At 66.7% G+C, this 53,989-nt stretch carries 59 protein-coding genes and 1 tRNA gene (2 of these 60 cut by a window edge); 26 read left to right on the top strand and 34 right to left on the bottom strand.

Translation table 11 applies throughout. The features are described 5' to 3' along the window. From parA to HT578_RS13410, 5 genes are all read right to left on the bottom strand, one after another. On the bottom strand, nucleotides 1–650 hold the 5' portion of the coding sequence (gene parA / locus HT578_RS13430; RefSeq protein WP_039389754.1) for a ParA family partition ATPase. It extends 7 nt beyond the left edge of the window; only the first 650 of its 657 coding nucleotides appear in the window; it begins with the start codon at nucleotides 648–650; its stop codon lies beyond the left edge, outside the window. 62 nt (nucleotides 651–712) lie between these two features. Next, entirely contained in the window at nucleotides 713–3,661 is a 2,949-nt protein-coding gene (gene mobF, locus HT578_RS13425; RefSeq protein ID WP_213500020.1) for a MobF family relaxase, read from the bottom strand. Beyond that, nucleotides 3,658–4,434 (bottom strand): ribbon-helix-helix domain-containing protein, encoded by a 777-nt coding sequence (locus tag HT578_RS13420; protein ID WP_213500018.1) that lies wholly within the window; start codon nucleotides 4,432–4,434, stop codon nucleotides 3,658–3,660. Before HT578_RS13420 ends, mobF begins: the two co-directional genes overlap by 4 nt. Before the next feature lie 322 nt (nucleotides 4,435–4,756). Beyond that, nucleotides 4,757–5,965 (bottom strand): helix-turn-helix domain-containing protein, encoded by a 1,209-nt coding sequence (locus HT578_RS13415; RefSeq protein WP_213500016.1) that lies wholly within the window; start codon nucleotides 5,963–5,965, stop codon nucleotides 4,757–4,759. Between the two features lie 245 nt (nucleotides 5,966–6,210). Then, nucleotides 6,211–6,287, bottom strand: a tRNA-Arg gene (locus HT578_RS13410). Between the two features lie 154 nt (nucleotides 6,288–6,441). On the opposite strand from HT578_RS13410, the gene HT578_RS13405 reads away from it, so the two are divergent. Together HT578_RS13405 and HT578_RS13400 are read left to right on the top strand one after the other, a co-directional pair. After that, nucleotides 6,442–6,870 (top strand): hypothetical protein, encoded by a 429-nt coding sequence (locus HT578_RS13405; protein WP_239026285.1) that lies wholly within the window; start codon nucleotides 6,442–6,444, stop codon nucleotides 6,868–6,870. A 50-nt stretch (nucleotides 6,871–6,920) separates the two neighbouring features. Next, the gene (locus HT578_RS13400; protein ID WP_213500014.1) at nucleotides 6,921–7,430 is read left to right on the top strand and encodes an MmcB family DNA repair protein; all 510 of its coding nucleotides are present in this window, start codon (nucleotides 6,921–6,923) and stop codon (nucleotides 7,428–7,430) included. A 1-nt stretch (nucleotide 7,431) separates the two neighbouring features. On the opposite strand, the gene HT578_RS13395 is transcribed toward HT578_RS13400, so the two are convergent. Both HT578_RS13395 and HT578_RS13390 read right to left on the bottom strand, forming a co-directional pair. Continuing rightward, nucleotides 7,432–7,836 carry a hypothetical protein gene (locus HT578_RS13395; RefSeq protein WP_213500012.1) on the bottom strand — a complete coding sequence of 135 codons (405 nt, stop codon included), beginning with the start codon at nucleotides 7,834–7,836 and terminating at the stop codon, nucleotides 7,432–7,434. An 8-nt stretch (nucleotides 7,837–7,844) separates the two neighbouring features. After that, nucleotides 7,845–8,012 carry a DUF1289 domain-containing protein gene (locus tag HT578_RS13390; RefSeq protein WP_084591999.1) on the bottom strand — a complete coding sequence of 56 codons (168 nt, stop codon included), beginning with the start codon at nucleotides 8,010–8,012 and terminating at the stop codon, nucleotides 7,845–7,847. A gap of 306 nt (nucleotides 8,013–8,318) precedes the next feature. Here HT578_RS13390 and HT578_RS13385 point away from each other — a divergent pair, with 306 nt between their 5' ends. From HT578_RS13385 to HT578_RS13345, 9 genes are all read left to right on the top strand, one after another. Next, nucleotides 8,319–9,812: a DEAD/DEAH box helicase gene (locus HT578_RS13385; protein WP_213500010.1), complete on the top strand. Its 1,494-nt coding sequence runs from the start codon at nucleotides 8,319–8,321 to the stop codon at nucleotides 9,810–9,812. A 314-nt stretch (nucleotides 9,813–10,126) separates the two neighbouring features. Beyond that, nucleotides 10,127–10,861, top strand: coding sequence for a sterol desaturase family protein (locus HT578_RS13380; protein WP_239026284.1), 735 nt, complete (start codon nucleotides 10,127–10,129; stop codon nucleotides 10,859–10,861). A gap of 26 nt (nucleotides 10,862–10,887) precedes the next feature. Continuing rightward, a complete protein-coding gene (locus HT578_RS13375) occupies nucleotides 10,888–11,343 on the top strand; it encodes a DUF2141 domain-containing protein (protein ID WP_213500008.1) in 456 nt (151 codons plus the stop codon). A gap of 71 nt (nucleotides 11,344–11,414) precedes the next feature. Then, nucleotides 11,415–12,698 (top strand): MFS transporter, encoded by a 1,284-nt coding sequence (locus tag HT578_RS13370; RefSeq protein WP_213500007.1) that lies wholly within the window; start codon nucleotides 11,415–11,417, stop codon nucleotides 12,696–12,698. Nucleotides 12,699–12,800: 102 nt separating this feature from the next. After that, nucleotides 12,801–14,174, top strand: coding sequence for a PAS domain-containing protein (locus HT578_RS13365; RefSeq protein WP_213500006.1), 1,374 nt, complete (start codon nucleotides 12,801–12,803; stop codon nucleotides 14,172–14,174). 254 nt (nucleotides 14,175–14,428) lie between these two features. After that, the gene (locus HT578_RS13360) at nucleotides 14,429–15,790 is read left to right on the top strand and encodes a M48 family metalloprotease (RefSeq protein ID WP_422394353.1); all 1,362 of its coding nucleotides are present in this window, start codon (nucleotides 14,429–14,431) and stop codon (nucleotides 15,788–15,790) included. Nucleotides 15,791–15,855: 65 nt separating this feature from the next. Next, nucleotides 15,856–16,566 carry a DsbA family protein gene (locus tag HT578_RS13355; RefSeq protein ID WP_338422137.1) on the top strand — a complete coding sequence of 237 codons (711 nt, stop codon included), beginning with the start codon at nucleotides 15,856–15,858 and terminating at the stop codon, nucleotides 16,564–16,566. A gap of 61 nt (nucleotides 16,567–16,627) precedes the next feature. After that, the gene (locus HT578_RS13350) at nucleotides 16,628–17,794 is read left to right on the top strand and encodes a sensor histidine kinase (RefSeq protein ID WP_039389773.1); all 1,167 of its coding nucleotides are present in this window, start codon (nucleotides 16,628–16,630) and stop codon (nucleotides 17,792–17,794) included. 81 nt (nucleotides 17,795–17,875) lie between these two features. Continuing rightward, nucleotides 17,876–18,676: a LytR/AlgR family response regulator transcription factor gene (locus HT578_RS13345; RefSeq protein ID WP_039389775.1), complete on the top strand. Its 801-nt coding sequence runs from the start codon at nucleotides 17,876–17,878 to the stop codon at nucleotides 18,674–18,676. Nucleotides 18,677–18,821: 145 nt separating this feature from the next. Here HT578_RS13345 and HT578_RS13340 read toward each other — a convergent pair whose 3' ends face one another. Continuing rightward, a complete protein-coding gene (locus tag HT578_RS13340; protein ID WP_039389778.1) occupies nucleotides 18,822–19,031 on the bottom strand; it encodes a hypothetical protein in 210 nt (69 codons plus the stop codon). Nucleotides 19,032–19,405: 374 nt separating this feature from the next. On the opposite strand from HT578_RS13340, the gene nadC reads away from it, so the two are divergent. From nadC to HT578_RS13325, 3 genes are read left to right on the top strand one after another with little or no spacing between them, the layout of a single operon-like run. Then, nucleotides 19,406–20,281, top strand: coding sequence for a carboxylating nicotinate-nucleotide diphosphorylase (nadC, locus tag HT578_RS13335; protein ID WP_213500004.1), 876 nt, complete (start codon nucleotides 19,406–19,408; stop codon nucleotides 20,279–20,281). Between the two features lie 19 nt (nucleotides 20,282–20,300). After that, nucleotides 20,301–20,708 carry a hypothetical protein gene (locus HT578_RS13330; protein WP_213500003.1) on the top strand — a complete coding sequence of 136 codons (408 nt, stop codon included), beginning with the start codon at nucleotides 20,301–20,303 and terminating at the stop codon, nucleotides 20,706–20,708. A gap of 1 nt (nucleotide 20,709) precedes the next feature. Then, nucleotides 20,710–21,441 (top strand): ribonuclease T2 family protein, encoded by a 732-nt coding sequence (locus HT578_RS13325; RefSeq protein ID WP_213500001.1) that lies wholly within the window; start codon nucleotides 20,710–20,712, stop codon nucleotides 21,439–21,441. A 168-nt stretch (nucleotides 21,442–21,609) separates the two neighbouring features. Here the strand turns inward: HT578_RS13325 and HT578_RS13320 are convergent, their stop codons facing one another. Next, nucleotides 21,610–22,065 (bottom strand): nucleoside deaminase, encoded by a 456-nt coding sequence (locus HT578_RS13320; RefSeq protein ID WP_039389786.1) that lies wholly within the window; start codon nucleotides 22,063–22,065, stop codon nucleotides 21,610–21,612. Between the two features lie 115 nt (nucleotides 22,066–22,180). Here HT578_RS13320 and rpmB point away from each other — a divergent pair, with 115 nt between their 5' ends. Further along, nucleotides 22,181–22,465: a 50S ribosomal protein L28 gene (rpmB, locus tag HT578_RS13315; protein WP_039389789.1), complete on the top strand. Its 285-nt coding sequence runs from the start codon at nucleotides 22,181–22,183 to the stop codon at nucleotides 22,463–22,465. A gap of 103 nt (nucleotides 22,466–22,568) precedes the next feature. Here the strand turns inward: rpmB and HT578_RS13310 are convergent, their stop codons facing one another. The 4 genes from HT578_RS13310 to xseA form a co-directional block, all read right to left on the bottom strand. Further along, nucleotides 22,569–23,585: an esterase-like activity of phytase family protein gene (locus HT578_RS13310; RefSeq protein ID WP_213499999.1), complete on the bottom strand. Its 1,017-nt coding sequence runs from the start codon at nucleotides 23,583–23,585 to the stop codon at nucleotides 22,569–22,571. A gap of 203 nt (nucleotides 23,586–23,788) precedes the next feature. After that, the gene (locus tag HT578_RS13305) at nucleotides 23,789–24,688 is read right to left on the bottom strand and encodes a M23 family metallopeptidase (protein ID WP_213499997.1); all 900 of its coding nucleotides are present in this window, start codon (nucleotides 24,686–24,688) and stop codon (nucleotides 23,789–23,791) included. A gap of 16 nt (nucleotides 24,689–24,704) precedes the next feature. Continuing rightward, nucleotides 24,705–24,908 carry a DUF2093 domain-containing protein gene (locus HT578_RS13300; protein WP_039389797.1) on the bottom strand — a complete coding sequence of 68 codons (204 nt, stop codon included), beginning with the start codon at nucleotides 24,906–24,908 and terminating at the stop codon, nucleotides 24,705–24,707. A 27-nt stretch (nucleotides 24,909–24,935) separates the two neighbouring features. Beyond that, nucleotides 24,936–26,519, bottom strand: coding sequence for an exodeoxyribonuclease VII large subunit (gene xseA, locus HT578_RS13295; RefSeq protein ID WP_213499995.1), 1,584 nt, complete (start codon nucleotides 26,517–26,519; stop codon nucleotides 24,936–24,938). Here xseA and purD point away from each other — a divergent pair. After that, nucleotides 26,481–27,764: a phosphoribosylamine--glycine ligase gene (gene purD, locus HT578_RS13290; protein ID WP_213499994.1), complete on the top strand. Its 1,284-nt coding sequence runs from the start codon at nucleotides 26,481–26,483 to the stop codon at nucleotides 27,762–27,764. The genes xseA and purD overlap by 39 nt on opposite strands. 4 nt (nucleotides 27,765–27,768) lie before the next feature. Continuing rightward, the gene (locus tag HT578_RS13285; protein WP_213499983.1) at nucleotides 27,769–28,263 is read left to right on the top strand and encodes a hypothetical protein; all 495 of its coding nucleotides are present in this window, start codon (nucleotides 27,769–27,771) and stop codon (nucleotides 28,261–28,263) included. 164 nt (nucleotides 28,264–28,427) lie between these two features. Here the strand turns inward: HT578_RS13285 and HT578_RS13280 are convergent, their stop codons facing one another. Further along, nucleotides 28,428–28,955, bottom strand: coding sequence for a 3'-5' exonuclease family protein (locus HT578_RS13280; protein WP_039389806.1), 528 nt, complete (start codon nucleotides 28,953–28,955; stop codon nucleotides 28,428–28,430). Between the two features lie 91 nt (nucleotides 28,956–29,046). Continuing rightward, a complete protein-coding gene (locus tag HT578_RS13275; protein WP_213499982.1) occupies nucleotides 29,047–30,033 on the bottom strand; it encodes an adenosine kinase in 987 nt (328 codons plus the stop codon). Between the two features lie 170 nt (nucleotides 30,034–30,203). Between HT578_RS13275 and HT578_RS13270 the strand changes: the two genes are divergently transcribed. Further along, the gene (locus HT578_RS13270; RefSeq protein ID WP_039389811.1) at nucleotides 30,204–30,689 is read left to right on the top strand and encodes a hypothetical protein; all 486 of its coding nucleotides are present in this window, start codon (nucleotides 30,204–30,206) and stop codon (nucleotides 30,687–30,689) included. Nucleotides 30,690–30,790: 101 nt separating this feature from the next. Further along, complete coding sequence (locus HT578_RS13265) at nucleotides 30,791–31,723, top strand: hypothetical protein (protein ID WP_213499981.1); 933 nt, start codon at nucleotides 30,791–30,793, stop codon at nucleotides 31,721–31,723. Between the two features lie 145 nt (nucleotides 31,724–31,868). Here HT578_RS13265 and HT578_RS13260 read toward each other — a convergent pair whose 3' ends face one another. The 12 genes from HT578_RS13260 to HT578_RS13205 all read right to left on the bottom strand — a co-directional run bounded on the left by HT578_RS13260 (nucleotide 31,869) and on the right by HT578_RS13205 (nucleotide 40,393). Then, complete coding sequence (locus HT578_RS13260) at nucleotides 31,869–32,228, bottom strand: HesB/IscA family protein (protein WP_213499980.1); 360 nt, start codon at nucleotides 32,226–32,228, stop codon at nucleotides 31,869–31,871. Further along, a complete protein-coding gene (locus HT578_RS13255; RefSeq protein ID WP_239026283.1) occupies nucleotides 32,225–32,746 on the bottom strand; it encodes a GNAT family N-acetyltransferase in 522 nt (173 codons plus the stop codon). Before HT578_RS13255 ends, HT578_RS13260 begins: the two co-directional genes overlap by 4 nt. Then, the gene (locus HT578_RS13250) at nucleotides 32,743–33,231 is read right to left on the bottom strand and encodes an SUF system Fe-S cluster assembly protein (RefSeq protein WP_039389818.1); all 489 of its coding nucleotides are present in this window, start codon (nucleotides 33,229–33,231) and stop codon (nucleotides 32,743–32,745) included. Before HT578_RS13250 ends, HT578_RS13255 begins: the two co-directional genes overlap by 4 nt. After that, complete coding sequence (locus tag HT578_RS13245) at nucleotides 33,228–34,442, bottom strand: aminotransferase class V-fold PLP-dependent enzyme (RefSeq protein WP_213499979.1); 1,215 nt, start codon at nucleotides 34,440–34,442, stop codon at nucleotides 33,228–33,230. Before HT578_RS13245 ends, HT578_RS13250 begins: the two co-directional genes overlap by 4 nt. Beyond that, nucleotides 34,439–35,179, bottom strand: coding sequence for a SufD family Fe-S cluster assembly protein (locus tag HT578_RS13240; RefSeq protein ID WP_213499978.1), 741 nt, complete (start codon nucleotides 35,177–35,179; stop codon nucleotides 34,439–34,441). Before HT578_RS13240 ends, HT578_RS13245 begins: the two co-directional genes overlap by 4 nt. After that, nucleotides 35,176–35,931, bottom strand: a complete 756-nt coding sequence (gene sufC / locus HT578_RS13235) for a Fe-S cluster assembly ATPase SufC (RefSeq protein WP_213499977.1) — start codon at nucleotides 35,929–35,931, stop codon at nucleotides 35,176–35,178. The genes HT578_RS13240 and sufC overlap by 4 nt, the downstream gene beginning before the upstream one ends. 51 nt (nucleotides 35,932–35,982) lie before the next feature. Then, complete coding sequence (locus tag HT578_RS13230; RefSeq protein ID WP_213499976.1) at nucleotides 35,983–36,366, bottom strand: hypothetical protein; 384 nt, start codon at nucleotides 36,364–36,366, stop codon at nucleotides 35,983–35,985. Continuing rightward, nucleotides 36,363–36,848 carry an endonuclease domain-containing protein gene (locus HT578_RS13225; RefSeq protein WP_039389827.1) on the bottom strand — a complete coding sequence of 162 codons (486 nt, stop codon included), beginning with the start codon at nucleotides 36,846–36,848 and terminating at the stop codon, nucleotides 36,363–36,365. Before HT578_RS13225 ends, HT578_RS13230 begins: the two co-directional genes overlap by 4 nt. Beyond that, on the bottom strand, nucleotides 36,848–38,350 hold the full coding sequence (sufB, locus tag HT578_RS13220; protein ID WP_039389829.1) for a Fe-S cluster assembly protein SufB: 1,503 nt from the start codon (nucleotides 38,348–38,350) through the stop codon (nucleotides 36,848–36,850). Before sufB ends, HT578_RS13225 begins: the two co-directional genes overlap by 1 nt. Beyond that, nucleotides 38,351–38,758, bottom strand: coding sequence for an SUF system Fe-S cluster assembly regulator (locus HT578_RS13215; protein WP_039389832.1), 408 nt, complete (start codon nucleotides 38,756–38,758; stop codon nucleotides 38,351–38,353). 173 nt (nucleotides 38,759–38,931) lie between these two features. Further along, nucleotides 38,932–39,687, bottom strand: coding sequence for a reverse transcriptase domain-containing protein (locus HT578_RS22420; protein WP_213499975.1), 756 nt, complete (start codon nucleotides 39,685–39,687; stop codon nucleotides 38,932–38,934). After that, nucleotides 39,626–40,393: a reverse transcriptase domain-containing protein gene (locus tag HT578_RS13205; RefSeq protein WP_213499973.1), complete on the bottom strand. Its 768-nt coding sequence runs from the start codon at nucleotides 40,391–40,393 to the stop codon at nucleotides 39,626–39,628. Before HT578_RS13205 ends, HT578_RS22420 begins: the two co-directional genes overlap by 62 nt. Nucleotides 40,394–41,031: 638 nt before the next feature. Here HT578_RS13205 and HT578_RS13200 point away from each other — a divergent pair. The 4 genes from HT578_RS13200 (at nucleotide 41,032) to HT578_RS13185 (ending at nucleotide 47,182) form a co-directional block, all read left to right on the top strand. Further along, nucleotides 41,032–42,087, top strand: a complete 1,056-nt coding sequence (locus HT578_RS13200; RefSeq protein WP_039389834.1) for a quinone-dependent dihydroorotate dehydrogenase — start codon at nucleotides 41,032–41,034, stop codon at nucleotides 42,085–42,087. 11 nt (nucleotides 42,088–42,098) lie between these two features. Further along, nucleotides 42,099–43,910 carry a gamma-glutamyltransferase gene (ggt, locus tag HT578_RS13195; protein ID WP_422394352.1) on the top strand — a complete coding sequence of 604 codons (1,812 nt, stop codon included), beginning with the start codon at nucleotides 42,099–42,101 and terminating at the stop codon, nucleotides 43,908–43,910. A 315-nt stretch (nucleotides 43,911–44,225) separates the two neighbouring features. After that, nucleotides 44,226–46,031 (top strand): AMP-dependent synthetase/ligase, encoded by a 1,806-nt coding sequence (locus HT578_RS13190; protein ID WP_039389836.1) that lies wholly within the window; start codon nucleotides 44,226–44,228, stop codon nucleotides 46,029–46,031. Between the two features lie 47 nt (nucleotides 46,032–46,078). Next, entirely contained in the window at nucleotides 46,079–47,182 is a 1,104-nt protein-coding gene (locus HT578_RS13185; protein WP_213499972.1) for a transporter substrate-binding domain-containing protein, read from the top strand. Between the two features lie 88 nt (nucleotides 47,183–47,270). On the opposite strand, the gene HT578_RS13180 is transcribed toward HT578_RS13185, so the two are convergent. The 6 genes from HT578_RS13180 to HT578_RS13155 form a co-directional block, all read right to left on the bottom strand. Then, nucleotides 47,271–48,383: a class I SAM-dependent methyltransferase gene (locus HT578_RS13180; RefSeq protein WP_213499970.1), complete on the bottom strand. Its 1,113-nt coding sequence runs from the start codon at nucleotides 48,381–48,383 to the stop codon at nucleotides 47,271–47,273. A 3-nt stretch (nucleotides 48,384–48,386) separates the two neighbouring features. Then, nucleotides 48,387–48,716 (bottom strand): hypothetical protein, encoded by a 330-nt coding sequence (locus HT578_RS13175; protein ID WP_213499968.1) that lies wholly within the window; start codon nucleotides 48,714–48,716, stop codon nucleotides 48,387–48,389. Nucleotides 48,717–48,951: 235 nt separating this feature from the next. Then, entirely contained in the window at nucleotides 48,952–49,479 is a 528-nt protein-coding gene (locus HT578_RS13170; RefSeq protein ID WP_039389840.1) for a hypothetical protein, read from the bottom strand. Nucleotides 49,480–49,634: 155 nt separating this feature from the next. Then, nucleotides 49,635–50,444: a bifunctional sulfur carrier protein/thiazole synthase protein gene (locus tag HT578_RS13165; RefSeq protein WP_213499965.1), complete on the bottom strand. Its 810-nt coding sequence runs from the start codon at nucleotides 50,442–50,444 to the stop codon at nucleotides 49,635–49,637. A 79-nt stretch (nucleotides 50,445–50,523) separates the two neighbouring features. Beyond that, a complete protein-coding gene (gene thiS, locus HT578_RS13160; protein WP_084592131.1) occupies nucleotides 50,524–50,754 on the bottom strand; it encodes a sulfur carrier protein ThiS in 231 nt (76 codons plus the stop codon). Nucleotides 50,755–50,874: 120 nt separating this feature from the next. Continuing rightward, on the bottom strand, nucleotides 50,875–51,252 hold the full coding sequence (locus tag HT578_RS13155) for a MerC domain-containing protein (protein WP_213499963.1): 378 nt from the start codon (nucleotides 51,250–51,252) through the stop codon (nucleotides 50,875–50,877). Between the two features lie 132 nt (nucleotides 51,253–51,384). On the opposite strand from HT578_RS13155, the gene HT578_RS13150 reads away from it, so the two are divergent. Together HT578_RS13150 and cutA are read left to right on the top strand one after the other, a co-directional pair. Further along, nucleotides 51,385–52,479, top strand: coding sequence for a COX15/CtaA family protein (locus HT578_RS13150; RefSeq protein WP_213499961.1), 1,095 nt, complete (start codon nucleotides 51,385–51,387; stop codon nucleotides 52,477–52,479). 1 nt (nucleotide 52,480) lies between these two features. Then, nucleotides 52,481–52,819, top strand: a complete 339-nt coding sequence (gene cutA, locus HT578_RS13145; protein WP_213499959.1) for a divalent-cation tolerance protein CutA — start codon at nucleotides 52,481–52,483, stop codon at nucleotides 52,817–52,819. 37 nt (nucleotides 52,820–52,856) lie between these two features. Here cutA and HT578_RS13140 read toward each other — a convergent pair whose 3' ends face one another. Next, on the bottom strand, nucleotides 52,857–53,783 hold the full coding sequence (locus HT578_RS13140; protein ID WP_277884202.1) for a LysR family transcriptional regulator: 927 nt from the start codon (nucleotides 53,781–53,783) through the stop codon (nucleotides 52,857–52,859). 127 nt (nucleotides 53,784–53,910) lie between these two features. On the opposite strand from HT578_RS13140, the gene HT578_RS13135 reads away from it, so the two are divergent. Continuing rightward, nucleotides 53,911–53,989, top strand: the start of a protein-coding gene (locus HT578_RS13135; RefSeq protein ID WP_213499955.1) for a TonB-dependent receptor. The gene runs 2,423 nt beyond the window's last position; the window shows 79 of its 2,502 coding nt (coding positions 1–79); it begins with the start codon at nucleotides 53,911–53,913; the stop codon falls past the right edge of the window.

Genomic DNA, 53,989 nt, shown 5'->3' with positions numbered 1-53,989 from the left:
GCGGTCTCCAATCCGTGTGAACATGTGGACATGTTCAACTGCGCACAGGCCCACATGTGCAAGGCTGCGATTTCCTGCGCCGCCTTGCCCTCGGGTTCGAGCTCGAAGGCGGTGGCGCCCTGGGCGCTGGCGTGCCGGTAGACCGCCCGGTCCGGTAGCAGGACTGGACAGCACTGCGCCCCGAACCCGCTGACGAGGTCGCGAGCATCCTCGTAAATGCGCGGGGCGTTAGGTGGACCGGCGGTGAACACGACATGGGCCGTCTTGCCGACGAGCTTTGCCAGCTGGATGGTGGTGCGGATGGCGGCGAGATCGAAGGCGCTGGGTCTGCAGGGCACAAGGACCAGATCGGCGATCTCGATGGCTCGGGTTGCGGCGCTGTCGGCGTGGGGCGGTGTGTCGATCACTACGAAACGCGCGCCTTGGGCCTTCGCTGCGGAGACTTTCGCGGCGATGCGCGGCGGCGCGCTGTCGATGACTTCGGGCGCGGCACCTTCCCGCCATTCCGCCCACTGGCTGGCGGTGGCCTGGGGATCGGTGTCGATGATGAGCGACACCTGACCGATACGCTCGGCGGCTGCGGCCAGATGGATGGCAAGCGTCGTCTTTCCGGCGCCGCCCTTCTGGCTGATGATGGCAATGGTGGACATGTTCAGGCGTCCTCGTGTTCACATGTGAAGGTGTGGGAGTGTGGACAGGTGAGCATCAGGGCTCACCGGCTGCGTTCGATGTTACGCTCAGGCAGGTCGACCTTGGCGTTTTCAGGTTTGGCTTCACCGGCTTGGCTCAGGTCTGGCCGGGCATCCTCGAAGCCCAGCTTGCGCTTGAGATAGTCGGTCTCGGATTCGCCGGGACGGCGCCCCTGGTCCGCGATTTCCAGGGCGCTCGCCTTATCGCCCGCGTTGCGGATCACCGCGCGTTCCACGCCCTGCACGTTGTCGACGATCAGGGAGAGGTTGTCGGTCGCGCGCGTCGCGGACACCAGGAACGAGCGGGTCGAGTTCAGGTGGCGCTCCTGTTCGCGCATCACAAGAATGGCGCTCTGCGCCGTCATCCCCTGGCTGGCATGGACCGTCAACGCGTAGGCAAGGTCGAGCTTTTCCAGTGCCCGATCATCGCGCCTGAGATCGATCTCCATTCCATCGGCATGCCGCACCGTGACTGTTTCTGCGGTGATCGCGGTGATTGACGATTGCTGGTTGTTGAGAAGCCCTCGGCTCTGGTTGTTGTCGGTCCAGCGCACGCGGTCCCCTACATGCAGGTCGATCTGCTTTTCCCGGTAGAGCGACACGGCATCGTGCTTGAGATTTCGCGGCAGGCGTTCTGGTGAAATGGTCTTGATGCTGCCATCGGACATGCACAGCGTAACGCGGTTTCCTTCGCGGTCGATAACCGTACCGCGTTCTCCCCTCCACAGACTCTGGGACGGCAGGTTCGTCCTGAACTCGACCACGTTGCCTCCGGTCCAGGCGCGCAATTGCCGCGCGCCTTCGCGGGTCACGTTGATTTTCTCCAGCACGGTCTGCGGACTTGCCGCAGCTCCGATTTCCCCTGCCGTGCGCAGTTCCTGCTGGACCGCGGCATTGATGGCGCTGCGCATCGCCCGGCTTGGGGCGAGGAGCAGCGTGCGGTCTCGGCTCTTGGCGTCGAGGGACGCCCATCGCTGGGCGGCAAGACTGGCCGCTTCCTGGTTTCCCACCTCGGTCGTTCTATCTTCGAGAAGCCGGAAGGCACCGCCGACGTCGTTCTCCGCAAGGGCCGCGTTCACCTCTTTCATCAAGGGTGACGCCGCCCGCAGGTTCTCCTGAATATGCGACGTGGGGGCGCCCTTTGCCTGAGTCATTTCAAAAGGCTTGCCAGCTTCGACAGGCGGTAGCTGTCTGACATCGCCCGCCATGACTAGGCGCTCGACGCCCAGCGCGGATGCAATGCGCAGCAACTGTTCGAACTGCTGATTGGGGATCATCGAGGCCTCGTCCACCATTACGAACGATCCGCTGAGAGTGCTGCGCAGTTCGGAGAGCTTGTCCGCCCCCGCGCTGCCATCCAGCACGCCCCTGTGGCGGGCGACGAAGGCGGCAATCGACTGCCCGGGAACTCCGACCTTCTCGCCAAAATCCCGCGCGGTGCCCGATGCGATGGCAAGGGCATGAACGGCGCGCCCTTCCTCGCGCGCTACCTGCGCGACCGGACTTAGAGAAGCCGATTTGCCCGTGCCAGCTCCGCCCTGGACATAGTGCACCCGGTTTGTACTCGAGAGGATGTCTACGGCGGCTTTTTGCTGCCCTGGATTCAGGCGGCGCAGTCCTAGGTCTTGGGCGGCCTCCTGAACCCGAGCGGCCGCCTCAGGGCGCTGCATCATGGGAACGCATGCACCCCGCGCGGCCTGCAGATGCCCGAGAATGCGCTCCTCGAGGCGTACAGCGGTTTCTGGTGTCAGCAGCCGATCACCGCCGACGAGCAGGCCCTTCGCAACCAAAAGGTCTATCCGATGCTCAACCTCGGCGACGGACATCGGTCCCATCCGGTCCAGCGCCCGGCCAAGCAGGTCGATCCGGTCAAAGCCTGCTTCGCGCTCGGACAGATCACGCGAGGCCGAGGCTACCGCTTCGGCCGCCGCATAGGCCCTGGGTTCGAGACGGCCGATGCGTTCCGGCACGAGAGGATCGTCTGCCCGCGGTGTAAGTCCCATGGCCGACACCAGCGCAACTCCTTGATTTCCGATCCCTTTTATCCCGGTGATGACCCGGTCCCACATCGACTGTCCGCGCTCGAGCCGCTGAATGGACGCGCGCACCACCTTCTGCGCATCCAGCCCCACCGTTGCGGCCAGATCGCGCCATCCTTCCGCGCGCTTTGCCGGATCGGGCGCGACCTCCTTCCCTTTCCGCGTGGCCAGGGCTGCGATCTCCCGTTCGCGAGGCGAGCCCCGCCCTTCCGCATCCAACGCTTCCCGGATTTCGGTCGAACGGGTCGAGAAGGCCTCGATGATCTCGCGGCTGATGCCAGTGAGCTCGAAGGCCCCGTCCACGGGATTACGCGCCGGAGTGGTCTCGTAGCCGAGCCCCTCGAGTCGGCCGCGAAGCTCGGAATTGAAGACCGCGCTGATCGCATGCTGGCGACGGAAGAGTTCATCGTTCCTGAGCGCGTGCCACTTTCCATCTGACGCCTTAGTGGCATTTAGGACCACGGCGTGGATGTGCAATTGCGGCTCTGCGTTCCGGTTCACGTCGTGCAGGAAGGTCGCGGCTAGGAGATTGCCACTGCGCTCGACCTGCTGTCGCTCACCATCCCAGATTTTGGTCTCGATAAGGTTCCTCTCGATCCAACCCAGGGTCGCGCCAACTGCCTGCTTCAGTTCGCTAACGATCCGCTTATCCCCGCCGATGATCGCTAGTAGGGACACCGATTTGGACACGGATAGAGTCAGATCGAGGCCGGGCCGGTGCTCGCCACGACGGGCATCTAACTGGCTGCCATCGGGTAGCTTGCCCAAAAGCATCCGTTCGAAGATCTCCGGGTCCACCTTGCCCGATAGGCCCAGCGCATCGGCGCCCCGACCGACCCACTCGCTTTGCTCGACGGCCTCATCCGCTGTGTAGTAGTTGTCGGATGCGTAATACGCGGCGCCATCGCCTGCCACGGCTCCAATCGAAATCATGGCTGCCCTCCGGTCTTGATCGGGGCGAGGACCGGGCACTGGTCCAGTCGGCGGGATGATCGATAGAGCTCGCAGATGCCAATGTCGGATGAACCATAGAGGGCGCTGGCGACAGGCGTCGCGATCCAGCTGTAAGGCAGGACTTTCGCGGCCCCCACCTGTACAATCGAAAGGGCAATTAGGCCCACGACGAGGAGGAAAGCGGTTTCCCAGCTCGCCAGTTTAAACTGGTCGAAGAAGTGCCAGTGGAGCGACGGGCGCTTCTGTTGGAGTCCGGCCAGCACCTCCTTTCGCAGCGATACGAGATGCGCCTCAATTGCAGCTTGTCCCGATGGTCGCTCGACAGCCGAGGTGACCTCGTCCAGCTTGCTAGTGATCTGCCCTTGCAGCTCCTGCAGCGCTTGGAAGAACGGTGAGCTTCCCTCCCTGAAACGGCCGGCGAGTTCTTTGGCATGCGTCTCCCTGGCGTTGCGGTTCGCCTCTTCGGTCGCATGGCTCGCCATGAGAAGGTTGCGCTCGCGCTTCTCCGCCGAGCGCAGCAAGCGATCGAGATCGATACGCAAGGCGCTGAGCTCCTGAACCAGGCGCACCGCGTCATCGGGACGTACCGGTTGCTCAGGAGGATCGAACATTGCGCGGCCCTGTTCATCCGCTCGCACCGCTTCTTCGGCAAGAGCTCGAAACAGGTCCGGCCGCGACACGTTCTGCCGCTCTGCAAGGGCGTCGAGACGACGCAGAAGCCCATCATCGTAGCTGACGTTTACCTGAGCCATGCTGTGCCTCCCCCGATTGGGAGACTAGGCGAAAAACCGCAAATTTCTGCGCCTCTACGATGGGCGTAGAGGGACGCCCTACGCCGGAAGGTCGACAGAACCAGCTTTGCCGATCGCCCTAGCGCCCAGCCTACTCCGTAGAACCGCGCAATTCTGCGGGCTCCGGCCTGATCCGCTCGCCTTACGCCGTAACGTGGAGTGTGAAATTCACTTACTTCCCCATGAGTCAGCGAGGTCCTAGGATAGCCGCCGATCATCGAGGAATGGGACCAGAGCCCTGTTGGGCAGGGGCGGCCCTGCGGCCGGTAGAGCAAACAAACGCTCATGGCAGCACCTCCAATTGAAAGTTTGCGAGGAAAGACGCTGTGAGTTCCTCCGCAGAGTACCGGCGCTCCTCTGTCGGCTCGGGCCTTGCGAATTGGCGCGGCAACTCGCGGTCAAGATCCATGCGCAGGCCTGCCATCAGCATGCCCTGCAGGTTCACCCCGCCTAGCCGCTTGGCCAAACCGAAAGCGCATCGGGCTGGATCGCGCGCGTGATAGGGATCATCTTGCGGAAGCCGAGCATTGCGGTGGATGACAAGAATGGCCAAGGCGGCCGCTTCCCTCCCCAAGCGCTGACAAATAGAGCCCCAACCGGCAGGCCCGATACCGAGTTCGCTGCAGACCTGTGCCGAAGCTTCAACCAGATTTGCCGCACTGGCGCCCCCCAGGGCTTCGACCCTCATCCGATAGCTCGCAGACGCAAGCAACATGGCCTGCCGCGGCGTGACTCGAGCCGCTTCGCTGGCGGCCGGAGGCGTACGAAGGTTTTTAGAGTGTTTAAGAGGGGTATATGGTGCCCCAGAAATTTCCGACGCGTCGGCAGTTTTTGCATCCTCATCGGAAATTTTGGTTGCACCGCAAGCTGCGGAAATGGCGGTCCGAACGGACTGCAGGGCAGCAAGAAGTTCCTCGAGGTGGGGCCTGTCCCGCAGACGCGATGTACGCCCGCCAGGCAGGATCGCATCCATCTTCCGGATTGCACCAGTGTCTCCGCAGACCTGGATCCGGCGCCGTACGAGTTGGATTTCAGCGCGCAAGATTTCCAGCGCGGCCCGCTCTTCGCTGAGCTCCTTCTGGAGGTCGAGAAGGTAGGCTTGCTTCTCTTGCGTGAGCATCGGCGACAAATTGATCCCGGCAGCCCATGCGATTTGCCCGGAACTGTCCCGCTTGGCGCAGCGGCGGCCGTTCTTCCCGAACGTGCGCTGGATCAGCCCGGCCTGCTCGAGCGATGTCTCGATGTTCCAGACTTGCCGAGGACTGCAACCGAGCTCTCCCGCCACGGCGTCGACGCTGTTCCAATGCGCGCAGATTGCCCCGCGCCGAAAGTCGCCGTCGCGGCACCACTTGATGCACAGCTCAAGGTAACGGATCTGACGCGCGTTGAGTTTGAGGCCGTCCCGGCCAACCTCGCGGATAAGGTCAATCAGCGCCCACTTGCCGCTTATCGCCGCGTGCAGGCCACCATGCTTTTGCGTGACACCTGTCATGGCGCACCTCCAACGAGGTTCCGCCTTGCAGGCGATTCGGCGATGGCGTAGGGAAGAAGGGTAGCTACAGCTTCGTATCGACCGCTGGTGAGGATGGCAGTCCTCCCAGCGGTTTTATTTTGCTCGCTGCATCCAGATGGCCAAGGGCCTGCTTCAGACACCCGCCAAAGGCGAATTATCCGGGGATAATCCGGGAGAAGGGCCCAAAAAGAACCCTTCAATGATCGATAAGTCTCTGAGAAGGCTGGCGCACCCGACAGGATTCGAACCTGTGGCCTCTGCCTTCGGAGGGCAGCGCTCTATCCAGCTGAGCTACGGGTGCAGTAAAGCGCCGCCTAGCAGAGCCTTGGCAGGGACGCCAGCGCCAAATCCATCCGCATGTGCAGGAACTTCACCCAGAAGAGGCGCGGGTTCGCCGCATGAATGCGCGGCAGTTAGGAAATTGGCAAGCGCGCCGCGCCTAGATTGAGCTGATTATGGACGCGACTCCGCACAAGACGGGCAAATTTGCCGCCACAGGTTCCGGATCTGGCCGGTCGGGGCGCGCCCAGTTCGGAAACGGATCGGCCAGCGCGCTGTCGATGAAGTGGTCGGCCCTGCATGATGCCGCGCAAGCCATTGCCAGCATCGCCGGAACGCCTTGCCCCCCGCTTACCCAGGCCATCCGGGCATTTCCCGCGCAAGTCCGCGATGCCGGAGAGGAGCGCCGCCTCCAGGCCGAACAGGAAATCGCGGACCTCTCGGCGATCATGGAGGCGGGACTGTCCGCACTGCTCGCCGCCCTTGCGCGCGGGAGCCATCCCCAGGCCGCCGCCCGCGCGCTGTGGAGCGAGTTCGTGCGCACCCGCGACGGGCTCCTCCATCTGGCCCTCAGTCCGCAGGGGACCGCGCGCCGAATGGCCTGAGCTGTCCGCCACACGTTGCAAGTTCCCATTTTGTTCTTATCATGGCGGTCATGGCCGTCACCGATTCGATTCGTCCCGATCCCGCTGCCGACAGCGGCGCCTCCATCGTTGCCTCCGACGTCGTGCGCGGCGTCTCGCGGCTCTTTGCCCGCAACGACATCTGGTGCCTGCCCGAGATGATGCTGCGCAACGGTCGACGCGCGGACCTGATGGGCGTGGACGCGCGCGGGCAAGTCATCATCGTGGAGATCAAGGTGAGCCGGGCCGATCTGCTTGGCGATGGCAAGTGGACCGACTATCTCGAGTTCTGCGACAGGTTCTACTGGGCGCTGCCCCCCGCGCTCGACCGCGCCCCGCTGGAGACCGAGGCGTTCCTGCCCGATGCGTGCGGGGTGATCGTGGCGGACAGCTACGACGCCGAGATCCTGCGGCCGGCCCCCTTGCGTCAGCTTGCCGCTGCGCGCCGCAAGGTCGAGGTCGAGCGCCTTGCCCGCGCAGCCCTGCGCCGCCTGGTGGTGAGCGCCGACCCCGAAACGCAGAAGTGGGACCGGGAGAGCTGAGCTAGACTGCCTGGGCTCCTGGCCAGCGCCGCCTTGGGGTGCTCTGCGCAAGTGCGCGCGTTTTGGCATCCCCCTTGTCGATGTCGATCACATGGCACGGTTGGAAAGGAAGCTCGATTCCGCTCCAGAACGTGTCGTTCTCGCGGATGCTGCTGGGATCGTTGTCGAGAAGGCCCAGAAATCCTCCGTCGTAGCGCGCGCGGACGAGGACCCACATGCGTTCGACGGCGACCGGCTCATCGGGGCAATCGACCTGAATCCGGAAGATGAGCTTCACCAGATCGCCCGGTGCCAGGTTCTCTCGCTCACCCAGGGAGGGTATCCAGAACGTATCCGGCGCGGCGGCGTGGTAGACCTCGCCATCGTCCAGACACCAGCCATCAACCTGCAAGTCAGGCTCGCGCATCGGCTCCCTCACTTTGTCGCCAGCGCATCCAGCCGCGCCCAGACCGCGCGCTTGCCCGCCTCATCGAGGCGGGGCCAGGCGACGATTTCCTCGATCGTGCGGTGGCAGCTGCGGCAGACCCGCCGGGCGGAATCGAGCGCGCAGGTGTTGCGGCAGGGAGAGGGGACCTCGGACATGGGCCCATGCTCAGCCGATTCGGATCGGACCGGCAAGCGCAATTATCTTGCGTTTTCCACAGAACGCCCCTATCTGCCATCCCGCAACCGGCGCGCAGGAGTGATTCCTGCGCTGCAGTCCGCGAGCGGCGTGAGGTCCAGGGATAGGCGAAAAGCCGAAAAATCCCGGACCGGCCCGGACGAGCGGTTGCGATAGAACCAAGCTTCCTTCTTCACGCAGGGTCGCCCGAACGACACCTTGCCGTGCGCGCGCTTGCTTCGATATTTCCGGCGCGCACCAAGCATGACAACTTGAAAGTGACGTGCATGTCCTATTTTTCCGACCTTGGTCTGGCCGAGCCCCTGCTGCGTGCGCTCGAGGCCAAGGGCTATACCGATCCCTCGCCGATCCAGCGCAAGTCGATCCCCTCGCTTCTCGAGGGCCGCGACCTGCTGGGCATCGCGCAGACCGGGACCGGCAAGACGGCAGCCTTCTCGCTGCCCTCGCTGCACCGCCTCGCCGCCGATCCCAAGCCGCGCCAGAACGCGGGCTGCCGCATGCTGGTGCTCTCGCCCACGCGTGAGCTGGCCGCGCAGATCGCCGACAACATGCGGGGCTATGCCAAGTTCCTCAACCTCTCGATCCAGTGCGTCTTCGGCGGCGTTCCGGCGGGCAAGCAGGCCCGCGCGCTCGAGCGTGGCTGCGACGTCCTTGTCGCGACGCCGGGCCGTCTGCTCGACCTCATCGACAGCCGCGCGCTGACCCTCAAGCACGTCGAGATCTTCGTGCTCGACGAAGCCGACCAGATGATGGACCTGGGCTTCATCGTGCCGCTCAAGCGCGTCGCCGCCCTGCTCCCCAAGCAGCGCCAGAGCCTGTTCTTCTCGGCCACCATGCCCCAGGCCATTGCCGAGCTGGGCAAGCAGTTCATCAACAACCCGATCAAGGTCGAGGTCGCCCCGCAGTCGACCACGGCCGAGCGCGTCGAACAGTACGCGACCTTCATCAACCAGGCCGAGAAGCAGGCGCTGCTCACCATCCGCCTGCGGGAAGGCCTCGCCGAGGACGCCGCAGAAAAGGCCGAGCACGGCGCGATCGACCGCGCGCTTGTCTTCACCCGCACCAAGCACGGCGCGGACCGCGTGGTGCGCCACCTGACCGCTGCCGGCATTCCCGCCGCCGCGATCCATGGCAACAAGAGCCAGGCCCAGCGCACCGCCGCGCTCGGCGGCTTCCGCCAGGGCACGATCCGCGTCCTTGTCGCGACCGACATCGCCGCGCGCGGCATTGACGTCTCGGGCGTGTCCCACGTCTACAACTTCGAGATCCCGAACGTGCCCGAACAGTACGTCCACCGCATCGGCCGCACCGCGCGTGCTGGTGCCGACGGCGTGGCCGTGAGCTTCGTCGCGCCGGACGAGAAGCCCTACATCCGCGATATCGAGCGCCTGACCCGCGTCAAGCTGACCGCGCTCGGCCTGCCCGAGGATTTCGTGGTCGAGGCACGCCGCCTGCCCGCTCCCACCCGCCGCAAGCCCGAGCCCCAGGGCCAGGGCCGCTCGGGCGGTGGCCGCGGCGGCAACAACGCCCGGGGCGGCAACGGCGGTGGCCAGGGTAGCCGTTCGGGCGGCGGCAAGCCGCGCCGCGATCGCCAGGGCGGTGAGGGCGAGCGCCAGGATCGCCGCGAAGCTCCGCGCGGTGAGCGCAACAACGGCGCGAACGCGGGCGGTGCGGGCGAAGGCGAGCACAAGCGCTGCTTCCGTCCCCGCGGCGGCAAGAGCGTGGGCACGCACAAGAACGCGGTGCGCCGCGCGGGCTGAGCCTGCCGCGCCATCGCACGTAAACGAAACGATCCCGGGGGCTCTTGCTCTCGGGATCGTTTCGTTTCTGGCCTTATCAAAAGGAAAGAAGAGATGATTCAAGGGGCCATCGCCCCTTGACCCCGGAACGGGCGACCTCACCTGTCTTGACCCAGGCTGCGCGCGGGACGTGAGATCGACAGTTCGGGGAGCCCGAGGGCGATGGCCCTCGGAAACCTCTTGCTGTCTTTACTAAACCCGGATCGCACTGAATTCGGCGTATCTTTTCCCGCCATGGCTTTGCAGGCGTCCAGCAGGCAGGCATAAGCGGGTATATGGGATCGCTGTCCGCCCCCGGCCTCTGGGCCCTTCTCGTCTCGGCTCTGGCCATGACGGCCATCGTGGGCGGGCGCTATCTGGCGACCTCCGGCCTCTTCGCGCTCATCACCCGGCGCGCCCGGCCCGGACTCTATGCCGGGATGGACCGCCAGATCCGCAGCGAGATCTTCTGGTCACTGCTCTCGGCCGGGATCTACGGCGTTCCCGCCGGGATCGTGGCCTGGGGCTGGCAGGCCCATGGCTGGACGCGCATCTACACCGATTTTTCCGACTACCCTGTGTGGTGGATGCCGCTTTCGGTCTTTCTCTTCCTCTTCGCGCACGACACCTGGTTCTACTGGACCCACCGCTGGATGCACCGCCCGCGCGTGTTCCGCATCGCCCACGCGGTCCACCACGCCAGCCGCCCGCCGACGGCCTGGGCGGCGATGAGCTTCCACCCCGTCGAGGCAGTGACGGGCGCGGTGGTGATCCCTGCGCTCGTCTTTCTCATCCCGATCCACGTGGCCATGCTCGGCCTCGTGCTCACCATCATGACCGTGATGGGCATTACCAACCACATGGGCTGGGAGATTTTCCCCCAGGCCCTTGTCCGCTCGCGGCTCGGCCACTGGCTGATCACCGCCTCGCACCACCACCGCCACCACGAGCAGTACCGATGCAACTACGGCCTCTATTTCCGGTTCTGGGACCACCTCTGCGGGACCGACCGGGGTATATCCACGCCCTGAGCCTGCTCGCCCTTGCCCCGCTCGCGATGGGGGCAACAGGGGCCGGGGACGAGGGCACTTCGGCGCCCGCGGCCAAGGTCGTCACCAGTGCGCTCGCCGTGAAAGGCGCGGTGCCCCACGTCACCGCCCGCATCACCGACCTTCGCTCCACCAAGGGGCAGATCCTGGCCTGCCTGACCCGCAATCCCGACACCTTTCCCGACTGCGACAAGGACCCCGAGGCGCACCGCCTGATCGTTCCGGCCAGCAAGGACGTGGAACTCGACTTCGGACCGGTCGCGCAGGGGCGCTACGCCGTCGCGCTGATCCACGACGAGAACGCCAACGGCAAGCTCGACAAGGCCCTCATCATCCCGCGCGAGGGCTTCGGCTTCTCGCGCGATGCGCCCGTGCGCATGGGACCGCCGGCTTTCGACAAGGCCGCCTTCGCCACCGGTGCGGAGAATACCCGCCTGACGATCCGCATGCGCTATTTGCTCTAGGCACGCCATTTACCGCCTGGACAGGCCCATAAGGCTTGCCGCCGCGCGCCGTGCCCCCTAACGCCGAAAGCGTGGAAGGATCGCAGCAAAGCCCCCGCCCGCCTTCGGCGACAGCGCAGACCTCGCCCGGCGGTCCTGACGGCCCGTTTTCTCCGTTTCGCCACCCCGTCTTCCGTTCGATCTGGATCGCGAACCTGTTCTCGAACCTGGGCGCGACGATGCAGGGCGTGGCCGCGGCCTGGCTGATGACCGACCTGACGAGCTCGCACCAGCTCGTCGCACTGGTCCAGGCCTCGACCACCGTACCGATCATGCTCTTTGGCGTGTTTGCGGGCGCGATTGCCGACAACTACGACCGCCGCATCGTCATGCTGATCGCGCAATCGGGCATGCTGCTTGTCTCCAGCCTGCTGGCGGGGCTCACTTATGCCGGGCTCATCTCGCCCATCCTGCTGCTCGCCTTCACCCTGAGCGTGGGCATCGGCACCGCGCTCAACGCGCCCGCCTGGCAGGCCTCGGTGCGCCAGGTCGTCGCGCCGCGCCAGATTCCCCAGGCGATTGCGCTCAACTCGATCTCCTTCAACATCGCGCGTTCGGTAGGCCCTGCACTGGGCGGCCTCCTCATCTCGATCTGGGATGTCTCCTTCGCCTTTGCGATCAACGCGGTCAGCTACATCGGCCTCATCGGCGTGCTGCTGTGGTGGCGCCCGCAGCACCGCAAGATCGCCCCGACCCCGATCCTGCCCGCCGTCTGGGCCGGACTCAGCTACTGCGCCAAGACCCGCCCCTTGCGCCGGATCCTCACCCGCAGCTTCGCACTGGGCCTTGGACTCTCGGCCTACCAGGCGCTGCTGCCCACCGTGGTGAGCGACCAGATCGGGGGCACCGAGATCGACTTCGGCATGATGCTCGGCCTGTTCGGGATCGGCTCGATCTGCGCGGCCCCGTTCGGCACGACCATCCGGCGCAAGCTCGGCCTCGAGGGCATCCTGATGCTGGGCACGGGGGCTTTTGTCGTTTCCCTCTCGATCATCGCCGAGGTCCGCACGATTCCGCTTGCCCTGCCTGCCGCGTTCATCTCGGGGATGGCCTGGGTGCTGATCCTCACCACCATCAACACCGCAGTCCAGCTGCGCTCGCCCGAATCGATCCTGGGCCGCTGCCTTTCGATCTACCAGGCGGTCACCTTCGGGGGCATGGCCATCGGCGCGTGGATCTGGGGGGCGCTGGCGGACTGGAAGGGGCTGCCCTTCGCGCTCCACGCCGGATCGGTCGCGCTCCTCGCCGGGTTCCTGCTGCTGCGCGTGCTCGCCCCGTTGCCACGTCTGGGCGAAGGTCTCGTCGGCGAGGACTGAGCCTCCAATTGATCCCCCATTGAGCCACTGGGGCGCGCATTTAAAGATTATTTTACCACGGCAAGGCATGACGATGGGCCTGTCGGAGACTTGGGGTTTCACATGGATACGTTGCGCGGTCAGTTTTCCGAGCCCGACGTGCCTTTCGAGGAGGCGGGCAACACCGAATCGGACACGCCTGCCAGCGTGGGCCGCGACGAGCGGCGCATGCAGGTACGCGCCTACAACTTCTGGGCCGGCCTTCTGGGCGAACGCGCCTTTCCCCACACCGACGACCTTGCCCCCGAGACGATCTTCGACTTCGGGCCCAACAGCGTCCTCCTCGATTTCGCCGAGGGGATCGAGGACCCCATCGTCCGGTTCGTGGGCGCCACGCTGGCGCAGGAGTGCGACCTCGACACGCCGATCCGCACCCTTGCGGAGGTGCCCAGCCGCTCGCTGCTCTCGCGCATCACCGACCATTACATGCAGATCCTCGCGAACCAGGCCCCGATCGGGTTCGAGGCTGAATTCGTCAACCAGCGCGGCGAGACCGTGCTCTACCGCGGGATCCTGCTCCCCTTCGCGCGCGACGATGCCACCATCGATGCGATCCTGGGCGTCATCAACTGGAAGACGCTGAGCGCGGCCGAGGCGCAGGCGCGCGCGGCACGCGGGGGCGATGCGCCCGCGCAGGCCGACGAAAGCGTGCCCGCCATGCTGCGCGAAACGACCCCGATGACCGAATGGGCCGATGGCCCCGCCGATGAAGCCTTCGATATCGCCCGCGGTCTCGAACTGCCTGCGCTCTCGCTCGAACTGCCGACCGCGCAGTTCGGCCTCGTCGATCCGGCGGACCTGGCCGCCAGCGCGCCGACCGGCTTTGCGCCCCCCGCCCCGCGCGACCTCGCCGACTGGCTGGGCGCGGCACGTGAGGAAGCGCGTCTGACGCGCGGCTGCGAAAGCCGCTCGCGCGAGGCGCTCTACGCGGCCATCGGCCGCGCCTACGACTTCGCACTGGCCACCGAAGAAGCTCCGGACGCGTACGCCGAGCTGCTCGCCCAGGCCGAGATCACCGTGCAGGAGCGCGCCCCGCTGCTGCCCGTGGCCAAGCTCGTCTTCGGGACCGACTACGACAAGACGCGCCTTACCGAATTCGCCACCGCCATGGCCCACGGCCAGCGCCTGGGCCTTGCCCGCGGGGGTCTCAAGGACCTGCTTGCCACGACGCCCGGCGGCCTCAAGGCCGTTGTCCGGGCCGAGCGCGACCTGCGCCGCGCCGAGGCCGGGGACGCCAGCGCCCTGATCGCCCGCCACGAGGAACTCCTGGCCGCGCTGCGCCAGATGCCGCCCAAGCCCTTCGAACAGAGCGCGCAGGGCAGCGAATTTGCCGTCCTCGTCGCCCGCCGCACCCCCGAGGGGCGGCTTATCCTGCTGGGCAAGATCGACGACGACGCGCGCCTGCTGGACCGCGCGGCGCGCCACCTGCTCGATTGAGCGCGCCGGCCAGGCTGAACAGGAGATATCCGAGGGCCATCGCCCTCGGGCTCCCCGAACTGTCGACCTCACGTCCGCATGCAGCGGTAGCCGAAGGACGTGTTGTCGTCCGTTCCGGCGTCAAAGGGCGTTATCCTTCCCTGTTCCCCACTTCCCACGGCCCATCGCCCTCGCTAGGCTTCGCACCGTTCCCCGGCGCCCTGTCTGAAGGGCGCTTCAGCACCGGTTAAGGCCCGAAAGGCCCTAGAGGCACCATGCCGTTGATGCGTTTCGCCGCTGCCCTGATTTCCGTTCTGGCCCTGCTGGGCTGGTCGGCCTCCCCGGCCGCTGCGCAATCGATCCTGCGCGACGCCGAGACCGAGGCGTTGCTGCACGACATGGCCGAGCCCCTGATCGCGGCCTCCGGGCTGGAGCCCGAGAACGTCGACATCGTTCTCGTCAACGACATGTCGGTCAACGCCTTCGTTGCAGGCGGCCAGGCGGTCTACGTCAATGCAGGCCTCATCAACGAGGCGGACACTGCCGAGGAAGTCCAGGGCGTGATCGCGCACGAACTGGGCCACGTCACCGGCGGGCATGCCGTGCTGCGCCCGGGTGCCTCGGCGGCGAGCAATATCTCGATCCTCTCGCTGCTGCTGGGCGCGGCGGCGGCGGCGGCCGGTAGCGCGGAAGCGGGCCTTGGCGTGATGATGGCCGGGCAGCAGGCCGCGATGGGCAAGTTCCTCGCCTACACCCGCTCCCAGGAAGCCTCGGCGGACGCGGCGGGCGCGGAGTATCTCTCCCAGGCCGGGATCAGCGGGCGCGGCTCGATCGAGTTCTTCAAGAAGCTGCAGAACCTCGAGTTTCGTCATGGCTACCGTCCGCAGGAGGGCGACGAGTTCTTCTCCACCCACCCGCTCACCGGGGACCGCATCCAGACGCTCCAGGACACCTACCAGAAGGACCCGGCCTGGGATAAACCGGCCGATGCGGCCATGCAGAAGCGTTTCGTGCGCATGAAGGCCAAGCTGTTCGGCTATCTGGCCGAGCCGCGCCTCGTCTTTCGCGAGTACCCCACGACCGTCAACACGGTCCCCGCACGCTACGCCCGCGCCTACGCCTACCACCGCGAGAACCAGTTCGAGAAGGCGAGCGCCGAGGTCGCCGCCCTGGTCGAGACCGATCCCGACGATCCCTATTTCCTGGAAATGCAGGGGCAGATCCTGCTGGAAAGCGGGCAGCCCAAGAAGGCGCTCGAGCCCTTGCGCAAGGCCACGCAGGAAACCGGGAACCAGCCGCTCATCGCCACCCTCTTCGGCCACGCGCTGATCGCCACCGAGGACCGCGCCAACCACGACGAGGCGCGCCGCGTGCTCAAGGCCGCCGTGGTGCGCGACCGTGAGAACCCCTTTGCCTGGTACCAGCTGGGCGTCATCTACGCGCAGGACAACGACATGCCCCGCGCCTACCTCGCCAGCGCCGAACAGCAGGCCCTCTCGGGCCGCATGGCCGAGGCCCTGCGCAGCGCCCAGGCCGCCGAGGCGGGCCTGCCGGAATACTCCGCCGACTGGCTTCGTGCCCAGGATATCGAGATGCAGGCGCGCGCCGAACTGGAACGCCGCGCCGAGCGCCGCTAGGGCGCCTGCACACAACCACCGACCACCCTCGACAGACCAGACAGGACGCCAGGATACACATGGGAATGGGAACGAAGCTTGCTGCCGGGATTGCCGCTATCGCCGTGATTGGCGCAGGCGGCTGGTTTGGCGGCCGCATGGCGGTGGAACGCGTGGTCCACGACTACATCCTCGAACACCCCGAGATCCTGCCCCAGGCGATGGAAAACCTGCAGAAGCGCGAATCGCAAGAGCAGCTCGCCGGGGTACGCCAGAGCGTCGAGACCCCCTTCCCCGGCGCGGTCCTGGGCAACCCCGATGGCACCACGACGCTGGTCGAATTCAGCGATTTTGCCTGCGGCTACTGCCGCCAGAGCCTGCCCGACGTGCAGGCGCTGATCGCGAAGAACCCGGACCTGCGCATCGTCGTGCGCGAACTGCCCGTGATCAGCCCGGCAAGCCCGGCCGCCGCGCGCATGGCGCTCGCCGCCGCCGAACAGGGCAAGTACCCGGCGTTCCACGACGCAATGTACGCGGCAGGCCAGGTCGATGACGCCACCATCGAGGCGGTCGCGCAGAAGGTCGGCCTCGACATGGAGCGCGCGCGCCGCGTGGCCGAGAGCCCGACGGTCGAGGAAGAGATCCAGCGCAACCTCAAGATGGCGAGCCAACTGGGCTTCACCGGCACGCCAAGCTGGGTCGCGGGCGACGCCCTGATCGCAGGCGCGGTCGGCATCGACCAGCTGTCCCGCGCGCTCGACGAAGCGCGCACCGCACGCTCCGCACAGGACAGCTGAGCCCACTGCTTTTCAGGCGGCCCGGTTTCGGGCCGCCCCCAATCTAGGCTAGACCATGGTCATGCGCGTACTGCCCATCCAGCCGATTCCGTTCTTCGCGAACAAGGACAAGGCCTTCTGGCGCCTGCAGACCGCCGGCTGGGCCGGTGCGATGCTGCTGCGCACGATGTCGATGATCGCCAACAACCAGCCCCTGACCTCGCTGGTCCTGGTGCTGATCCAGACGATCACCGGCTTCTCGATCTCGCTCGTCCTCTCGGTGATCTACCGGGGGCTCATCGCGCGCCGCCCGATCATCACCTGGGGCCTGACCGCGGTGATCCTGGCCTTTGCGGTCTCGCTCCACGCCTTCATCGACGCCTGGGTCTGGTCGCTCTGGCGCACCGACAGCGACGCCAGCTTCACCCAGCTGTTCCTGGGCGTGCTCTACATCGACGCGACGCTGCTGGGCGCCTGGTCCGCGCTCTACTACGCGATCAATTTCTACCTTCAGGTGGAAGAGCAGAACGACCAGCTGATCCGGCTCGAAAGCCAGGCGACGAGCGCGCAGCTGGCCATGCTGCGCTACCAGCTCAACCCGCACTTCCTGTTCAACACGCTGAACTCGATCTCGACGCTGGTGCTGCTCAAGCAGACCGAGCCGGCGAACGCGATGCTGAGCCGACTTTCCTCGTTCCTGCGCTACACCCTCGTCAACAAGCCCTCGGCGCGGGTGACCGTGGCGCAGGAGGTCGAGACGCTGAAGCTCTACCTCGACATCGAGCGCATGCGCTTCGAGGAACGGCTGCGCACCACCTTCACCATCGATCCCGCCACCGAGAAGTGCCTGCTGCCCTCGCTGCTGCTCCAGCCGCTGGTCGAAAACGCCATCAAGTATGCCGTGAGCCCGCAGGAAACCGGGGCCGAGATCACCATCGCCACGCAGCTCATCGGCCCTACGCTTCGCATTACCGTCTCCGATACCGGGCCGGGCTTGCAAAGCGCCACCACCGACAACAGGTTGTCGGGCATGACCTACGATGGAGGGGAGCCGGTATCCACCGGCGTTGGCCTATCGAACATTCGTGACAGGCTTGACCAGGCGTACGGCGAGGATCACCGTTTCGAGACGCTCGAACCGGTCGAGGGCGGCTTTGCCGTCCTTATCGAGATGCCCGCCGAACGCCGGGACGAAGCCGAGGAAGACCTGCCCGGTCGGCCACCCCTGGCCGCCCTGGCGGGACGCTGAGCACACCACCCGCAATCACCAAAGGGGGCGGGAACAAAGGGGGATGGCGCGCATTGCGCTTTTTTCCGGAGAAGTAAAAAGATGACAATTCGCACGATCCTTGTCGACGACGAGAAGCTGGCCATCCAGGGCCTGCAGCTGCGCCTCGAGAAATACGCCGACGTCGAGATCATCGACACGTGCTCGAACGGGCGCGAGGCGATCCGCAAGATCAAGACCGAAAAGCCCGATCTCGTCTTCCTCGACATCCAGATGCCCGGCTTCGACGGCTTCTCGGTGGTCAAGGGCGTGATGGAAATCGAACCCCCGCTCTTCGTCTTCGTGACCGCCTACCAGGAACACGCCGTGCGCGCCTTCGAGGCCAACGCGGTGAATTACCTGATGAAGCCGGTCGACGAGAGCAAGCTCGACGACACGTTGGCCCGCGTGCGCCAGCGCATCGCGGAAAAGAAGTCCGCCGAAGAGGCCGAGAAGCTGAAGTCGGTGCTCGCCGAAGTTGCCCCCGATGCGGTCGATCATATTCCGGAAGACCCCGAACAGGCCGCCTCGGAGCGCTACGAGAAGCTCATCAACATCAAGGATCGCGGCCAGATCTTCCGCATCGATGTCGACACGATCGAGCACATCGAGGCGGCGGGTGACTACATGTGCATCCGCACCGCCGACAACTCGCTGATCCTGCGCGAGACGATGAAGGACCTGGAGCGCCGCCTCGACCCGCGCGTGTTCCAGCGCGTCCACCGCTCGACCATCGTCAACCTCAACCAGGTCCGCCAGGTCAAGCCGCACACCAACGGCGAATGCTTCCTCGTGCTCGATTCGGGCGCGCAGGTGAAGGTCTCGCGCAGCTACCGCGACGTGATCGCCCGCTTCGTGCACTGACCCACGAACCACCGCCGGAAAACGAAACGAAAAGGGCCCTGCCGGTCACCCTTTCCAGGGGACGGGCAGGGCCCTTCGTCGCACGAGGCACCGGCCATTCAGGTGCAAGGGGTAGCCGGTGTCCGGCCGGGCGTTTTGCGGAACCTTACTTGGTCGCGTACTCGCCGGCTTCGGCGTTGAAGTTCTTGCGGGCAAAGGCCTTGGCCGCCGACTGCGTCTCGAAGATCTCATCCTGCAGCTTGGACGAGACGATCGGATAGCCGATCGAGTTGTAGCGCGTGGTGCGCACGGTCAGACGGAAATTGCCGCTCTCGTCCTTCTGGATGAGGAAAGGCTTGATGGGGCCCTGGGCCATGAAACTGCTCCTATATCGTGTACCGGCGACCCGGCATTGCTGTTGAACGGGAGGACCTTGCGCTCCCTTGCGGGTGCGCACGGAATCCGATCCCGGGCACGAGCGGGGCGGGCCAGAACGGCAGCCGAAAAACGCCCGGCAGACGCGGGGGGCGTCCGGGCATCGGCAGGGTTGGGCTGAACAGCGATCCGGGGGGACTGCGGGCACCTGGAGCGGGGGGGCTCCGGGCCGTGGGTCCTGGGTCATGCAGCCACGAGCGCCTTGTGGCCTGTGAGCTCGTGTTGGAGCCCCTATGCGCTCCTTTTGCGTATTTTGCAAATCCGGGATGCAACGCCTCCTCGACAGGCGGGCAATCGCTTGGCAAGGACACGCACATGACTGAGCCGACCCTGTCCGGCCTCGCATCCGAGGCCTTCGCCATCGACACATTCGTTGCCGCCACCCTCGCCGAGGACCTGGGCGAAGGACTTCCCGGAGGCGGACGCGACGTCACCAGCGAAAGCGTGATCGATGCCGACGCGCGCTTCTCGGGCGTCATGGATTCGCGCGATGCGATCACGGTGGCAGGCCTGCCGCTGGCCGCGGCCTTCTTCCGCGCCCTCGATCCCGATATGGAGATCGAGATTCTCGTCGCGGAAGGCACGCAGGTCCAGCCAGGCGCCGACCTCATGCGCCTCACCGGCAACGCGCGCGCCATGCTGACGGCCGAGCGCAGCGCGCTCAACACCGTCCAGCACCTGTCCGGCATCGCCACGATGACCCGTGCCTACGTCGATGCGATGGAGGGCCACGCGACCCTTCTCGACACGCGCAAGACCATTCCGGGCCTGCGGCACCTCGAGAAGTACGCCACGCGCATGGGCGGCGCCCAGAACCACCGCATGGGCCTGTGGGACGCGGCCATGATCAAGGACAACCACGTCCTTGTCGCGGGCGGCGTCGGCCCGGCCGTGGCGCGCGCGCGCGAAGCGGGCGTTGCCCAGATCATCTGCGAGGTCGACCACCTCGAACAGATCGAACCGGCCATCGAGGCGGGCGCCCACCACCTCCTGCTCGACAACATGGGGCCCGACATGCTGCGTGAAGCCGTGGCCCGCGTCGCCGGGCGCGTCCCCACCGAGGCCTCGGGCGGCGTCAGTCTCGCGACCATCGGTGCGATCGCCGCCTCGGGCGTCACCTATGTCTCGGTCGGGCGCCTCACCCAGAGCGCGCCGGCGGCCGACATCGGGCTCGACTTCACCCCGCTCTGAGCCGGGAGCACCGCGCGCGATGCCGTCCCGGCCGACCTCGATCCGCATCTTCGGCGCCCTGATGCTGGTGCAGGGCCTCACGGCCCTCGCCACCGTGCCGCTGACCTATGCGCAGGAGCCCGGCAGCCTGCCGATGGTGCTGATGGCGATGTATGCCATCGGTTACTACCTGTGCTTCTGGTTCATGATCGCGCGGCGCGCCAACGCCATCGCGCTGTGGTTCTATGTCGGCCTTTCCCTGCTGGACCTGCCGATGACCATCGTCTTCTGGGAAGAGTACACGGCCCCCGGCACGCTCCATCTGGCGCTGAGCCTTGCCAACCTCGCGCTCGAACTGGCCTCGGTGGCGCTCCTGCTGTGCACCGATGCGCGCACCTGGGTGCACGCCAGGGGCCAGGTCCCCGATCACCGGGACATCTTCGGCTAGGATGGCCCGCACGGGCATCTGCATCGGGCTCGGCCTCGCCCTCGTCCTCGTCCTCGTGGCGATGCCCCTTGGCCCCCAGCACGCCCTCGCACAAGCCTACCAGTGCCGCATGCCGCGCCAACTGGCGCCGCCAGGGCCGGTCACCCCCGATGGCCCTGCCCGCCCGCGTCCCGTCGCGGGCTACACGCTGGCGGCCAGCTGGTCGCCCGACTGGTGCAAGACCCACGGCAATCCCAAGGCGATGCAGTGCGACACCCGCTTCGGGCGCTTCGGCTTCATCCTTCACGGCCTCTGGCCCGAGGCCGCGCGGGGCCCCTCCCCGCAGTGGTGCGCGGCAACGCCCCTGCCCCGCCCGCAAACGCTGCGCAAACACCTGTGCATGACCCCATCGCCCACGCTGCTGGTCCACGAATGGGCCAAGCACGGCAGCTGCATGACGAAGGACCCGGCCAAGTACTACCGCGTGAGCGCGATCCTGTGGCGCTCGGTGCACTGGCCCGACGCCGACCGTCTCTCGCGCAAGGAGGACCTGAGAGCCGGAGACGTTCGCGACGCCTTCCTCGCGCGCAACCAGGACTGGCCACGCAAGGCCATCGGCATCCACCTCAGCCGCAAGGGTTGGCTCCAGGAGGTGCGCCTTTGCTACGGCGCGGACTTTCGCCCCCGCGCCTGCGACTCCCGGCGGCTTGGCGCGCGCGACGATACCGCGATGAAGATCTGGCGGGGACTTTGAGCTGGACAATCAGGAAAGTGATTCCGAGGGCCATCGCCCTCGGGCTCCCCAAACTGTCTGGCTCACGTCCCGCGCGCCACCTTGGCTGAGAGTGGTGAGGTTGCCGATCCCGGGGTCAAGGAGCGATGGCCTCTTGAAGAGTCCTTCTTTCTATCTTCCCGGCCCCGATCAACGCCGCTCGCGAAAGAAGGTGCGCAGGAGATCCGCCGCTTCGGCCTCGCCCATGCCGGAATAGACCTCCGGACGATGGAGGCACTGGGGGTGGTCGAAGACGCGCGCCCCGTGTTCGACGGCCCCGCCCTTGGGATCGCTGGCAGCGTAGTAGAGCCTCGCGATACGGGCATGGGCGATCGCGCCAGCGCACATCGCGCAGGGTTCAAGGGTCACCCACAGCTCGCATCCGGTCAGCCGCTCGTCGCCGAGGATTCGCGCGGCCTCGCGAATCGCCTCGATTTCGGCGTGGCTCGTGGGGTCGTGGCGGGCCCTGGGGGCGTTGCGGCCGGTGGCGATCACCTTTTTATCCTTCACCACCACGGCGCCGATGGGGACCTCCCCCGAATCGGCGGCTTCGCGGGCTTGCGCGAGGGCGAGAGCCATGTATTGGGGGAGCGGCCAGCGGGTCATGTACCCTGCGCTAGCCTGCGAAATCCGCCCATGCAACTTGACCTTTGCACAGGGAATCAGTAAGGGCGCGCCTTCCCGTACTTACGGCAACCGTTTTTTTCGAGCGAGAGTAAACATGTCCCGCATCTGCGAACTGACCGGCAAGGGCCGTCAGGTCGGCTGCAACGTCAGCCACGCCAACAACAAGACCAAGCGCGTCTTCCTGCCCAACCTCCAGAACGTCACGCTGATGTCGGAACGTCTGGACCGCAGCTTCAAGTTCCGTGTTTCGACGCACGGCCTGCGCTCGGTCGAGCACAATGGTGGCCTCGACAACTGGCTGCTCAAGACCTCGGACGGCAAGCTCAGCCCGCGCGCCCTCAAGGTGAAGCGCGAGCTCAAGAAGCAGCAGGCCGCCTGATTGCCCTCACCCCGCAAGGGGTGAACGGCCAATTCGGCTTCTCGCAAGGGCGTGCGGTTGAACCGCGCGCTTTTTGCGTGTCCTTTGCTATCTGAACCCGCGCTCAGCGGACGCGCTTCGATGCGTCCGTACGCGGTAGCTGTGCGGGATCGACCGACAGCTTCCACAAAAGCGTACGCTGCCAGTGGCGCATGAAATTGTCGTCCGAGATCAACCAGATCTCGACGCGGCCCTGCGCGCCCTTACGCACCGCCATTCCCTCGAAATTGTCGAGCGGCATGTCCGAGGCCAGCACCGCGACCTCCTGCGAGGTCCAGGTCCTGCCCGGCACGATGTCGCGCGGATCGGCAATGACGATGCGCCCCGCAAAGGTCAGCGGCGCTGGCCAGACCAGCCGCCGCATGAGCACCAGCACGCGCCCGTCGGGCAGCGTGGCGGCATCGACCGCGGAAAAGTTGCGCGGCCCTGCAAATTGCAGCCGCAGGGCTTTCGCACCCTCGACCGGATCACCTTCGAACAGCACCGCTTCGTGCAAGCGCCCACCCGTCCCCGACGTCGGCGTTTCGCGCAGCACGAGAAAACGTCCGTCCTCCAACCGCGTCAGTGCCTCGGGGCCGGAGTTTACACCCCATGCGCGCATCGAGGCAGATCGCACCCGGTTCTCCTCCTCCAGTGCAGCGTTCATCCGCACGATCGCGTTGACGCCCTCCATTCCGAGCCAGATCGCGCCGCTTCGGGAATCCCGAAATGCCGATTCAACATCGCGATCCTCCTTCTCCTTGCTGCGCGCCGCCAGGCCCAGCCTGCCATAGGCATGGCGAAAGGGCGCCCCTGTGCGCATGTCGAGGTGCAGCCACATGCCCCCGTCGCTGATTGCGAGAAGCTGGTCATCGTCAACCGGCACCAGAGCCGAATAGCCGCCTGCACTCGCACCGGTCAGTTGCCAGGCACCTTCCAGGCGCAAGGGACCAAGATCGCGCGCCAGGCGATCCCGATCGGGCAGGCGCTGACGCGCCAGCGCAAGGCCGTTGCCCTCGGGCTCGGGCAGCTGCGGTGAGCGCACCCAGATCGGCACGAGGAGCCCGGCCAGCAGGATCAGCGAAGCAATACGAGCGCGCACGGGTCCTCTTTGAAGACGGATATCGCCACGTTAGGGTATATAAAGCAGGAAGAAAGGAGATTTCCGAGGGCCATTGCCCTCGGGCTCCCGAAACTGTCTAGCTCACCTGCCGCGCGCCATCCCGGCTGAGAGAGGTGAGGTTGCCCATTTGGGGGTCAAGGGGCGATGGCCCCTTGAACAATCCTTCTTTCGAACTGGCGCGATCAGTCCATCGGCCCTGTAAACAGGATCGGATCGACGCGCGCGTCCTTCCACTTGATCGACCAGTGCAGGTGCGGCCCGGTCGCGCGGCCCGAGCTGCCGATCTTGCCGATCACCTGGCCCTGGCGCACCGTATCGCCCACCTTCACGTCGATTTCCGAGCAGTGCAGGAACGCGCTGTTGAGGCCGTTTCCATGGTCGATCATCAGCAAGTGCCCTTCAAGCGAGAAGGGCTTTGAATCGGCCGCCAGGATCACCGTGCCATCGGCCGGCGCAACGAAGGGCGTGCCGCTCGTCCCGGTCGCGATGTCGAGGCCCGAGTGGTAGCTGCCCGGCTCCCCGCGATAGATGCGCTGCGAACCGAAACGCCCGGAGATGCGCCCCTTCACCGGCCAGATGAAGTCCTGCGTCCAGCCGGTCGCGCCGGTGCGCTTGGCGCGCGCGGCCACGATCTGGGCGAGTTCGGGACGACGAATCTTCATGAAGGCTTCGGACGGCCCGCCCTTGCGGCGCGCGACATTCACCCGCTCGATGTTCCACTGGCGCGGCGAGACCGAGATCGTGCGCTCCACCACCGAGCCATCGGCCAGTTTGGCAACGAGCCGGGCGCTGTCGCGGGCATCGCGGTCGAAGGCGGCAAACCACTGACCCGACCCTTCCGACACGCCGACATCCTCGCCATCGAGCGTCATGGAAACGGTGCCCCTGGGCGCGACGCCGCGAATCCAGCCCCCTTGCGTGACTTCGCCGGTAAAGGAGAGGCCCTGCCCGCGCGCCGCATCATCGGCCGCGTGAGCCGGGCGCTCGGCAGCAAGAAATGTGCCCGCGGCGAGAACCGCGCAGCCAAGAGCGCCCCCCAAGGCCAGCCGGCCAAGGAGGGACGTGGGTGCAAACTTCGTCATGGGATGGTTCCCTGGGTCAGGTGTCCGAGAGCATGCGGCGCGTCGCAATCTCCGCGCTCGCGTAGGCTTCCTGCCGCTCCGCGCTCCAGTACCGCAGCTCCTCGAGCGCGATAGGCTCGCCAGTCACGGCGCAATTCACGTAGTTGCCCGGGCTCAGCATACGATAGCTGCTGGGCCCGTAGGCGAGCTTGGCGGGACGGTCGGCAGAAGACATTAGCATGACCCTGGATCTAGCAGAGGCCCCGCCTCAAAACAAATCGCCCTGTCGCGGTTCCTCGGCCTTCGGTCGCGGAGCAGGCGCGGGCTTGGAGCTGTCCTTGGGCGCCGGGGCCGGAGCGGGGCTCGGCGCCGAGCTGGAAGGGGCGGGTGCGGGGCCGCTCTCGCCCACCGCGACCGCCAGTTCGCCATCGCGAAACTCCAGGACGAGGCCGGTTTCGGCCGCCGCCCTCGCCCGCGTGGTCAGCGCCTTGCCGTCTACGGTCTTCACCAGCGCATAGCCCCGTTCGAGCGGCAGGCGCGGGTTGAGCTGGGGCAGCACACGCGCAAAAGGTGCCAGCCGGTCGCGGTCCTGCGCCCAGCGGCGGGTCAGGAGGCGCGGTTCGAGGCCCGTACCGACAAGGTCCTTGCCCGCCTGGACCACCTGGCGCTGGAGCAGCGGCAGCGAGAGCCTGGCGGCGGCGACCCCGAGGTGTTCACGCTTGCGGCCCGCCCGATCCTTGAGGCCGCGCCGCAGCCGGTCGGTCAGATCGTCAAGCGCCTGCGCCTTCATGGCCAGGATTGCGTCCGGTTTCGGCAGGCGCTGCACGCGCGCTTCCAGCCGCTCACGGCCCAGGGTCACCGGGCGCAGCGCGCAGCGGCGCATGCGAAAGCCCATCTCGTCCAATTGGCCCAGCAGTTCGCGGCGCACCGGCACCGCCATTTCGGCGGCGGCGGTGGGCGTGGGCGCGCGCCGGTCGGCGGCGTAGTCGCACAAGGTGGTGTCGGTCTCATGCCCCACGGCCGAGATGACAGGGATCGAGCAGTCGGCCACCGCGCGCACGACCACTTCCTCGTTGAAGCTCCACAGGTCCTCGATCGACCCGCCGCCGCGCGCCACGATGACGAGATCGGGGCGCGGCACCGGACCGCCGGGCGCGATGTCGGAAAAGCCGCGCACCGCGTTCGCGACCTGCTGCGCGGCGCCCTCGCCCTGCACCAGCACCGGCCAGACCAGCACCTCGCTGGGGAAACGGTCGGCCAGACGGTGGAGGATATCGCGGATGACCGCGCCCGTGGGCGAGGTGACAACACCGATGGTGCGCGGCAGGAAGGGCAGCGCGCGCTTCCTCTCGGGCGCGAAGAGACCTTCCGCGGCGAGCCGCGCGCGCAGCTTTTCCAGGAGCGCGAGCAGCGCGCCCTCGCCCGCGATCTCCATCGATTCGATGACGATCTGGTACTTGGAGCGCCCAGGATAGGTCGTCAGCTTGCCCGCCGCAACGACCTCGATCCCGTCCTCGGGCCGGAAGGCGAGGCGCTGCGCATTGCCGCGCCACATCACCCCGTCGATCACCGCCTTGTCGTCCTTCAAGGCGCAATAGAGGTGCCCGGAGGCCGCGCGCTTGACCCCCGACAGCTCGCCACGCAGGCGCACATAGCCAAACCGGTCCTCGACCGTGCGCTTCAATCGGGCCGAAATCTCGGTGATCGAGAGCGGCGCGGCGTTGTCCCCTGCGCCCTCCTTCGCTACCAGCCCCTCCAAGCGACCGTATTCGGTATTGTCATCGTCAGTGGATCGATTGAAAGGCACGGGGTTATGAACATCCTTCTTCTGGGCTCGGGCGGGCGCGAACATGCGCTGGCATGGAAGATGGCGCAATCCCCGCTGTGCGACGCGCTCTACGCTGCCCCCGGAAATCCGGGTATCGCGCAGGAGGCAACCTGCGTGGAGCTGGATGCGACCGACCACGGCGCCGTCCTCGCCTTCTGCGAGGACAAGCGCATCGGGCTTGTCGTGATCGGCCCCGAGGCCCCGCTCGTCGATGGCCTTGCCGATTCGCTGCGCGAGGCCGGCGTTCCGGTGTTCGGTCCCAACAAGGCCGCAGCCCAGCTTGAAGGCTCCAAGGGCTTCACCAAGGACCTGTGCGCCAAGGCCGACATTCCCACCGGCCGCTACGTGCGCGTCACCAGTGAATCGGCCGGACTTGCCGCTCTTGCCGAATTCGGCGCGCCGGTGGTGGTGAAGGCCGATGGCCTGGCCGCGGGCAAGGGCGTGACCGTCGCCATGACCGAGGCCGAGGCCGAAATGGCGGTCATGGAAATCTTCTCGGGCCGCTTTGGAGAAGCGGGCGCAGAAGCGGTGATCGAGGAATACCTCGAGGGCGAGGAAGCCAGCTTCTTCGCGCTGACCGACGGTTCGACCATCGTGCCCTTCGCCAGCGCGCAGGACCACAAGCGCGTGGGTGATGGCGACATCGGCCCCAACACCGGCGGCATGGGCGCCTACAGCCCGGCCAAGGTGCTCACCCCCGAGCTCACCGCCGAGACGATGACCCGCATCATCGCGCCCACCGTGCGCGCGCTGGCCGACGAGGGCATGCCCTACAACGGCGTCCTGTTCCTGGGCATCATGCTCACCAGCACCGGGCCCAAGCTGATCGAGTACAACTGCCGCTTCGGCGATCCGGAATGCCAGGTGATGATGATGCGCCTGCAGAGCGATCTCGTCGAACTGCTCCACGCCTGCGCGGAGAACCGCCTCGGCTCGGTGGCGCCGCCGCGCTTCTCCGACGAGCCCGCGCTCACCGTCGTGATGGCCGCACGCGGCTATCCCGGCACCCCCGAAAAGGGCGGCGCGATCAAGGGTATCGAGGGCAACGAGAACGATCATGTGAAGGTCTTCCACGCCGGGACCGCGATCCAGGACGATACGCTGGTGGCGAGCGGAGGCCGCGTGCTCAACGTGACCGGCATGGGCACGTCGGTCAGCGAGGCGCAAGGGCGTGCCTACGCCGCGCTCGATGCCATCGACTTTCCGACCGGCTTTGCCCGCCGCGACATCGGCTGGCGCGAGGTGGCGCGCGAGAAGAGCGCCCACTAAGCCCATGATCAAGCACGCCGACGCCATCCTCAAGCTGTGCCTTGCGGCCGGGGCCCTGATGGGCGGGGCGGGCGTCGGCTTCTACTATGGCATCTACCTGCCCTCGCAGGACATCCGCCAGCAGAGCCAGGCGATGGCCGAGCGCCAGGAGGACGCGGTCCACCAGACCGACGCGCTGGCCCAACAGGCCCGGCGCGAGAAGGCCGCGCAGACCGCCTTCGAGGACTGCGTCAGCCGCGCGCAGCTGACGTACAAGAACCACTGGAGCGCGGCCTGCCGGGCCCAGCACGCCGCCGACGTCGCCGAGTTCGAGGACTGCGCGGACAACTTCTTTGCCACCGAGAGCGGATGCCGCCGCAAGCATCCGATCCGGCCCGAACGCGGCTGCGCGCTCACCACCCAGCTTGCCGACCGGCTCGTCGAGGAACGCCGCGAGGCGCGCCGCGAATGCCAGGTGGATCTGGAAGAGGCTCGGCGCAGGGCGTCTGCCGAAGTCTGAGTTTTCAGGAAAGAAGAGAAGACTATTTCAAGGGGCCATCGCCCCTTGACCCCGGAATGGGCGACCTCACCCTTCTCAGCCAAGGCGGCGCGCGAAAGGTGAGCTAGACAGTTCGGGGAGCCCGAGGGCGATGGCCCTCGGATTCGTTTTCTTGTCTTAATTGATCACACCGCCGCGCGGCTGAGCCCTCCGGGCGGCTCGTCGAGCAGGAGCTTCACCATCATCGCCAGCCTCTTGGCGTCCTCGCGCGCGAGGTGCTCCTTGGGAAGCTTGGCCCGCGCCGCCTCCAGCGCGCGCACGACCTGTCCGCGCGTGTAACCGCGCCGGCCGATGAATTCGCCCAGGTACCGGATCGGGAAGGGAAGGGGTTTACCGATGGCGTGGCACAGGACCTCGAACCAGTATTCGTCAAGGTCGGCATCGGCGTAAAGGTCGCAGTCCTCGGTGAAGGCGACCATCTCGGCATAGACCTGCGCGGGCGGCAGGCCCTGGGATTCCAGCAGTTCGCGGCTGATGCCATGGAGGCTCTCGGCCTCATCGGACCAGTCCCAGTAGGTCCAGCGCGGCGAGGGTTTGATGAGCCAGGCCCGGCTGCGCCCGTCCACGCGCGCGATGGCGACCTCGATGGGAAAGGATTGCCCATATTCGGGCAGGCAGCTTGCCTCGAAGTCGATCAGCGCCGGACAGGTCAATCGGCCAACTCCCCAGTTCCGGGCGGTCCGTCAGGCGGCACACCATGGCGCTGCCCGACGGACCGGAACCGGAAACCTGGCCCCTGTCGGGTCAGACGCCTGCGAGCGCCTTGAGATCGGCTTCCGGACGGGCCCCCATGTGCGAAATGATCTCGGCTGCACAGACTGCCCCAAGCTTGAGGCACTTGGCAACCTCCATGCCGCGCACGTGGCCATAGAGGAAGCCGGCCGCAAACAGGTCACCGGCGCCCGTCGTATCGACGACCTTGGCGATGGGCTCGGCGGGAACCTGGGTCAGTTCACCGCCGGTCGCGGCGACCGCGCCCTTTTCGCTGCGGGTCACGACCAGTGTGCCGATATTGGGCGCAAGTGCGGCAATCCCGGCGTCGAAATCGTCCTCGCCGGTCAGCGCGGCGAGTTCCACCTCGTTGGCGAAGAGGATGTCGATCAGGCCATCGGCGATGAGCGCGCGGAAGTCATCGCCATGACGGCTGATGACGAAGGCATCGGACAGCGTGAAGGCGACCTTCGCGCCCGCGCCGCGCGCGGCATCGATCGCCTTGCGCATGGCGGCGCGCGGCTCTTCGGGATCCCACAGGTAGCCTTCGAGGTAGAGCACCTTGGCGCGCGCGATCATGTCGAGGTCAAGCGCCTCGGCGGGCAGGTACTGCGACGCGCCGAGGAAGGTGTTCATCGTGCGCTGGCCGTCGGGCGAAACGAAGATCAGGCAGCGCGCCGTCGGCGGGTCGCCCGCGCGCGGCGCGGTGGTGTAGGCGATGCCGCCCGAACGGATGTCGTGCGCGAAGATCTCGCCCAGCTGGTCGTCGGCGACCTGGCCAATGAAGCCGCAGTCGGCGCCCAGCGCGGCAAGGCCGGCCAGCGTGTTCGCCGCCGAACCGCCCGAAATCTCGGTCGCCTGGCCCATGCGCGCGTAGAGCGAGGTCGCCCCCTCGGTGTCGATCAGGGTCATGCCGCCACGCACCATGCCCAGCTCCTCGATCAGCGAATCCTCGCAGGGGGCCATGACATCGACAATGGCGTTACCGATAGCAACGACGTCCAGGGTAGTCTCGCTCATGCAGCTTGTTTCCTCAGGCTAAGGGGTTGTTCGGCGGTAAACTTCGCGCAGCACACAGGTTTTGCACCGCATCATGGCGCGAGTAGCCTGCCGTCTGTCGCGGTGCAACCTTCCCCGCCCCCGCGGCCCGTTGACACAGACGCGGCGGCGGGCGATGCGCTGGAGCCATAATGACGACGATCCGCCCCGCACATTCGCGCCTTCGCCGCCGCCGTTCCACGCCCGACCGCACGCCGCTCCCGGGGAGGGGAGCCGCGGTCCTGCTGGCCGGGGCCTTGGCGCTGGCGGGCTGTGTGTCGAGCACCGGCACGGGCGGGGGCTCGCGCACCAGCGCGCCGCCGCGCGCCACCAACATCCGCCCCGCGACGCCGTCCGGCGCGCGCGACCCGCGCTTCCTCAACATCCCGGGGCTCGAAGGCGTGATCGGCGTGACCGAGCGCGAACTCGTGCGCCAGTTCGGCCAGCCCCGGCTCGAAGTCTGGGAAGGCGATGCGCGCAAGCTGCAGTTCACCGGGCGCGCCTGCCTGCTCGACGTCTACCTCTACCCGACCTCGAATTCGAAGGCGCCGGTCGCGACCTACGTCGATGCGCGGCGCCAGTCGGACGGGCAGGACGTGGACCGCGCGGCCTGCGTCGCGGCGCTGCGCCAGCGCTAGGACCTGCGCACAGGGGCCTCGGCCGCCCCTGCATTAACGCGTAATTAGGGCTATTCGGCCTAGTCTCGCGCCTGCAACCAGGGCGGGGACCAGCACGACCGATGACCATGCATTTCAGCGCCATTGCCGAGAAGGCTCTCGCCGACGGGACGATCTGCGCCAAGGACGTTCTCGAGCTGCGCCGCACCGGCTGGGCGGACGGCACCATCACCGCCGAAGAGGCCGCGACAATCTTCGCGGTCAACCGCCGCCTTGCCACGCCCGAGCCCGAGTGGGCCGAATTCTTCCGCGAGGCCATCACCCACTTCATCGTCGAGATCGAGGAACCGCGCGGCTACGTGAGCGAGGCCAATGCCCGCTGGCTGATCGACCAGATCGAGGCCGACGGCGCGGTCTGCTCGCTGACCGAACTGGAAACGTTGATCCGCGTGTTCGAGACCGCGCTCTCCACGCCCGAGACCCTGCGAGTCTGGGCCATCGAGTGCCTGGAACGCGAAGTGCTGACCGGCCAAGGCCCCACGCGCTGCGGGGGCGAGCTGGAAAAGGGCCGGGTCACGCAGGCCGAAGCCGCGCTGCTGCGCCGTGTGCTTTTCTCCAGCGGATCGGACCGTCCCGCCGGGATCGGCCGACGCGAAGCCGAACTGCTGTTCCGCCTGAAGGACGAAACACTCAGCGCCGACAACGCGCCCGAATGGAAGGCGCTGTTCGTGCAAGGGGTGGGCAACTACCTGCAGGGCTTTACCAGCCACACTCCGCTCGACACCGAACGCGCGGCCGAGCTCGAGCGATTCATGAACGACACGAGTTCATCGGTCGGGCGGTTCCTGGGCCGGACCGGGCGCGCGGCGCTCAATCCCAACCATCTCGGCAAGGTCTTCGGCAAAAAGCCCCCGCGCCGTGAATTCAATGCACTGGTGGAAGCCGCCACCGACATCACCCGCGACGAGCAGATCTGGCTCGACGAACGGATCGAGGCCAACGGCATGGTCGACGAGTATGACCAGGCCCTGCTGCGGTTTCTCGCGGAGGGGTAAATAGATAGAATGACAGATCCGAGGGCCATCGCCCTCGGGCTCCCTAAACTGTCTAGCTCACCTTTCTCGCGCCAGCTTAGCTGAGAAAGGTGAGGTCGCCGATTCCGGGGTCAAGGGGCGATGGCCCCTTGGAGAAAACTTCTTCTTAAACGGTAAAGCTCTCACCGCAGCCGCAGGCGCCCTTGGCGTTGGGGTTGTTGAACACGAAGCCGGCGGTGAAGTCGTCTTCCTGCCAGTCCATGGTCGAACCGATCAGGTAGAGCACCGAGGCGGCATCGATGTAGAACACGCCGCCGGGGGTCTCGATCTTCTCGTCCATGGGGCTTTCCTCGGTCACATAGTCGACCGAGTAGGCCAGCCCCGAGCAGCCCCGGCGCGGGGTCGAGAGCTTGACGCCGATCGCGCCGTCGGGAGCCTGGGCCATGAGCTTGGCAACCCGCTCCTCGGCGCTCGGGGTCAGCACGACGGCGGCCGGACGCGGGCGGGAGGTTATCGTGGTGGTCATAGCTTCTTTTCCCAGAATTGAGCGGTTCCCGCATCGGGATCAAGCGCATAGGTGGCAAACCCCTGCGCGGTGTAGAGCGCCTTGGCGGGCGCGTTGCCCGAGAGCACTTCGAGCGTGACCTTGCAGGCCCCGCGCGTGCGGGCCTCGGCCTCGACCGCATGCATCAGCGCGCGGCCGATACCCTTGCCGCGATGACCTGAGAGTACCACGAGGTCATGGATATTGACCAGCGGGCGCGCGGCGAAGGTCGAAAAGCCGGTGAAGCAGTTGGCGAGCCCGACCGGCTCGGCGCCAGCGAAAGCGAGCACCGAGAAGGCCCCCGGGAAGGCGTCGAGCGCGATGGCGAGCCGGTCGTGCACCGCCGGGGCGAGGCCCTCGCCGCCGCCCATCGGATCGCGCGCATAGGCATCGAGCAGCGCGACGATGGCCTTGCCGTCCGCCTCGTAGCCATAGTTGGCAAGGCGCACGTTGAGGCCATCGACGTGGCCCTGCTCGGCAAGGTCCGCCGCTTCGCTCACAGCATGCCCAGTTCGAGCTTCGCCTCGTCGGACATCTTGGCCATGTCCCACGGCGGATCCCAGACCAGGTTCACTTCGGCATCGCGCACGCCCGGAACCGCGGCAACGCGCAGTTCCACTTCGCCCGGCATCGATTCGGCGACCGGGCAGTGCGGCGTCGTCAGGGTCATGGTGACGGCAACCGAGGCCTCGGGCGAGACATCGACCGCGTAGATGAGGCCGAGGTCGTAGATGTTGACCGGAATCTCGGGGTCGAAGATCTCCTTCAGCGCATCGACCACGCCGTCGTAGATCGCGCCGCCCGGCTCACCCGGATTGGTCGCTTGCGGCTTCTCGGCCAGGAACCCTTCGAGGTAGTCGCGCTTGCGCTCACCCGCGTCCGCTTCGACCTGCGGCGCGTCGGCGTCGTCCACCCGCGCGCGGCGGGGGGCGGGGGCTTCATCGACACTTTCGACGGTGAAGTTGGGCTTCTCGTCGTTGCTCATCCAAAAATTCTCCTGGTGCGCTCGATCCCTTTCAGGAGCGCCTCGATATCGCTTTCGTCGCTGTAGAGGCCGAAGCTGGCCCGGGCCGTGGCGGACACCCCGAGGTGGTCCATCAGCGGCTGCGCGCAGTGGTGCCCGGCGCGGATCGCGACCCGGCTGCCATCTGCACCTTCCTCGTCCAATATGGTGCCCAGATCGTGCGGGTGAACCCCGTCGAGCGCAAAACTGACGATGCCAAGGCCATCCTCGGGCCCGAACAGGGTCACATCATTGCGCGCGGACAGTTCGCGGCGCAGCGTGGCGGTAAGGTCCCGCTCGTGCGCCTGGGCCCGGTCAAGGCCAACCTCGTCGAGCCAGTCGATGGCCGCAGCCATGCCCAGCGCCTCGACGATCATCGGCGTCCCCGCCTCGAAGCGCTGCGGCGCCGGGGCGTAAGTGGTCTTTTCAAAGGTCACGCGGTCGATCATCGCCCCGCCGCCGTGCCAGGGCGGCATGGCATCGAGAATGTCCTTCTTCGCCCAGAGCACGCCCACGCCGGTAGGTCCGTAGAGCTTGTGCGCGGAGAAGGCGTAGAAATCGCAGTCCAGCGCCTTCATGTCGAGCGCCAAGCGCGGCGTCGCCTGGCAACCGTCAACCAGGAGCTTCGCGCCGACATCGTGCGCGAGCCGGGCGGCACGCGCCACGTCGAGCACCGAGCCCAGCACGTTCGAGACATGCGCCAGCGCCACCAGCTTGTGCGCCGGGGTCAGCATCGCCTGCGCCGCATCGAGATCGATCCGGCCGTCCTCCGTCAGCGGGCAGACATCGATGGCAACGCCGGTACGTTCCGCCAGGAGCTGCCAGGGCACGATGTTCGCGTGGTGCTCGAGCACGGAAAGCAGGATGCGGTCGCCCGCCTTCAGGTTCGTCAGGCCCCAGGTCTGCGCGACAAGGTTGATCGCCTCGGTCGCGCCGCGGGTGAAGACGATCTCGTCCTCTTGCGCTCCGATGAACTTGGCGGTCGTGCGCCGCGCCGCCTCGAAGGCCAGCGTCATCTCGGCCGAGCGCGCGTAGACGCCGCGGTGCACGGTCGCGTAGTCGCGGCCCAGCGCGTTCACGGTGGCATCGATCACGACTTGCGGCTTCTGCGCGGTCGCCGCGGTGTCGAGATAGTGCCAATTGCCCGCAAGGCCCGGGAACTGGTCCTTCAAGGTCAGCGTCGCGGTGCTCATCCCAGGATGGCCTCCAGCCGGACCTGCGCGGCCGCGTTGAGCTCATCGCTCTCGGGCGCGCCCGCGAAGGCCTCGGCGATGAAGGCCTGGAGCATCAGGCGCTTGGCGTCCGCCGGGGGAAGCCCGCGCGACATGAGGTAGAAGAGCCCTTGCGCGTCGAGTTCACCGACCGCGCAACCGTGCGCGGCCTTCACGTCGTCGGCGAAGATTTCCAGCTCGGGCTTGGCGTTGGCCGTCGCCGTGCGATCAAGCAGCATGGCGCGCACCGACTGCTCGGCATCGGTGCCGTCCGCGCCGCGTTCGACGCCGATGCAGCCCAGGTACGTACCGACCGCCTTTTCGGCGAGAACGGTGCGCACGATCTGCGCCGAGGTCGCGTTCTCCTCGGCGTGCACCACCTTGGTCACGATCTCGAGATTTTCCGAACCCGTTGCCAGCTGCGCGGCACCAAAGGTGAAGTCCGCGCCTTCGCCCAGACGCACGTCGAGCGCGAAACGGCCATAGACCGGGCCCGCCGAGAGGACGCGCAGGTCATACTTCGCGCCCTTGTCCAGCGTGATCACGAAATGGCGCGCAACAGCCGCTTCGCCGTCGAGGACCACCTGCAGGCTTTCCTCGGCGCCGGCGGCAACGTGGATCTCCTCGGGCGCGATCGGCCAGAGCGTTTCGAGCGCCGCGAGATCGGAATACCGGTAGTCCTCGTCCCGGCGCGTCGGAAGAGTCAGGGTATCGCTCATGCCGCCGTCTCGTGCACCACGGCTTCGTAACCCTCGTCCTCAAGACGCAGGGCCAGTTCGGGACCGCCCGACTTGACGATGCGGCCCGCCGAGAGAATGTGGACATAGTCCGGCTTCACGTAGTCGAGCAGGCGCTGGTAGTGGGTGATGAGGAGGACGGCCTTGTCCTTCTGGCGCATGATCGCGTTGATGCCCTCGCCGCAGATGCGCAGCGCGTCGATGTCGAGGCCGGAATCGGTCTCGTCGAGGATTGCCAGCTTGGGGTCGAGGACGCCCATCTGCACCATCTCGGCGCGCTTCTTCTCACCGCCCGAGAAGCCCACGTTCACGGGGCGCTTGAGCATGTCCATGTCCATCTTGAGAAGGCCGGCCTTCTCCTTGGCAAGCTTGAGGAACTCGCCGCCCGAATAGGGTTCCTCGCCGCGGCCCTTGCGCTGGGCGTTGGCCGCCTCGCGCAGGAACTGGACGAAGGAGACGCCGGGGATCTCGACCGGGTACTGGAAGCCGAGGAAGAGCCCGGCGGCCGCGCGCTCGTGCGGCTCCAGATCGAGCAGGTCCTCGCCATTGAAGGTCGCCGAACCGCCGGTCACTTCGTACCCGGGACGGCCGCCCAGGGTGTAGCCCAGCGTCGACTTGCCCGCGCCGTTGGGGCCCATGATGGCGTGGATCTCGCCCGGGTTGATCTCGAGGCTGAGCCCCTTGAGGATAGGCTTGTCGGCCACCTTGGCCTGGAGGTTTTCAATCTTGAGCATGGCGTTGTTCAGTTCCGCTTGGATTCGTGTGGCGCTGGGGTGCAGGAGGGCTCAGCCCTTGGGGCACCGAAAGCGCTGGAATGTGAATTTCTCGTTGGTCGTCGTCAGCGTGCCGCCGTCGCCCGACAGCTCGTAGCGCTCGCTCTGGGTCCAGGTCTCACCCTCGCCGTCAAACGTCGCGGTGATGACGATGGCGCGTGGCCCCACCTCTTCCACCTTGGTCACGGCGCCCGTCGCTTCCCATCCCCTGAGCGCGGTGGCGGTCAGGGTCAGGGTCGCATCGCTGGGCAGGGCACAGAAACGGCGCTCCTCTTCCCAGTGGCCCCGGAAGGCTTCGGGGATCACAGGCCCGGCGGCCTGGGCGGTGCCGGACACCGTCCCCGCCGCAAGTGCGCCCAGGAGCGGCAGGAGAAAGGCGCTTGCGCGCCGCCTCATGCCTCGGTGTCCTCCATCTGGACACCGGCTCCGCCACGGCGCGCGGCGCGCTTGTCGAAGGGCCGGTTGACCTCGACGCTGATCGCCTGGACCACGCCGTCGGTGTCCGAGAGCACTTCGCTCTCGGCAAAGCGCAGCACGCGCACGCCGACCTGGCGCAGCTTGGCGTCCTGCAACGTGGCGACCTCGGCGTTGGCGCCTTCGGGGCTCAGCAGCACCGCGATCCAGCGCGAGGGGCAGGCGAAATCGACGATCGCCGAGCCGACGATCGCCTGGCGCAGGAACTTGACCCCGCCCAGCTTCGAACCCGACAGTTCGGCCCAGAGCGCGGCCTGCGCCTCGCTGGGATGGTGGCGCTGTTCGCGCGCACGTTCCTTGAGCTTTTCATAGCGTGCCCCCGTCAGCGCGAACGTCGCGCGCACGTCGCTGCCGCCACTGGTCCCGCCCTGGCTTACGCCCAGCGTCTTGCGTTCCACGGTCATTATCCGACACTCCCTTCGAGCGAAATGCCGAGCAGCTTCTGCGCCTCGACCGCAAATTCCATCGGCAGTTGCTGGAGAACTTCCTTCGCAAAGCCATTGACGATGAGGCCGACCGCCTCCTCGGTATCGAGCCCGCGCTGCTGCGCGTAGAAGAGCTGGTCGTCGCTGATCTTGGAGGTGGTCGCCTCGTGCTCGATCTGCGCGGTGGGGTTCTTCACCTCGATGTAGGGGACGGTGTGCGCGCCGCAGTCCTTGCCCAGCAGCAGCGAATCGCACTGGGTGAAGTTGCGCACGTTCTCCGCCGAAGCGCCCACGCGCACGAGGCCGCGATAGGTGTTGTTCGAGCGGCCCGCCGAAATGCCCTTGGAGATGATCGTCGAGCGCGAGCCTGCGCCGTTGTGGATCATCTTGGTGCCGGTGTCGGCCTGCTGGTAGTTGTTGGTGACCGCGACCGAGTAGAACTCACCGACCGAGTCCTTGCCGTTGAGCACGCACGAAGGGTACTTCCAGGTAACGGCGGAGCCGGTCTCGACCTGGGTCCAGGACACCTTCGAACGGTCGCCCTGGCACAGCGCGCGCTTGGTCACGAAATTGTAGATGCCGCCCTTGCCCTCGGCGTTGCCGGGGTACCAGTTCTGCACCGTGGAGTACTTGATCTCCGCATCCTCCAGCGCGACCAGTTCCACTACCGCCGCGTGCAGCTGGTTCTCGTCGCGCTGGGGCGCGGTGCAGCCCTCGAGGTACGAGACATAGGCGCCCTTGTCGGCGACGATCAGCGTGCGCTCGAACTGGCCGGTGTTCTCCGCGTTGATGCGGAAATAGGTGGACAGCTCCATGGGGCAGCGCACGCCCTCGGGAACGTAGACGAAGGTGCCGTCCGAGAAGACCGCGCAGTTGAGCGTGGCGAAGTAGTTGTCATGCTGGGGCACGACCTTGCCGAGCCACTTCTTGACGAGCTCGGGGTACTCGCGGATCGCCTCGGAGATCGAACGGAAGATCACGCCCGCGCTTTCCAGCTCCTTGCGGAAGGTGGTGGCGACCGAAACCGAATCGAAGACCGCATCGACCGCGACCTTGCGCGCGCCCTCGACGCCCGCGAGCACCTTCTGCTCTTCCAGCGGAATGCCCAGCTTCTCGTAGACGCGCAGGATCTCGGGATCGACCTCGTCGAGCGACTTGGGGCCGTCCTTGGCCTTGGGCGCGGCCCAGTAATAGGCCTCCTGGTAATCGATCGGCGGCACGTCGAGCTTGGCCCAGTCCGGCGGGGTCATTTCAAGCCAGCGGCGGTAGGCCTTGAGGCGCCACTCGAGCATCCACTCGGGCTCGTCCTTCTTGGCCGAGATGTACCGCACGGTCTCTTCGGACAGGCCCTTGGGGCCGTATTCCTGCTCGATGTCCGAGGACCAGCCGTGCTCGTAGTCGGCGACGCGCGCGGCGGCCTCGCGGGCGGCCTGGTCGCGCTCGGGAGCCTCCGGCGTGAGAGGGGCGGAACCTTGTGTCATTTATGCTTCCTCGACGAACTGGGTGAGGGGCACCTGTGCCAATGCCCCGCGCAGGGCCGCATTGACCTGCGGCCAGTGGGGGCGAACCGTGCATTGCCCCTCCAGCGTGCAGTCATGCTTGCCCTCTTCGATGCAGGCGGTGAGCGCGATCGGCCCCTCCACCGCTTCGACAATGTCGGCTATCGTTATTGCGGCGGGCGGGCGCGCCAGCTTGAGACCGCCACCGGCCCCGCGCGAGGAGCGCATGAGCCCCGCCGCGCTGAGCTTGCTCACCAGTTTCTGCACCGTGGGTCCGGGAAGGCCGGTTTCCTCGGCCAGTTGCCCCGCGCTGATGCGCACGCCGCCGCAATGCCGCGCGGCGGCGGACATGATGACAACAGCGTAGTCGGCCATGCTGGACAAGCGCATCGCTAAAGGACTTCTCGCACCCGAGGGTTAAACTGGATTAAATCTCTCCAATTCAACTAGCGCAGGACGCCGCGGTTTTCAATGGGGCGCAGACCGTCGCCCGCGCCGCCTGGATGCAAAATGCGCACACACGGTCATAATCGAGTAGGGGGGCGCCTCACGGCGCCCCCCTCTCACACCACCGGACGTACGTACTGCGTATCACGGCGGTTTCCGGTACGGTTTAAGGCGGCATGTTGGAGAGCGAGGCTTGAGAGACCTGCCTGATCGAACCATGCGTTGGGCATGCCGTGGGCGGCCTGAGGGCTGCCCGACAGGCGCCACCAGCCCTTTCCCGAGAGCGCGAAGATCCAAGCCTGCCATTCTGGGACGCCGTTTTCCCTTAAGAAAGTGGCGATCGTCATGGTGCGCTTGCACTGTTTGAGCCGGACGCAGCGAAGCTTGCGCCGGAGCCAGCTGTCGATCTCGCGCAAAACCGTCTGAGCCCGGGCGTGTCGGTAGTAGGTGACCCACCCTGTAGTGAAGGCATTGGTCTGTGCGATCATCGCCGCGAGGCTGATGCCTCGGTTGCGGCGCGTAATCGCCCTGAGCCGCTCCTTCAGCCGCGTGAGACTTTTGTTCGCTATGCTCAAAAAGCCTCCCGCTGTCAGACGGTGGCCGAGGAAGGTACGTTCCCGGACGTGTGCAACCGCGCTCTTGGCCTGATTGACGCGGAGTCGGAGCTTGCCTTCCAGCAAGGCGGTAACCGAAGCCATGACGCGCTCCCCCGCTGCCTGTGACCGTACATAGATGTTACAGTCGTCGGCGTAGCGGCAGAACCGGTGGCCCCGGCGTTCGAGCTCCTTGTCGAGGTCATCCAGAATGAGGTTAGCGATCAGCGGCGAGAGAGGGCCGCCTTGCGGGGTCCTCCTGCCGTTCGACGTGCACACCACCCGACAGCATCCCGGCCTGTAGAAACCGGCGGATGATGACGAGCAGGCGTGGGTCGGCGATGTGCCGGGCCAGACGGGCCATGACGATGTCGTGGTTCACCCGATCAAAGAATTTCTCCAGGTCGAGGTCTACGACGATCGCATAGCCGTCCCGCACATAGTCCCGGGCCTGACGCAGCGCATCGTGTGCGCCGCGTCCGGGGCGGAACCCAAAACTCGATGCCGAGAATGTCGGATCAAGGACGGGATCCAGGACTTGCAGTATCGCCTGTTGTACCAGCCGGTCGACAGCCGTCGGAATGCCCAGCTGGCGCACTCCTTTCCCGCCGGGTTTGGGAATTTCAACTCCGCGCACCAGGCTTGGACGGTAAGTACCGTCGAGTAACGAGGCGATCAGCCTCTCACGGTTTCCTGCAATCCAGTCACGCAGGTCGGGGACGGTCATCCCGTCCACGCCCGGCGCCCCCTTGTTCGCTTTCACCCGCTTGTAGGCTTGGTTCAGGTTGGCCGAGCTGGCCACCTCCTCCATCACGTAACGCGTCAAGGCGAGGGGCTCGGCCCATGCCGTGGGTGATTGCCGCTCCTCGATCGTCCCAGCGCCAGTTCCGCCTTTGCCGGTGACGTCGTGGCCAAGCGATGCCTTCAGGGCTTCATCGAAGAAGTCCTGCTGCTTCCCGCTACCTTGCTGCCGCTCCACACCCATCGAATGTGCCCAGTCTTGCTCCTTGGGTACCGAATTTGGTCCTTCGCCGGCTTGCGCCCGCTACTATGACCGCTGCTGACTTCTCCGGGCCCATCCAGCAACATCACTGCCGCTGTTCTCCGGATCGTCCGGAGAGGCCAGGAGATCTCCCGGGGTAAGACGTTGATCCTTCACTCGGTCGCTGCCGGATTTACCAATGCGCGCGTCTGTCTGGCTATCGGACATCCCCATCCATTGCTGGGTTATCCCGCCGCACCGGCCTTCTATCCGATTCCTGTTCGTCAGCTCCGAGCTTTGCCTCCGGCTTCCTCCCCACCCCGCCTCGCGGCGACGCAGTTGCCTTCAGCTAGCAGTTCCCACCAGCAGGCCTGCAAAGGACTTACACCTCCTGCATCAACGCCGTGCCCGGCACACAAAAAGGGCGGCTTTCCGCCGATGCAGAAAGCCGCCTCAAGGTATAAAGAACTCGTGCGCATCCCGCTACGAGCCCTTCGGGTCGCGCATCCCATGTAGGCTGAGGCGCCGTTCAGGAATTGTAGATTTGCGACATGGTGCTGCGGGAGGGTGCGGGCTAAGAACGCTTTTTTGCTGACAATTGTTGTTAGACGAAAGATTTGTGGCCTTCGCGCAACGCGGCTATGAGCGCGGCTGTGACCTACAAAGCCCTTCGCCCCGCCCTTTTTCGATTCGACGCCGAATCGGCACATGGCATCGCGCTGCGCACGCTCGCGATGGCCCGCTTCCTGCCCGCCCCTGCGCCCCATCCGGCACTGGCGAGCGAAGTGGCCGGCATTGCCTTTCCCAATCCGGTCGGCATGGCCGCCGGGTTCGACAAGGACGGCGAGGTGCCCGACGCGCTCCTGAAGCTGGGTTTCGGGTTTGCCGAGGTCGGCTCGATCACGCCCCTGCCCCAGCCGGGCAATCCCAAGCCGCGCCTCTTCCGGCTCGAAGAGGACCGCGCGGTGATCAACCGCATGGGGTTCAACAATGGCGGTGGCCAGGCGGCCCGCAAGCGCCTTTCGGCCCGCGCCGCGCGCCCGGGCGTGGTGGGGATCAACATCGGCGCCAACAAGGATTCGACCGACCGCGTCGCCGACTACGCGACCATGGCGCGCATGATGGCGCCTTACGCCACCTACCTTGCGGTCAACATCTCCAGCCCGAACACGCCGGGCCTGCGCGCGTTGCAGGACGAATCGGCGCTGACCGGCCTGCTCGACGGCGTCATCGCGGCGCGTGACGAGGTCTGCCCGGTCAAGGCCCCGCCCGTCTTCCTCAAGGTCGCCCCCGATCTCGAGCCCGCCGACATCGACGCGATCGCGCGCATCGCCATCGAGCGCAAGCTGGGCGCGCTGATCGTCTCGAACACCACCATCTCGCGCCCGCCGCTGGCCTCTGCGCACGCGGGCGAAGGTGGCGGCCTGTCGGGCGCACCGCTCAAGGACCTGGCCCAGCAGCGCCTGCGGGATTTCCGCAGGGCGACCGGCGGCGCGCTGCCGCTGATCGGCGTGGGCGGCATCGCCACCGCCGAGGATGCCTGGGCCCGCATCCGCGCGGGCGCCAGCCTCGTCCAGCTCTACAGCGCGATGGTCTACGAAGGCCCCTATATCGCCAAGCACATCTGCAAGGGGCTGGAAACGCTGATGAAGCGCGATGGCTTCACCACCATTGCCGAGGCGGTCGGAAGCGAATAGCCTCCCGCGCAATGCTTCGAAATTCCCTCGCCGTCCTGCGCACGCCCTTCGCCCTTTCCGCCTCGCTTGCCCTTCTTGTGGGCACCGCAGGCTGCACCGCCACCGCGCCTGCCGAGATGCAGACACCGCCCCCTGCCGCGCAGAACCGCGACGGTACCGGGATCGGCGTGGTCAGCGCGGCCGACCCGCGCGCGGCCGCCGCGGGCGTCGAGATCCTCAACCGCGGCGGCAGCGCGACCGATGCCGCCATCGCGACGATGCTTGCATTGAACGTGGTCGAGCCGCAGAATTCGGGGATTGGCGGCGGCCTGTTCTGGGTCCGCCACGGCGCGGCCGACGGTTCGATCGCCACCATCGACGGGCGCGAGACCGCGCCGGGTGCCGCCGACGAAAGCTGGTTCCTCGATGCCAACGGCGAACGCCGCCCGGGCCGCGAGATCTACCAGGGTGCGCTGAGTTCGGGCGTGCCCGGTGCGCTCGCCGCCATGGCCAAGGCCCACGCGCAGTGGGGCACGCTGCCCTGGGCCGATCTCTTCGCGCCGGCCATCGCGCTCGCCCGCGAGGGGTTCGTGGTGACCGACCGCCTCCACAACGGCCTCAATCTCTACAGCCGCCACGTGACCGGCTGGGCCAAGGACACCTATTTCCCGGGTGGGGAGGCCGTCGCCATCGGCTCGACGCTCAAGACACCGGCCCTGGCCGAGACGCTCGAACGCCTCGCCGCCGAAGGGCCCGAGCCCTTCTACAAGGGCGATATCGCGCAGAGCATCGTCCACGCGCTCAACAGCGCCGAGCCCGTCTCCTCGCCGATCACCACTGACGACCTCGCCGGGTACGAGGCGAAGGAACGCCCCTCGGTCTGCGACGACTACCGAGGCTACAAGGTCTGCTCGATGGGCCCGCCCTCTTCGGGGGGCCTGACCGTGCTGATGATCTTGAAGCAGCTCGAACGTTTCGACATGAAGGCCCTGGGCAAGGACAACCCGGTCTCCTGGCACCTCCTCGCCGAATCCGAGCGCCTCGCCTACGCCGACCGCAACCTCTACATGGCCGACCCCGACTTCGTGGGTATCCCGGTCAAGGGCCTGCTCGACCCAGCCTACCTCGCCCGCCGTTCGGCCCGGATCGATCCGGCGCGCACGATGCAGGTGATCGAGCCCGGCACGCCCGAGGGTGCGCCCGCGCGCCAGCGCGTCCCCTTCCGCGACGATCCGGGCACGAGCGACCTTGCCGTCGTCGACAAGCAGGGCAACGTCGCGCAGGTGACCACCACCATCAACGGCTACTTCGGATCGGGCATCGCCGCCTCGGGCTTTCTCCTCAACAACGAGCTACCCGATTTCGACCCGGTGCCGAGCCAAGACGGCTATCTCGTCGCCAACCGGGTGGAAGGCGGCAAGCGGCCGCGCAGCTCGATGTCACCCACCATCGTCTATGCCCCCGACGGCTCGGTGCGCCTGGCCATCGGGGCCGCGGGCGGCTCCACCATCATCTGCCAGATCGCCAAGGCCATCATCGGCGTGATCGACTGGAACCTCTCCGCGCAGGACGCCATCGCGCTGGGCCTCGTCTACGCGCCGGGCTCAAAGACCGCGACGCTCGAAGAGGGCACCGAGCTTGAAGCCATGCTCCCCGCGCTCCAGGCGCTGGGCGAGAACGTCAAGATCGCGCCGCTGGGCCTCAAGGCCAACGCGGTCGAGAAGGTCAATGGCCAGTGGCTGGGCGCGGCCGATCCGCGCAGCGAAGGCGTGGGGATGGATACGCTGGGCAACGTGACCGTGATCAAGCGCCGCAAGAACAGCCTCAACGGCGCGCACGAGTAGGAAGAGACATGATTCAAGGGGCCATCGCCCCTTGACCCCCAAATGGGCGACCTCACCTCCCACTGCAAAGGCCGCGCACGTAAGGTGAGGCCTACAGTTTGGGGAGCCCGAGGGCGATGGCCCCCGGAAATTCGTCTTCTACCCCCTCCAAGCGACAGCCCGTGTCCGCCTTGCGACCTTTCTGACAATCCCCCTGCCCGCTTGCCGCAACCGATTGCGCGGCCTAAGCGTTTGATCCGAGAAGCACGCCCGGCACAGTCTACGTGCGCGGGCCCGGTACAAGCCCGGTACAAGGCAGAGAGGATTTCCGAGCCCATGGATCTTGTCGAATTCGACAGGTGCGCCAACGTCGTATCGCTGTTCCTGGCCCGCGCCGATGCGCTGGGCGAGGCGCCCATGCTCTGGGCCAAGCGCGAGGGCGAATGGACCTCGATCAGCTGGGCCGAGGCCGCGCGGCGAGTCTGCCTCCTGGCCGAGGGCCTGCGCGCGCGGGGCCTGCGCGACGGCGAGCGCGTATTGATCGTCTCGGAGAACCGGCCCGAGTGGTGCCTCGCCGACCTGGCGATCATGGCCGCGGGCTGCGTGACGGTGCCCACCTACACCACCAACACCACCCGCGATCATACGCATATCCTTGAAAATTCGGGCGCCTGCGCAGCCATCGTGTCGAGCGCGAAGCTGGCAAAGCCGCTGCTTCCCGCCATCGTCCAGACCGACTTGTGCCGCCATGTCGTGGGCATGGAGGCTCTCCCCAGCCTGCAGGGCGGCAACTTCGCGACTTCCTTGTGGGACGACATGCTGACGGGCGATGCGCAGGCCGCGCGCGCGGCGGTGGAGGCGCGCCTTGTCTCCATCGGGCGCGACAGCCTCGCCTGCATCATCTACACCAGCGGCACGGGCGGCGCGCCGCGCGGGGTGCGCCAGCACCACGGCATGCTGCTCACCAACATCGCGGGCACCACGCAGGTCATCCTCGACGACTTCCACCTCGACCGTCCCGAGGTCTTCCTCTCCTTCCTGCCGCTGAGCCACGCCTACGAGCACACCGCGGGCGAGATCTTCCCGATCGGCCTCGGCGGCCAGATCTACTACGCCGAAGGGCTGGAAAAGCTCGCCGCCAACATCGAGGAGGTCGGCCCCACGATCATGGTCGTCGTGCCGCGCCTGTTCGAGGTTCTGCGCACCAAGATCATGAAACAGATCGAGAAGCAGGGCGGCGCGGCCAAGTGGATGATGGACCAGGCCATCGCGGTCGCCATGCGCAAGGCCGCCGGCAAACGGCGCCTGACCGACTACCCGCTCGACGCACTGCTCGAGCGTACGCTGCGCCCCAAGATCCGCGCCAAGTTCGGCGGGCGGATGAAGGCGCTCGTGTCGGGCGGCGCGCCGCTCAACCCCGAGATCGGCATCTTCTTCGAGGCGATGGGCCTCACGCTCCTGCAGGGCTACGGCCAGACCGAGAGCGGCCCCGTCATCTCGGTCAACCGCCCGCGCGCCGGGATCAAGATGGACACTGTCGGCCCGCCGATGCGCGGCGCCGAAGTGCAGATTGCCGAGGATGGCGAGATCCTCGTGCGCGGCGAGCTGGTCATGCACGGCTACTGGCAGAACGCGGCCGCGAGCGAGGCCGCGCTCCAGAACGGCTGGCTCCACACCGGCGACATCGGCCACATCGACGAGAAGGGCCGCATCTGCATCACCGACCGCAAGAAGGACATGATCGTCAACGACAAGGGCGACAACGTCTCGCCCCAGCGGATCGAATCGATGCTCACGCTCCAGAACGAGATCGCGCAGGCCATGGTCGCGGGCGACCGTCGTCCCTACGTCGTGGGCCTGATCGTGCCCGATGCGGACTGGGCGCGCGAATGGGCGCAGGAGAACGGTGAGGAGGGCGATCTGGCCACCCTCCAGGCCCTGCCCGCCTTCCGCGCGGCCATTCGCGAGGCCATCGACCGGGTCAACCGCGAGATGTCGGTGATCGAGAAAGTGCGCCAGTTCGCCTTTGCCGACGAGCCCTTCGCGATCGAGAACGAGGAACTGACCCCCAGCCTCAAGATCCGCCGCCACAAGCTCAAGGAACGCTACGGCGCGCGTCTGGACGCCCTTTACCGCAGCTGACAGGATGGGCGCTCCCGGCCGCAGTCGCGGCCCATCACGGAGTGCACATGCCCCGCCTGCCAGTGAAGACACCGCCTGCCCTGCTTTCCCTTCTCGCGGTCTTCCTGGCACTCGCCTCCTGCCTCTCGGCCCTGCCTGCCCGGGCGCAGGAGACCGGGCAGAGCCTGACCGTCGCGACGCGCGTAGCCCCGCCCTTCGTGATGAAGGACGGCGATGGTACCTGGTCGGGCCTTGCCATCGACATGTGGCGTGAAATCGCCGAGCAGCGGGGCTACGAGTACACGTTCGTCGAGAGCGACCTGGCCGGTCTGGTCGATGGGGTGGCCGACGGGCGCTATGACGCCAGCGTGGGTGCGCTCACGGTGACGGCCGCGCGCGAGGAGCAGGTCGACTTCACCCACCCCTTCTACGCCACCGGCTTCGGCATCGCCGTGCCCAAGGCGCCGCCGGCCTGGCTTTCGCTCCTGCGCAACTTCTTCACGCTCCAGTTCCTTCAGGCGATTCTGGCGCTATGCGCGCTGCTGCTGGTGGTGGGGCTCCTGTTCTGGCTGGTCGAGCGGCGCCACAACGCCGAGGAATTTGCGCCCGGCCCGCGCGGCCTGTTTGCCGGATTCTGGTTCTCCGCGGTGACGATGACCACGGTGGGCTATGGCGACAAGGCGCCCAGGACGGCGGCGGGCAAGGCCATCGCGCTGGTCTGGATGTTCGCGGCAATCCTGATCATTTCGACCTTCACCGGCATGATCGCCTCCTCGCTGACGAGCGGGCGACTGACCGGCGCGATCGGCGGGCCGGAGGACCTCGCCGTGGCCTCGGTCGGCTCGATCCGCGCGTCTGCAAGCGATGAATGGCTCTCCAGCGAGGGCATCGCCTTTACCGGCTATCCCGACATCGAGAGCGGCCTTGCGGCCCTGCGCGAGGGCCGGATCGAGGCTTTCGTCTACGACGAGCCGCTGCTGCGCTACCGCGTGCGCAAGGACACCACGAATACCCTGCGCGTCCTTCCCGGCACGTTCGGGCGGCAGGACTATGCCATCGCCACCGGCCCCGACAGCGCCCTGCGCGAGCCGGTCGACATCTCCCTGCTCCAGATCGTCGAAGGGTCGAAATGGCGCAATGACCTCACCCGGGTGCTGGGCAAGGTGAAGTAGCGCGCGGCGGACGCCGGCCACGAACAAGGGGCGCTCTCCCTATGTGGAAGAGCGCCCCTTTTCGGTTCAGGCCCTTCCGGGCCCGGGCTTACTTGCGGCCCGAGGTCACGAACCAGGACAGGAAGACGCCCTTCGATTCCTCGCCGAACTTGCTCGCCGACATGTCCGGCCCCAGGACCGCATCCTGGAAACCGACCTTCACGTCCTCGAACCCGGCCGCCGTCATCAGCGCGCCGTAGTCGGCCGAGGTGGCTTCCTGCCAGGCGGGCTCGTTGTTGTAGTCGCGTTCCATGCCCGCGATCACCTGGCTCCACAGGTCGAGCGTCTCGTACTTGACGGGCACTTCGAGGTGGACCGCGATGCCGCCCTTACGCAGCAGGCGATGGCTTTCCGTGAGGATGTTCTGGATCGCCTCGGGCGAGGTCTCGTGCATGACCGCCGCGGTGAAGACGAGATCGAAGCTCTCATCTGCAAAGCGGGTCTTCTCGGCATCGTCCTGCACGAAGTGAATGGCTGCTCCCAAGTGCGCGGCGCGCGCATGCGCGTAGCGCAGCACCGAGGCGCCGACGTCGACCGCGTAGGCCTCCGCCTTGGGGTATGCTTCGGCGACGGGAATGACGCTCGAGCCCACGCCGCAGCCCAGTTCGACCAGCTTCTCGGGCTGGAAATCGGGGTAGCACGAGGCGAGGTGCGCCGCGACGGCCTTGCCGCGCCCGTCGTTGAGGAAACCGCCGTTGCGGCCCAGCATGTAGACCGCACCGCCGCGGTCCATCAGCGCGCCCTGGCGCACGCCGTCGGTGTCCGAACCGTAGCCGCCGGGCATGAGATGGACGTGGGCGTCTTCCAGGTAATCGGGGACCTGGAAGTCCTCGGCCAGCGTCAGCGAGCCGATCTCGGCCGCCTCGGAAGCCTTGGCGTCCAGCTCACCGGCCTGGCGATCGACGCAGTTCCACACCGAATCCCAAAGGAGTTCCTGCGTGGTGCGGCGCATGTTCGACCAGCCCAGGAACGCGGGCTCCTTGTGCAGCTTGTCGAAGACCTCTTCGGCGCGTGCGTTGTGGCTGAGGCCCGGGTCCAGTTCCTCGGCGATCTGGCGCTCGTGCGGTTCGACCTCGGTGTAGAGCCAGTACTGCAGGTCGCGCACGAAGAGCTGTTCGGTGGTCTCGTCGTGGTTGGCGCTGGCAAGCATCGGATGCGACATGGTTCAGGCTCCCTGGTTCGAAGTGGTCTTGGCCGCGCGGCGCATGGCCGCCTCGCTGATCGGGCGGAATACCTTGCCGATCAGGCGCTGGCGCAGCGCGCCGCGCGCCTTGGCGGCGTCCTCGTCGGGAACATAGGCCTCGACCGCGCCTGCGTCGAGCGTGCCAGCCTGGGCCAGCAGGCGCTCGAGCGTGTCGATACGCTCGCGCGCCATGGCCAGTTCGCTGGCCAGCGCGGTGATCATCGCGAAGGTCTGGTCATCGCCTTCGTCCAGGCCGGGCATGTCCCGGCGACCGGCGGTCTGGGGTTTGGCCATCTGCGGCTTGTTGGTCACGCGTTACACCTCTTGCTTCCGTTCCGGCTGCGACAGAGACCGGATCTCTCGGGAGTACAAGATGCCATAACGCTCTTCGGGTGCAGGGCCGCCTTCGATTTGTCCGAACGGCGACAACCTGCGCCGGGTTTTCCGGTCGCAGGTTGCGGTTTGGGCCTCACGCTACGTTCTAGAGCGGCCCGGTGCAGGGAAAGCGGTGCGACCCGAGGGCCCTGCGGTAAAGGAAAAAGGTGTCTCAGGCGGCTTCGAGCTCGATCCACTCGGGATAGAAGCCGGGTTCGCGCGCCGACCAGCCCGGCGCCGTCGCGGCAGCCTCGCTGATCGAGTGCAGCAGGGTCTTGCGCCGGTCGGGGCGGATCTGCGGGAGCGCGGCCGCGCCGCAGAAGGCCCCGGGGAGCCAGGGCCGGGCCCAGGCGCCCAGCAGGCGTTCGTAGAGGAAGCGGAAGGCGGAGAAGCTGTCCAGCCCGCCCTGCGCCAGATCGTAGGCGGCCATGCGCACCAGCTTGCCCATGAACGGATCGAGATCGGCAAAGCCATACTCGTCCGGGCGCTGACCGCGCAGGGCCGGCAGGTCACGGTAGCTCTCGTACTGGCCCCGGATCGAGGCCATTTCCCCGGCATCGCGGCCCCAGAGCTTGAAAGCGTCCTGGCGCCCCAGGCCAACATCGAGACTGCGCCGGATATAGCGCTGTTCCGAAGGGGTGAAGCTTGCGAATTCCCGAAGCTCGCTGATCGTGAGACTTGCCGTGCCTGCGTATTCCATGTGCTGTGTCCGTTGCTTGTTATGTGTCGTTGTTCAGCTTTCGCCTTTCCCGTGATGGACACACTTTAAGCCCCACGCGCTTACCCGCGCGTTAAACATGCAATCGTTTGAACACCTCACTGACCGAAAGTATTAGGCAATAAAATCATTAACCATCAGATCATGCCGGAAAGCGGGCTCGAGGGGTCTGCATAGCGGCGCTTCTGCATGCGCCCGCTAAGATATGCGTGGCGTCCGGCCTCCACCGCGAGGCGCATTGCCTTCGCCATCCTTACCGGATTCTTCGCCTCGGCAATGGCCGTGTTCATGAGCACGCCGTCACAGCCCAGTTCCATCGCGACCGCCGCTTCCGACGCGGTGCCCACGCCCGCATCGACCAGCACGGGCACCTTGGCGCCCTCGACGATGAGGCGCACGGTGACCTGGTTCTGGATGCCAAGGCCCGAACCGATCGGCGCGCCCAGCGGCATGACCGCCACCGCGCCCGCCTCTTCAAGCTGCTTGGCCGCGATCGGATCATCGACGCAGTAGACCATCGGCAGGAAACCTTCCTTGGCGAGGATCTCGGTGGCCTTCAGCGTCTCGCGCATGTCGGGATAGAGAGTGCGCGCCTCGCCCAGCACCTCCAGCTTGACGAGGTCCCAGCCGCCCGCCTCGCGCGCCAGGCGCAGCGTGCGGATCGCATCCTCGGCCGTGAAGCAGCCCGCCGTGTTGGGCAGGTAGGTGATCTTCTTCGGGTCGATGTAGTCGGTCAGCATCGGCGCCTTGGGGTCCGACACGTTGACGCGGCGCACCGCGACCGTGACGATCTCGGCGCCCGAAGCCTCGACCGCAGCCGCGTTCTGCTCGAAGTCCTTGTACTTGCCCGTGCCCACGATCAGGCGCGAGGTGAAGGTGCGCCCGGCAACGGTCCAGGTGTCGGCCTCGTTGGTGGCGGCGGCAGGGTTGGTGGCGGTATCGGTCACGGGTCGCATCCTTTCAGCGGCGTCGAGGCGCGCGAAAATCACAGGAGAAACAGGAACGGGGGACGGAGCTGGAGGCGCGTCAGCCACCGCCCACGAAATGGACGATCTCGAGGATGTCGCCCTCGCCCAGGGTCACGTCGGCCAGAGTCGAGCGCGGCGCGATCTCGGCGTTGTGCTCGACCGCGACCTTGGTGGGATCAAGGCCGATGTGCGCGACAAGGTCGGCAATCGTCGAGCCAGCCGCGATCCGGTGCGGCTCCCCGTTGACGGTGAGCGAGATAAGGGCGTTCGGCGTGTCGTTCTGGGCCATGTGGGTGCAGATAGCGCGCCCTGCGCCGAGCGCAAGGTTTCCCGCCGCCGAGCCGCTACGTGAGCGGCGCTTTTCGCGAGGAGCGGCAGGGTCATCGCCTGCGCGTCCCAAACGCAGGGATCAGTGGGCCGCGTGGCCGCGCAGGTTGAAGAGATGCGCGCCCGCGACAAGGCCCACGCCGCAGATGGTGAGCAGCGCCTCGGGCAGGCCATGGCCGACAAACAGCGCGAGCGCCATCAGCACGATGCCCGCCCCGCCGGTCACCAGCGGGGTCATCCGGCCATGGCGCAGAACGCCAAATCCGAGCGAGACCGCGCCGAACACGACGGCAAGGGCCAGCCCGACTTCGTGAATCGCGGGGGAAAGCAGCAGTTCCCCGCCCAGCCCCAGCACGCCGACCAGCACGATGCCTGCCACGCAGTGCACCGCGCAAAGCCCGCTGAGCAGGATTCCGGCCCGGTCGAGCCGTCCACGAATCGAGGAAGGGTTGCTGCGCATCGTTCGGCAAATATGTAACGTTGTAACATTAATCAAGAGCGGGGCCGAAATTTGCCGCGAACCGAGCCCTTACCGCGCCCGGAGGCTGCGGGCACTTGCGTAACCTGCGGCAAGGGCTCAGGAAGAGTCCCCATGAAGAACATGGACGGTCGCCCTCTCATCGGAACCCACGACGACATCGGCGCGATGGTGCGCTGGCTGTTCACCGTCGCCGTGCTGGTCGTGCTCATCGTGGCTATCGGCGGGATCACGCGCCTCACCGAATCCGGCCTCTCGATCACGCAGTGGAAGCCGGTGACCGGCGCCCTGCCCCCCCTGACCGACGCGCAGTGGCAGGCCGAGTTCGCCGAGTACCGCCAGATCCCGCAGTACCTTGATGTCAACGGCCCGGCGGGCATGACGCTTGCCGATTACAAGTTCATCTATTTCTGGGAATGGGCACACCGGCTGATCGCGCGCATCATCGGGCTGGTCTTTGCGCTGCCGCTGATCTGGTTCTGGGTGCGCCGCACGATCCCGCTGGGCTACAAGCCGCGTCTGCTCGCCCTCCTCGCGCTGGGCGGCCTGCAGGGCGCGGTGGGCTGGTGGATGGTCTCTTCCGGGCTCTCCCCCGACGCGCTCGACCGAGTGAGCCACTTCCGGCTTGCCGCGCACCTCCTGACCGCGCTCCTCACGCTGGGCGGCCTCGTGTGGACCGCGCTCGACCTGAAGCAGCTCGAACAGGGCACGCCGCGCTCCTCGCTCGGGCGCTTCACCTTCGTGGCGATGGCCGCGCTGACGCTCCAGCTGTTCTACGGGGCGCTCGTCGCGGGCATGCGCGCGGGCTACGTCGCGGGAGCCGGCTGGTTCCACCTCGACGCCTGGCCGCTGATGCAGGGCCATCTCTTCCCCGAGGGTGTCGATGCCTCGGGCGGACTCTTCCATGCGCTCTTCAACGATCCCTTCCTCGTCCACTTTCTTCACCGCTGGTGGGCCTGGGTGGTCGTGGCGATCCTCGTCGTCATGGGGCGGCGCCTGCGCGCGATTCGCCAGCGCCCGGCCTCGGTGGCGATCCACATGGCCTTCGGCCTGCAGATCCTGCTCGGCGTTGCGACAATCTGGTCGGGCGTGAACCTGTGGCTGGCAGTCGCCCACCAGGTCTGCGCCGCGCTGCTGGTGATGAGCGTGGTCTGGGGCGCCCATGCGCTGGGCCGCCGCGATCCGGTCAACCTGCTGAGCGCGGCCTGAGATGGCGGACGGGCCCCTTTCCGGCGCGCCCCTTTCAGGAGCACTTGTCTGGTGTCCCTGCCCCGATGAAGCCGCCGCACTCGCGGTCGCGCGAACCCTCGTCGAAGAGAAGCTCGCCGGTTGCGGCAACGTGATCCCGGGGGTCACCAGCGTGTTCGAATGGGAGGGCCGGATCGACACCGCCCGCGAAGTCGGCCTGCTCCTCAAGACCCGCGCGGACCTCCTCGAAGCCGCCGTCGCGCGCCTTGGCGAGATCCACCCCTACGACACACCCGCCGTGCTGGGCTGGGTCTGCGACACAGGCGCCCCGGCCACACTGGGCTGGCTGGGCGAGCTCTGACACCCCGGCGCGCAGGCCCGCCTGACGGGCGCACAGGTCAATCTGCCGGCACGCTCAGGCCGGGCTGAGGCGCAAGCTGGCGGGCGAAGCGAATGATGCGTTCGCGCAGCCAGGTCAGCCCGGCATCGTGCGTGCGCGCGACATGGTACTGCATCATCTCGCGCATGTTGGGGACATGGAAGGGAAGCTCGGCGATGGCGAGCTCGTGCACGGGCGCCGCGGTCTGAGCCAGCCGCTCATGCATGACGGACAGGCGGTTGGTGCCGCGCAACAACCAGGGCACCTGGATGAACGACTGCGCGCAGACCTCGATCCGGCGCTCGGGAACGAGCGTGTTCAGCACGCCTTCGACAAAGGTATCCTGATTGCCGATACGCACCGCCACGTGCCCTGCGGCAAGGAAGCCCTCGCGCGTCAGTTCGCTATCCAGCAGGGGGTTGTCACGCGCGCCCACGGCAACGAAGCGCTCCTCGAAGAGGAGTTCGCGCGGATGGTCGCAATCCATGAATTCCTCGGGCGTGAGGATCAGGTCCACCTCGCCCGCCTCCAGCTTGTCCGCGCTGTCCATGTCGGGGAGCGACAGGTTGAGGCGAATGCCCGGCGCTTCGCGCTGGAGAACCTCGACCAGGGGAACCAGCAGCACCGTGGTGATGTAGTCCGAGGCATTCACGAAGAACAGGCGCCGGGACGCCGCCGGATCGAACCGCGTGCTCATCGCGATCAGCCCCTTGAGACGTATCAGCGCATCGCTGACTTCGGGCGCGATCGCCAGCGCGTGCTGGGTGGGAATCATCTTCTTGCCGTGAAGCACCAGAAGGTCGTCGTGAAAGCTCTCGCGCAGGCGCTTGAGCGAGGCGCTCATCGCCGATTGCGTCACGTTCAGCCGCTTCGCCGCGCGGGTCACGCTGCGCTCCTGAAGCAAAGCTTCGAATGCAACCAACAAGTTAAGGTCGAAATGATCCATCCGCATGATGCATTCATTCCATTTGTAGTTATCGAGAAAAACAAAAAATTGGACCGATAGTCTGCGCAGTGAAAGAACGCATGGCAAGTGCAGCGATAAACAGCTGCCGTTAGGGAGAGAGAAAGCGATGCGTACGCCCCTGGTCGCCGGCACGGCGATGACCCTTGCCCTGTTGGCGCAGCCCGCCCTGGGCCAGACCACTGAGA

The sequence above is a fragment of the Novosphingobium decolorationis genome (assembly GCF_018417475.1).
In the GTDB taxonomy this organism is placed as follows: Bacteria; Pseudomonadota; Alphaproteobacteria; order Sphingomonadales; family Sphingomonadaceae; genus Novosphingobium; species Novosphingobium decolorationis.
This window is presented reverse-complemented; position numbering and strand designations above follow the sequence as displayed.

What these genes read in the sequence shown, in the direction of transcription:
- mobF (WP_213500020.1), bottom strand. Translation starts at nt 3,661, where the DNA reads ATGATTTCGATTGGAGCCGTGGCAGGCGATGGCGCCGCGTATTACGCA.
- HT578_RS13420 (WP_213500018.1), bottom strand. Translation starts at nt 4,434, where the DNA reads ATGGCTCAGGTAAACGTCAGCTACGATGATGGGCTTCTGCGTCGTCTC.
- HT578_RS13415 (WP_213500016.1), bottom strand. Translation starts at nt 5,965, where the DNA reads ATGACAGGTGTCACGCAAAAGCATGGTGGCCTGCACGCGGCGATAAGC.
- HT578_RS13405 (WP_239026285.1), top strand. Translation starts at nt 6,442, where the DNA reads ATGGACGCGACTCCGCACAAGACGGGCAAATTTGCCGCCACAGGTTCC.
- HT578_RS13400 (WP_213500014.1), top strand. Translation starts at nt 6,921, where the DNA reads ATGGCCGTCACCGATTCGATTCGTCCCGATCCCGCTGCCGACAGCGGC.
- HT578_RS13395 (WP_213500012.1), bottom strand. Translation starts at nt 7,836, where the DNA reads ATGCGCGAGCCTGACTTGCAGGTTGATGGCTGGTGTCTGGACGATGGC.
- HT578_RS13390 (WP_084591999.1), bottom strand. Translation starts at nt 8,012, where the DNA reads ATGTCCGAGGTCCCCTCTCCCTGCCGCAACACCTGCGCGCTCGATTCC.
- HT578_RS13385 (WP_213500010.1), top strand. Translation starts at nt 8,319, where the DNA reads ATGTCCTATTTTTCCGACCTTGGTCTGGCCGAGCCCCTGCTGCGTGCG.
- HT578_RS13380 (WP_239026284.1), top strand. Translation starts at nt 10,127, where the DNA reads ATGGGATCGCTGTCCGCCCCCGGCCTCTGGGCCCTTCTCGTCTCGGCT.
- HT578_RS13375 (WP_213500008.1), top strand. Translation starts at nt 10,888, where the DNA reads ATGGGGGCAACAGGGGCCGGGGACGAGGGCACTTCGGCGCCCGCGGCC.
- HT578_RS13365 (WP_213500006.1), top strand. Translation starts at nt 12,801, where the DNA reads ATGGATACGTTGCGCGGTCAGTTTTCCGAGCCCGACGTGCCTTTCGAG.
- HT578_RS13360 (WP_422394353.1), top strand. Translation starts at nt 14,429, where the DNA reads ATGCCGTTGATGCGTTTCGCCGCTGCCCTGATTTCCGTTCTGGCCCTG.
- HT578_RS13355 (WP_338422137.1), top strand. Translation starts at nt 15,856, where the DNA reads ATGGGAACGAAGCTTGCTGCCGGGATTGCCGCTATCGCCGTGATTGGC.
- HT578_RS13350 (WP_039389773.1), top strand. Translation starts at nt 16,628, where the DNA reads ATGCGCGTACTGCCCATCCAGCCGATTCCGTTCTTCGCGAACAAGGAC.
- HT578_RS13345 (WP_039389775.1), top strand. Translation starts at nt 17,876, where the DNA reads ATGACAATTCGCACGATCCTTGTCGACGACGAGAAGCTGGCCATCCAG.
- HT578_RS13340 (WP_039389778.1), bottom strand. Translation starts at nt 19,031, where the DNA reads ATGGCCCAGGGCCCCATCAAGCCTTTCCTCATCCAGAAGGACGAGAGC.
- nadC (WP_213500004.1), top strand. Translation starts at nt 19,406, where the DNA reads ATGACTGAGCCGACCCTGTCCGGCCTCGCATCCGAGGCCTTCGCCATC.
- HT578_RS13330 (WP_213500003.1), top strand. Translation starts at nt 20,301, where the DNA reads ATGCCGTCCCGGCCGACCTCGATCCGCATCTTCGGCGCCCTGATGCTG.
- HT578_RS13325 (WP_213500001.1), top strand. Translation starts at nt 20,710, where the DNA reads ATGGCCCGCACGGGCATCTGCATCGGGCTCGGCCTCGCCCTCGTCCTC.
- HT578_RS13320 (WP_039389786.1), bottom strand. Translation starts at nt 22,065, where the DNA reads ATGACCCGCTGGCCGCTCCCCCAATACATGGCTCTCGCCCTCGCGCAA.
- rpmB (WP_039389789.1), top strand. Translation starts at nt 22,181, where the DNA reads ATGTCCCGCATCTGCGAACTGACCGGCAAGGGCCGTCAGGTCGGCTGC.
- HT578_RS13305 (WP_213499997.1), bottom strand. Translation starts at nt 24,688, where the DNA reads ATGACGAAGTTTGCACCCACGTCCCTCCTTGGCCGGCTGGCCTTGGGG.
- HT578_RS13300 (WP_039389797.1), bottom strand. Translation starts at nt 24,908, where the DNA reads ATGCTAATGTCTTCTGCCGACCGTCCCGCCAAGCTCGCCTACGGGCCC.
- purD (WP_213499994.1), top strand. Translation starts at nt 26,481, where the DNA reads ATGAACATCCTTCTTCTGGGCTCGGGCGGGCGCGAACATGCGCTGGCA.
- xseA (WP_213499995.1), bottom strand. Translation starts at nt 26,519, where the DNA reads ATGTTCGCGCCCGCCCGAGCCCAGAAGAAGGATGTTCATAACCCCGTG.
- HT578_RS13285 (WP_213499983.1), top strand. Translation starts at nt 27,769, where the DNA reads ATGATCAAGCACGCCGACGCCATCCTCAAGCTGTGCCTTGCGGCCGGG.
- HT578_RS13275 (WP_213499982.1), bottom strand. Translation starts at nt 30,033, where the DNA reads ATGAGCGAGACTACCCTGGACGTCGTTGCTATCGGTAACGCCATTGTC.
- HT578_RS13270 (WP_039389811.1), top strand. Translation starts at nt 30,204, where the DNA reads ATGACGACGATCCGCCCCGCACATTCGCGCCTTCGCCGCCGCCGTTCC.
- HT578_RS13265 (WP_213499981.1), top strand. Translation starts at nt 30,791, where the DNA reads ATGACCATGCATTTCAGCGCCATTGCCGAGAAGGCTCTCGCCGACGGG.
- HT578_RS13260 (WP_213499980.1), bottom strand. Translation starts at nt 32,228, where the DNA reads ATGACCACCACGATAACCTCCCGCCCGCGTCCGGCCGCCGTCGTGCTG.
- HT578_RS13250 (WP_039389818.1), bottom strand. Translation starts at nt 33,231, where the DNA reads ATGAGCAACGACGAGAAGCCCAACTTCACCGTCGAAAGTGTCGATGAA.
- HT578_RS13245 (WP_213499979.1), bottom strand. Translation starts at nt 34,442, where the DNA reads ATGAGCACCGCGACGCTGACCTTGAAGGACCAGTTCCCGGGCCTTGCG.
- HT578_RS13240 (WP_213499978.1), bottom strand. Translation starts at nt 35,179, where the DNA reads ATGAGCGATACCCTGACTCTTCCGACGCGCCGGGACGAGGACTACCGG.
- sufC (WP_213499977.1), bottom strand. Translation starts at nt 35,931, where the DNA reads ATGCTCAAGATTGAAAACCTCCAGGCCAAGGTGGCCGACAAGCCTATC.
- HT578_RS13230 (WP_213499976.1), bottom strand. Translation starts at nt 36,366, where the DNA reads ATGAGGCGGCGCGCAAGCGCCTTTCTCCTGCCGCTCCTGGGCGCACTT.
- HT578_RS13225 (WP_039389827.1), bottom strand. Translation starts at nt 36,848, where the DNA reads ATGACCGTGGAACGCAAGACGCTGGGCGTAAGCCAGGGCGGGACCAGT.
- sufB (WP_039389829.1), bottom strand. Translation starts at nt 38,350, where the DNA reads ATGACACAAGGTTCCGCCCCTCTCACGCCGGAGGCTCCCGAGCGCGAC.
- HT578_RS13215 (WP_039389832.1), bottom strand. Translation starts at nt 38,758, where the DNA reads ATGCGCTTGTCCAGCATGGCCGACTACGCTGTTGTCATCATGTCCGCC.
- HT578_RS13205 (WP_213499973.1), bottom strand. Translation starts at nt 40,393, where the DNA reads ATGGGTGTGGAGCGGCAGCAAGGTAGCGGGAAGCAGCAGGACTTCTTC.
- HT578_RS13200 (WP_039389834.1), top strand. Translation starts at nt 41,032, where the DNA reads ATGAGCGCGGCTGTGACCTACAAAGCCCTTCGCCCCGCCCTTTTTCGA.
- ggt (WP_422394352.1), top strand. Translation starts at nt 42,099, where the DNA reads ATGCTTCGAAATTCCCTCGCCGTCCTGCGCACGCCCTTCGCCCTTTCC.
- HT578_RS13190 (WP_039389836.1), top strand. Translation starts at nt 44,226, where the DNA reads ATGGATCTTGTCGAATTCGACAGGTGCGCCAACGTCGTATCGCTGTTC.
- HT578_RS13185 (WP_213499972.1), top strand. Translation starts at nt 46,079, where the DNA reads ATGCCCCGCCTGCCAGTGAAGACACCGCCTGCCCTGCTTTCCCTTCTC.
- HT578_RS13180 (WP_213499970.1), bottom strand. Translation starts at nt 48,383, where the DNA reads ATGTCGCATCCGATGCTTGCCAGCGCCAACCACGACGAGACCACCGAA.
- HT578_RS13170 (WP_039389840.1), bottom strand. Translation starts at nt 49,479, where the DNA reads ATGGAATACGCAGGCACGGCAAGTCTCACGATCAGCGAGCTTCGGGAA.
- thiS (WP_084592131.1), bottom strand. Translation starts at nt 50,754, where the DNA reads ATGGCCCAGAACGACACGCCGAACGCCCTTATCTCGCTCACCGTCAAC.
- HT578_RS13155 (WP_213499963.1), bottom strand. Translation starts at nt 51,252, where the DNA reads ATGCGCAGCAACCCTTCCTCGATTCGTGGACGGCTCGACCGGGCCGGA.
- HT578_RS13150 (WP_213499961.1), top strand. Translation starts at nt 51,385, where the DNA reads ATGAAGAACATGGACGGTCGCCCTCTCATCGGAACCCACGACGACATC.
- cutA (WP_213499959.1), top strand. Translation starts at nt 52,481, where the DNA reads ATGGCGGACGGGCCCCTTTCCGGCGCGCCCCTTTCAGGAGCACTTGTC.
- HT578_RS13140 (WP_277884202.1), bottom strand. Translation starts at nt 53,783, where the DNA reads ATGGATCATTTCGACCTTAACTTGTTGGTTGCATTCGAAGCTTTGCTT.